Origin of the sequence: Rhizobium sp. BK289 (genome assembly GCF_014193575.1) — a bacterium.
Lineage (GTDB): Bacteria > Pseudomonadota > Alphaproteobacteria > Rhizobiales > Rhizobiaceae > Rhizobium > Rhizobium tropici_C.
This window is the reverse complement of sequence record NZ_JACHZO010000009.1, coordinates 112833-170503: the sequence shown is the minus strand read 5'-3', so window position 1 is coordinate 170503 and position 57671 is coordinate 112833. Positions and strand designations below refer to the sequence as shown.

Genomic DNA, 57671 nt, shown 5'->3' with positions numbered 1-57671 from the left:
TGCCGTGATCCATGTGCAATCTTCCGGCCGCGAGGAAGTGACGGGCGCCAATGTTCTCGTTGCGATTTTCGCGGAGCGGGAAAGCCATGCTGCCTTCTTCCTGCAGGAGCAGGAAATGACCCGCTATGATGCGGTCAACTATATCTCCCACGGCATCGGCAAGCGCCCGGGCTCCTCCCAGACCCGCACGCCGCGCGGCGCCGAGGAAAGCGAATCCGAGAGCAAGCCGACCTCCCGCGGCGAGCAGGAGGAGGGTAATGGCAAGAAGCAACAGGATGCGCTGAAGGCCTATTGCGTCAACCTCAACGAGAAGGCCAAAAACGGCAAGATCGATCCGCTGATCGGCCGCAACTCCGAGGTCAACCGCACCATCCAGGTGCTGTGCCGCCGCTCGAAGAACAATCCGCTCTATGTCGGCGACCCCGGCGTCGGCAAGACGGCGATTGCCGAAGGCCTTGCCAAGCGGATCGTCGAGGGTAAGGTTCCGGAAGCTCTGGCCGATGCTACGATCTTTTCGCTCGATATGGGCACGCTACTGGCCGGCACCCGTTATCGCGGCGATTTCGAGGAACGCCTGAAGCAGGTCGTCAAGGAGCTCGAAGAGTATCCGGGCGCTGTGCTGTTCATCGACGAGATCCACACCGTCATCGGTGCGGGCGCCACCTCCGGCGGCGCGATGGATGCGTCGAACCTGCTGAAGCCGGCCCTTTCCTCAGGCGCGATCCGTTGCATCGGTTCGACCACCTACAAGGAATACCGCCAGTTCTTCGAGAAGGATCGGGCACTCGTCCGCCGCTTCCAGAAGATCGACGTCAACGAGCCGAGCATCGAGGATGCCATCGAAATCATGAAGGGCCTGAAGCCCTATTTCGAAGAGTATCACCACCTGCGCTATTCGAACGACGCCATCAAGACGGCCGTGGAGTTGTCGGCTCGCTATATCTCCGACCGCAAGCTGCCGGACAAGGCGATCGACGTGATCGACGAAACGGGTGCCGCACAGATGCTGCTGCCGCCGTCGAAGCGTCGCAAGCTGATCACCGAAAAGGAGATCGAAGCGACCGTCGCGACCATGGCCCGCATTCCGCCGAAGACGGTTTCCAAGGATGACGAGATGGTTCTCGCCAACCTCGAACAGGAACTGCGTTCGGTCGTCTACGGCCAGGATACGGCGATCGAAGCGCTCTCGACCTCGATCAAGCTCGCCCGCGCGGGCCTGCGCGAACCGAACAAGCCGATCGGCTGCTACGTCTTCTCCGGCCCCACAGGCGTCGGTAAGACCGAAGTCGCCAAGCAGCTTGCTTCGTCGCTCGGCGTCGAGCTGCTGCGCTTCGACATGTCGGAATATATGGAGCGTCATACGGTTTCCCGTCTGCTCGGTGCACCTCCCGGCTATGTCGGTTTCGACCAGGGCGGTCTTCTGACCGATGGTGTCGATCAGCATCCGCACAGTGTGGTTCTGCTCGACGAAATCGAGAAGGCGCATCCGGATATCTTCAATATCCTGCTGCAGGTCATGGACCATGGCGCGCTGACCGACCATAACGGCAAGAAGATCGACTTCCGCAACGTCATCCTGATCATGACGACCAATGCGGGCGCTTCGGAAATGGCCAAGGCCGCTATCGGCTTCGGTTCGTCCAAGCGTACGGGTGAGGATGAAGAGGCTCTTAACCGCCTGTTCACGCCGGAATTCCGCAACCGTCTGGATGCGGTCATTCCCTTCGCGCCGTTGCCGACGACTGTTATCCACAAGGTCGTTCAAAAGTTCATCATGCAGCTGGAAGCGCAGCTTTCCGAACGGAATGTGACCTTCGACCTGCACGAGGACGCCATCGCCTGGCTGTCCGAGAAGGGCTATGACGACAAGATGGGCGCCCGTCCGCTGGCGCGCGTCATCCAGGAAAACATCAAGAAGCCGCTGGCGAACGAAATCCTCTTCGGCAAGCTGAAGAAGGGCGGCGTCGTCAACGTCACGGTCGGCAAGAAGGAAGACGGTTCGACCGGCATCCTGCTCGAAGCGATCGCCGACACCGCTCCGATCCGGCCGAAGCCGGAAGCCGAAGTCGGCGATGCGCCGGCCGAGGTGGAAGAGGATGACGGCGATGTCACCGTCAAGGCTAGAAGCCGCGTCGGCAAGGCTGCAACGGCAGCCGACAGCCGCCGCTCGGCCAAGGCCTCGCCTTCGAACGAAAGCGGCGTGTCTGACAGCAAGTCACCGCGCAAGGGCGGCGGCACGGTTCCGAAGGTGCCGCGCAAGTAATCACCGATCGGTGATTTGAGAAAAATGAAACGGCTGCATTAGGGATAATGCAGCCGTTTTCCGTATTTATGCAGAAAAGCTCATAAATACCTTGAGAGTTCAGAGCATCAGGCCAACGCCTCGATGATCTTCCTGGCGTTCTCCGCCAAGACAGCGCCATCCTCCATCTTGCCCGAATGCGGTTTCAGCGCGACTCCTTCGAGGCGCGGGATGACGTGGAAATGCAGATGGAAGACGGTCTGCCCCGCGGGGGGCTCGTTGAACTGCGCGATATAGACGCCGTCCGCTTCGAAGGCTTCCCGAACGGCAACGGCGATCTTCTGCACCACAGTGATAGCCTGCTGCAATGCAGCCGGGTCGGCATCGAAAATATTGCGCGAGGGCGCCTTCGGCACGACAAGCGTATGGCCCGGCGACTGCGGCATCACATCCATGAAGGCGACGGTGTGCTCATCCTCGTAGACGCGGTAGGAAGGGATCTCGCCTTTCAGGATCTTTGCAAAGATATTGTTGTCGTCATAGGCGGGGCTGGTCATCCAGTATCTCCTCGTCTTGCGTTTGTGTTTATGCCGAACGGTTAGATATCCTGCCGCTCACCCTTGCGAAAGGGGCTGTGCTCGGTAAGGATTTCGCTCATCTCCTCCACCTGCTCCCGTTCATGCTTCAGATAGTCGGCAACGGCGCGCCGCAGGCCCTGATGATCAATATAATGCGCGGAATGCGTGATGACGGGAAGATAGCCGCGCGCCAGCTTGTGTTCGCCCTGCGCCCCGGCTTCCACGCGCTTCAAGCCTTTGCTCAGCGCAAAATCGATCGCCTGATGATAGCAGACCTCGAAATGCAGGAAGGGATGATCCTCGATGCAACCCCAATGGCGGCCGTACAGCGTCTCGCCGCCGATGAAGTTGATGGCGCCGGCGATATAACGTCCTTCGCGCTTCGCCATGACGAGCAGGATATCGTCAGGCATGCGCTCGCCGATCAGCGAATAGAATGTCCGGGTGAGATAGGGGCGGCCCCATTTGCGGCCGCCGGTATCCATATAGAAGGCGAAGAACTGATCCCAGATGTTCTCGGTGAGGTCGCTGCCGGTCAGCCAGTCGATGGTGATGCCATGCTCGACCGCCGCGCGCCGTTCCTTCTTCAGCGCCTTGCGTTTGCGCGATGCCAGCGTCTCCAGGAATGCGTCGTGATCGGCATACCCCTCGTTGATGAAGTGGAACTGCTGGTCGGTGCGATGCAGATAGCCGTCGGTTTCGAAAACCGAAACCTCATCTTCCGGCAGGAAGGTGATGTGGGCCGAGGAAACGCCGAGCTGCCGGGTGACTTCTTTCAGGCTTTCGGCGAGCGCGGGCTGCAGCACGTTCCTATCCCGTCCCTCGGCGACGAGCAGCCGCGGCCCGGTGGCGGGTGTGAAGGGAATGGAGCATTGCAGTTTCGGATAATAGCGGCCGCCGGCACGCTCGAAAGCATCGGCCCAGCCATGGTCGAAGACATATTCGCCCTGACTATGGCTCTTCAGATAGCCTACGACGGCACCAAGCAATTCGCCGCGGTCGGTTTCAAGCAGCAGATGATTGCCGAGCCATCCCGTTTTGTCGGTCGCGGAGCCGGACTCCTCGAGCGACGACAGGAAAGCGTGCGAGACGAAGGGGTTGTAGGGCAGGATGCTGCCGGTTCTGGACGCTCCGGCCAGCTTCGACCAGCTCTCCGGGGCGATGTTCTTGAAGGATCGTTCGACTCGAATGGATAATTCGTCTGTCATCAAACTCTTGCGCTTGGAAGGAAGGGAGGGGCTCTCACCGCTGCGCCTCCACCAGGAAGGATATGTCGTAGGCGCAGCGATAATTTGGGTTTGCGCAAAGCCTCTCCTTCAATCGATCCCGATTTATGAGGCCAGGCGCGGGTCAAAACCTTCGAAGGTCATCTGGTCTGCATTGGCAAATGTATGTTTGCGGGCCGCTTCGTCGCGCACGGTCCAGGTGATGACCGGAATACCGCGCTGGCGTTGCGCCGTAACAAAGGGATTCGGCAGGTGGCCGTAAAAGTACGAGATGAAGTCTAGCCCAAGATGCATGGCTTCGTCATGCTGAAAAAACGTCTCGGGCTTGTTTCCTTCGGCCGTCAATCCCACAGGGTAGGGCGCTTCCAGCGCCTTGAGGTCCTTGAGCAGCCAATGGTCGAAACTCATCAGCGCCACATGGCCTTTGTACCCTTCGAGCACTTCGAGCACGGATTCTGCAAAGCCCTCGTCGTCGCCTTCGCGTCCCTTGAGTTCGAGCACGAGCGGCACCTTGCCGTCGCAGAGCCGCAGGAGCTGCTTCAACGTCGGGATCTTGTCCTTGGTGCCGCCGACCGACAGCAGCCCGAGTTCGGCCGAGGTGCGCTCGCGCACTTCGCCCGGCAGGTTGCAGACGCGCTGCAGGTCGTCATCATGGAAGACCACCGGAACGCCGTCGGAGGCATAGTGCAGGTCGCACTCGATGGCAAAGCCCGCCTCGATGGCGCGGCTGAAGGCCGAGAGCGTGTTTTCCCAGACCTCCTTGTTCATGTCATGATAGCCGCGGTGAGCGACGGGACGCTCGGTCAACCAGGCAAGCTTGTTCATTATGCAATTTCCAGAATGGCATCGATTTCAACGGCGGCATTGAGCGGCAGGGCTGCCATGCCGACGGCGGCGCGGGCGTGTTTGCCGGCTTCGCCCAATATATTCGCCAGAAGATTGGATGCGCCGTTGATCACAAGGTGTTGTTCGACGAAATCGGGCGTCGAGGCGACGAAGCCGTTCAGCTTGATCAGCCGCCTGATCCGGCCGAGATCGCCGCCGAGGGCTGCCTTTGCCTGGGCGAGAATATTGATCGCGCAAAGTTCGGCCGCGCGCTGGCCGCCTGCGACATCCACATCCTTGCCGAGATGGCCGGTGACGCCGATCTTGCCGTTTTCCATCGGCAACTGGCCCGACAGATAAAGAAGATTGCCGCTGATGACATAGGGAACATAGTTGGCCGCGGGTGCCGCTGCCTCTGGCAGAACGATGCCGAGTTCCTTCAGGCGACCTTCGATGGCGTCGGACATTTTCATCTCCCGTTTTGTTGTAAAAACTTCAAAAATCCGGCATCAAGACTAAATTCCGTCACTTAGGATCGGCAGCCTCGTTTCAGCCGAAAGCGTTCTTATAACATCGCATGCGAGTCCAACAGGAGATAATGAATGTTCCGCTCGAGTCTTGCTGCCGCCGTCGTTTCGGGGCTGGGCATTCTGTCACTGGGGACTTCGGCCGCCTATGCAGCCGGCCCGAGCGGGCTGATCGCGCATCGCGCCGTCTATGATCTCGAGCTGAAGGATGCTTCCGATCGCTCCGGCATTTCCGGCATGGTCGGCCGCATGGTCTATGAGTTCGAAGGCTCCGATTGCACCGGGTTCACCACCAATTTCCGCTTTGTGACCAAGATCGATACGGGCGATTCCACCCGCGTCAGCGACCAGCAGACGACGACATTCGAGGATCTCGGCAAGCGCCTGTTCCGCTTCGAGACAAAGTCCTTTACCGATAATCAGCTCGACAAGGACGTGCGGGGAGCGGCAAGCGACGATCAGAGGGGCATCAAAGTCGATCTGACGCAGCCGCACAGCAAGCAGGTCGAACTCATCCAAAGCCGCTTCCCGACGGAACATATGCTCGACATCATCCACAACGCCAAGCTTGGCAGGAATTTCTTCGAGGCGCAGGTCTTCGACGGCTCCGATGACGGCGACAAGCCGCTCATCGCCACCACGGTTGTGGGCAAGGCACAGCCTCCGGCCACGGATGATCCCGATGCTGACAAGGCCGGCGCCTTCGCCAAGACATCCTTCTGGCCGGTGACCGTGGCCTATTTCAACGAGAAGTCCACCGGCGACGCCACACCCGTCTACCGCATGTCCTTCAAACTCTACGAGAACGGCATAACGCGTGATCTCACCATGGATTACGGCGACTTCGTATTGACCGGCAAGCTCACCAAGCTCGAGGTTCTCGATACAAAGGCCTGTCAGTAGCCTGCTGCGGGACGGACTGAGATAAGAATCGGCTATTTTGAGCCTCAAGCCTTGCATTCCAAGTGAATCGACTGTATGGGCACCCGCATTCCACACGTAAGGCATGGGATTGTCCGGGAGAAATCCGGATCGTTCCGCCCGGTGGCATTCTCGAAGAGGGTGCTGTTCGCCTTGCGGAGGTTCAACCGGTAAAGGAGACAAAGGCATGGCATTGCCTGATTTTTCTATGCGCCAGCTTCTGGAAGCTGGTGTTCACTTCGGCCACCAGACGCATCGCTGGAACCCGAAGATGAAGCCCTACATTTTCGGCGATCGTAACAACATCCACATCATCGACCTCGCCCAGACGGTTCCGATGCTGAGCCGCGCCCTGCAGGTCGTCAGCGACACCGTTGCTCGCGGCGGCCGCGTTCTGTTCGTCGGCACCAAGCGTCAGGCGTCCGAACTGATCGCCGACAGCGCCAAGCGTTCGGCTCAGTACTACGTCAACGCCCGCTGGCTCGGCGGCATGATGACCAACTGGAAGACGATCTCCAACTCGATCCAGCGTCTGCGCAAGCTCGACGAAATCCTCTCCGGCGAAGCCCAGGGCTTCACCAAGAAGGAGCGTCTGAACCTTGAGCGCGAGCGCGAAAAGCTCGACAAGGCCCTCGGCGGTATCAAGGACATGGGCGGCACGCCGGACCTGATGTTCATCATCGACACCAACAAGGAAAAGATCGCGATCGACGAAGCCAAGCGCCTCGGCATCCCGGTCGTCGCCATCATCGACTCGAACTGCGATCCGGACCTCATCGACTACCCGATCCCGGGCAACGACGACGCTTCGCGCGCCATCGCTCTCTACTGCGACCTGATCTCGCGCGCTGCCATCGACGGCATTGCTCGCCAGCAGAGCGCATCGGGCCGTGATCTCGGCGCTTCCGAAGAAGCTCCGGTCGAGCCGACCCTGGCGGACGGCACCGAAGCCTGATCGCGCCAAGAGGCGGACAATATACCGTCCGCCCAAGCGCAATGACATCCGGGATAAGGCCGTTTGCGACTTCAACAAGTTCGAGCGGCCTTATCGCGTTTTTGGTAACTGCTTGCCCGCTGCATAATTCCTTAAATCGGAATCGATTTAAGGGTAAATTATGCAGCAGATTTAAAGTGCTACAGCGACCTTTGCGCGTCATCTGTGACGCGTGGCGCTGTAGGCGGAAAATCCAGGCATGTTCCAATCAAGAATTCCACAGTATGACGCTGCTTCATAACGCTGTCATACTTACGGGTACATTTCGTCCCTCAAATCGGTGCCGCTTCGGCTTAATGCCTTCTGCCGCACCGTATGAACCGACAAGAGGAAGCTTATGACCGAGATTACGGCTGCACTGGTGAAAGAACTGCGCGAAAAGTCTGGCGCAGGCATGATGGACTGCAAGAAGGCGCTGACCGAAACGAACGGCGATATCGAAGCCGCGATCGACTGGCTGCGCGCCAAGGGCATCTCCAAGGCCGATAAGAAGTCCGGCCGCACCGCCGCTGAAGGCCTGGTTGCCATTGCTGGCGCCGGTCACAAGGCCGTTGTTGTCGAGCTCAACTCCGAGACCGACTTCGTTGCTCGTAACGACGCCTTCCAGGACCTCGCTCGCGGCATCGCCGAAGTCGCGCTGTCCACCAACGGCACGGTCGAAGCCATTTCGGCTGCGACCTATCCCGCATCCGGCAAGCCGGTCGCCGACGCCATCAAGGACGCGATCGCCACCATCGGCGAGAACATGACGCTCCGTCGTGCCGCCAAGCTGGAAGTCGAGCACGGTGTCGTCGCGACCTACATCCATAACGCTGCTGGCGACGGTATCGGCAAGCTCGGCGTTCTGGTCGCCCTGAAGTCGGTCGGTGACAAGGCTGTTCTGACGTCGATCGGCCGCCAGATTGCCATGCACATTGCTGCTACCAACCCGCTGGCTATCCGCGCCGAAGAAGTCGATGCCGCCGTCGCCGAGCGCGAACGCAACGTCTTCATCGAGCAGTCCCGCGAATCCGGCAAGCCGGAAGCCATCATCGAAAAGATGGTCGAAGGCCGCATGCGTAAGTTCTTCGAGGAAGTCGCTCTTCTTTCGCAGGCTTTCGTCATCAATCCGGACCTGACGGTTGGCGCTGCCCTCAAGGAAGCTGAAAAGACCGCCGGCGCCCCGATCGAAATCACCGGCATGGCCCGCCTGCTGCTCGGCGAAGGCGTCGAGAAGGAAGAAAGTGACTTCGCTGCGGAAGTTGCGGCTGTCGCCAAGGGCTGATCTGAGCATTTCCAGGAAAAGTGCATAGCGGTTTTCCGTTCGGAATGCGTAAGGAAACAAAACGATAGGGCTTTTCCGCAATTTGAAGAAGTGCGGAAAAGCACGGTCGAAAAGAGACATATCCCGGTTTGGCGAAACCATATCAGGGAAAACGTATGGGCATCGCGTGACAACGCGGTGCCCTTCGTGTATCCGGCTTGCACAATCATTTCCCCGATGATCACTTCAAGGAGCTACGATGTCCCAGCCGATCTACAAGCGCGTGTTGCTCAAGGCCTCCGGTGAAGCTCTGATGGGCAGTCAGGGCTTCGGCATCGACGTGACCGTCGCCGACCGGATTGCCGGCGATATCGCGCAGGCGCGCGCGATGGGCGTCGAGGTCGGCGTCGTCGTCGGCGGCGGCAATATCTTCCGCGGCGTTGCCGTGGCCTCGAAGGGCGGCGACCGGGTGACCGGCGACCATATGGGCATGCTCGGCACCGTCATCAATGCGTTGGCGCTTGCGACCTCGCTGCGCAAGCTCGATATCGACACCGTGGTGCTCTCCGCCATTTCCATGCCGGAAATCTGCGAAAGCTTCTCGCAGCGCGCGACGCTTTATCATCTCTCGCTCGGTCGCGTGGTGATCTTTGCCGGCGGCACCGGCAATCCGTTCTTCACGACGGATTCCGCCGCTGCGCTGCGAGCCGCCGAGATGGGCGCGGAAGCGATCTTCAAGGGAACGCAGGTCGACGGCATCTACTCCGCCGATCCGAAGAAATTCCCCGATGCCGAGCGCTTCGACCATCTGACGCACAGCCAGGTGCTTGAGAAGGGATTGGCCGTCATGGATGTGGCCGCCGTGGCGCTCGCGCGCGAGAACTCCATTCCGATCGTCGTCTTCTCCATCCACGAGAAGGGCGGTTTCGCGGAAATCTTGACCGGCGGCGGCCGCAAGACCATCGTATCAGACAATTGACGTTCCTATGGCGCCGGGCATGCCCGGTGCCGCCTTATTCGACGGGAGTATGAACATGAGTGAAGGCACCGACCTTAAGGAACTGAAGCGCCGCATGGATGGCGCCATCTCGGCATTCAAGAGCGATATCGCCTCTCTGCGCACCGGGCGTGCGTCCGCCAACATCCTCGATCCGGTCACGATCGAAGCCTATGGTTCGCGCATGCCGCTGAACCAGGTCGCCAACATCACAGTACCGGAGCCGCGTATGCTGACGGTTTCGGTGTGGGACAAGTCGATGGTCAGCGCTGTCGAGCGTGCCATCCGGGAATCCAATCTCGGCCTTAATCCCATCGTCGACGGCCAGAACCTGCGCATCCCACTGCCGGAGCTAAACGAAGAGCGCCGCCGTTCGCTGGTGAAGGTCGCCCACGAATACGCGGAAAAGGCGAAGGTTGCGATTCGCCACGTTCGCCGCGATGGCATGGATGGTCTCAAAAAGGCCGAAAAGGACGGTGTAATCGGCCAGGACGAGAGCCGCTCTCTCTCCGAACGTGTGCAGAAGATGACGGATGAGACGATTTCGGAAATCGATCGCTTGCTAGCCGACAAAGAAAAGGAAATCATGCACGTCTGATCGCATGCCGGGGAGAGGCCGCGCTTTTGATTTGGCAATATTGAAAGCGGTGGCCGCGCCCTAGATTACGAGACCAGAGCGTATTTCCGCCGAACGAAACCGGACCCATATGTCAGCTCCCATGTTCTCTGTCGTACCCGAACACGTTGCCATCATCATGGATGGTAACGGTCGCTGGGCCAATGCACGCGGCCTGCCGCGCACCATGGGTCACCGCAAGGGCGTGGAGGCAGTCAGGGAAACGGTCCGGGCTGCCGGCGATATCGGCATCAAATACCTGACGCTGTTTGCCTTTTCCTCGGAAAACTGGCGCCGCCCCGAGACTGAGGTCAGCGATTTGCTAGGCTTGCTCAAGGCCTTCATTCGGCGCGATCTCGCAGAACTTCATCGGCAGAACGTCCGGATTCGCGTCATCGGCGATCGCAGCAACCTGCGCGGCGATATTCTGCCTCTGTTGATCGAGGCGGAGGAAACCACCCGGAATAATACGGCCCTGACGCTGGTGATCGCCTTCAATTATGGCTCGCGCGACGAGATCACCCGCGCCTTCGCGAGCCTCGCAAGAGATGTCGAGGCCGGGCGGCTGCGTCCGCAGGACATCAGCCCGGAACTGGTCGATGCCCGTCTCGACACTGCCGGAATTCCCGATCCCGACCTCATTATCCGTACGAGCGGCGAGGAACGGCTTTCGAATTTCCTGTTGTGGCAGGCCGCTTATTCCGAGTTCATGTTCGTGCCGGACTATTGGCCTGATTTCAGCCGTGATCTGTTCTTCTCCGCGCTGGAAAAATATGCAGCGCGCGACCGGCGCTTTGGCGGCCTTTCCGCCAAGCAGGCGGCCGCCGTGGGGTCCTGATGAGCCGCGAACTCAGGCTGCGCATTATTTCCGGCATCATTCTCGCCGTCATCGTCCTTGTCGCCACTTGGTATGGCGGCTTGAGCTTTCGTCTTCTTTCGGCTGCGATCGGTCTGCTCGTCTATTACGAATGGTCGACGATAACGGATCTGCATGGCCGTGATCCCCAGGGAAATGCCCTCGGCTGGCTTGGTCTCGTGCTGATTGCCGGGGCGACGGTCCTGGGCGAATCCGTTTATTCCATCGAAATTCTGGCGGTCTTCGCCATTGTCACGGCGATCATGGTCGGGGTTCGCGCCAGAAGCTGGTGGCTGCCGGCCGGCATATTCTATTCCGGAGTGACGACGATTGCGCTTTCGGAGATTCGCGATGACGATCTGCGCGGCTTCGTGCTGATGCTGTTTGTTTTCGCCACCGTGTGGGCAACGGATATTCTTGCCTATTTCGTCGGGCGCGCCATCGGTGGCCCAAAGCTTGCCCCGCGTATCTCGCCGGGCAAGACATGGTCGGGCGCAATCGGCGGTGCCATCGCGGCGGTCATCGCGGGAACCGCGGTCGTCTGGAGCTTCTTCTCCGCCGATGAGCTGCGGATTCCCATCCTTGCCCTAGTGCTTTCCGTGTGCAGCCAGATCGGCGATTTGTTCGAGTCGTTCATCAAGCGCAAGTTTGGCGTGAAAGACTCCAGCCATCTGATTCCCGGCCATGGCGGTGTCATGGATCGGGTCGATGGACTAATTTTTGCTTGTTTTGCAGCGTTTTTGTTGGCTATCGTAATGTCGCTGACAATGAGCGGCGAGACCTTTTCATTGGGCGGCGTTCTGCTCGGGGTCTGATACCAGAGCAATCCCGGGAAAACTGCGCAGCGGTTTTCCGTCGGGAATTGCGAGAAAACAGAAGAATGGAACGGTTCGGTGCTTCCGTGAAAGCTGAACCGCTCTAACACGAACAGGATCGTTGCATGGGTAGCGCGGCTGGCTTCATCGGTTTCTTGACGAACAACGTCATCACGTTTGTCTTCGTCCTGTCGCTGCTCGTTTTCGTGCATGAGATGGGGCACTATCTGGTCGGCCGCTGGTCCGGCATCCGCATCATGGCTTTTTCGATCGGTTTCGGCCCGGAGATCGCCGGATTTACCGATCGGCACGGCACGCGCTGGAAGCTTTCGCTCATCCCGCTCGGCGGCTATGTGCGCTTCTTCGGTGACGAGGATGCCTCCAGCAAGACTGATGTGGATCAGCTTTCCGCCATGACGGAGGAGGAGCGGGCGCAGTCCTTTGCCGGTGCCAGGCTCTGGAAGAGGGCCGCTACGGTTGCGGCCGGCCCGATTGCCAATTTCCTTCTTGCCATCGTGATCTTCGCCGTCCTTTTCAGCATCTATGGCCGCACGGTCGCCGATCCGGTCGTCGCCATGGTGACGCGTGACGGCGCTGCTGCCGAAGCCGGCATTGAGCCAGGCGACCGTCTTGTTGCCATCGACGGCAATAAGGTGGCGACATTCGATGAAGTGCAACGCTATGTCGGTCTTCGCCCAGGCCGTACCATCGTTCTGACGGTCGAGCGCGACGGCCAGAAACGCGATTTCCAGATCGTGCCGAAGCTCGTCGAAGATACGGATCAGTTCGGCAACAAGATGGAAATGGGCCGCATTGGTATTGCGCTCGTCGATCCGGTGGTGACCGCGGTTGAGCCGGGAGGTCCGGCCGCCAAGGCTGGCTTGCAGGCAGGCGACCGGCTGATCGCGGTCGACGGCAATAACGTCGCGACCTATTACGATATCGGCCGCTACGTGGCCGACCGTCCCGGCAAGAGCATCGTGCTGACCATACAGCGCAGCGGCACGGTCCGCGATGTCCCGATCATGCCCGAGACGCTTGTCGATACCGATGCGTCCGGTAACAAAAAGGATATCGGCAGCATCGGAATCGCACCGATCGATCCGATCATTGCCTCGATCGGTTCCGACAGTCCTGCTCAGATGGCCGGCCTGGAGCTTGGTGACCGCATTCTTTCTGTGGATGGACGGGACATCGGCTCCATCGGCGAAGTGCAGCGCTATGCGGCTGGTCACGCCGATAAGGCCATGGCCCTGACGGTCAAGCGCGACGGCCAGACGCGCGACCTGACGGTGACGCCCAGGAAGTCGGCGGAGACCGATGCCTTCGGTGCGCAGACGGAGATCGCTACCATCGGCATCACCGACGGCCAGAAGCCGATCAAGCTGCGCTATGAGGCCTATGGGCCGCTCCGGGCGCTTGCTGAAGGTGTGAAGCAGACCGGCAGCATCGTTTCCGGCACTTTCGAATATATCGGCAATGTCATCGGCGGTTATATGAAGGCCGATCAGCTGGGAGGCCCAATCAGGGTTGCGCAACTTTCGGGACAAATGGCAACCTTGGGTTTTGCAGCGGTGCTCCAATTCGCCGCCATACTTTCTGTTTCAATAGGGTTATTAAATTTGATGCCCGTGCCGGTACTTGATGGCGGGCATCTGATGTTCTATGCGATTGAAGCCGTAAGGGGAAAACCCTTGGGTGCAAGGGCGCAGGATATCGCTTTCCGGATCGGATTTGCGATGGTGCTCTCACTCATGGTGTTTGCGACCTGGAACGACATCAGTTCCAGAATAGGCTAGTGGGGCTACGACGAGAGGAAATTACGATTTATTTACGATGTTTCAAAGCTGTAGTGGCGAATGAGCCACGCTTTGAAATGAAGTAAACAGAAATTAACGTGCTCCCTTGCTTGTATGTCAAAAGCGGGTAAAACGACACACGTGGCCGGAATCGGGTTCGCTCGAGGCTGGGGACGATTGAAAAAAGGTAAGAAGTGAAAATGAAGGCTGGTTCAAAATTTTTGAACGCAGTGTCGGCGGTAGCGCTGTCTGCTGGTGTTGTTGCGTCTGGCGCTGGTGTTGTCACCCTTGCCTCTGCCTCGGTCGCGGAAGCAGCTGTCATTCAGCGCGTTGATGTTCGCGGTGCGGAACGTGTCGGCGCGACGGCAGTTCGCGACAATATCACGATCAAGCCCGGAAAGAACTTCTCCCCCGGCGACATCGACGCTTCGGTGAAGCAGCTTTATGCCACCGGATATTTTTCCGATGTTCACATTACGGTTTCGGGCGGCACCCTGGTCGTAACGGTCAAGGAAAACAAGCTCATCAACGCCGTGGTCTTCAACGGCAACCGCAAGATCAAGGACGACAAGCTTCAGGGCATCATTCAGACCCATTCGGCAGGCCCGTACAACGAGGCTAGCGTTCAGGCTGATATCAAGACCATCAAGGATGCCTACGCTTCGATCGGTCGTAACGATGTCGAGGTGACGACGCAGACCGCGGAAGTCTCTCCGGGCCGCCTCAACGTCGCATTCGTCATCAACGAAGGCGATCGCACCAAGATCGACAAGATCAATTTCTCGGGCAATCAGGCCTATGGCAGTGGCCGCTTGGCTTCGGTGATCAGCACCAAGAAGAGCAACTTCCTGTCGTTCCTGACCCGTAAGGACGTCTACAGCCCTGAGCGCCAGCAGGCCGACCAGGATGCGCTGCGTCAGTTCTACTACAATCACGGCTACGCCGATTTCCGCATCGTCAGCGCCGACGCGACGTTGAACGAGCAGAACAACGAATACACGCTGAACTTCAACGTGGACGAAGGTCCGCGTTACACCTATGGCGACATCAATGTGGTCTCAACGGTCGAGGGCATCAATGCCGACGAGCTGAAGGGTCTCATCATCACCCACAAGGGCGATGTCTATAGCGCCAAGGATATCCAGACCTCGATCGAGAACATTTCCAAGCGCGTAGCCTCCGCTGGCTATCCGTTCGCCCGCATCACGCCGCGTGGCAATCGCGATCTGTCCGGTCACACCATCGGTATCGAGTATCTGGTCGATCAGGGCGAGCGCGCCTATGTCGAGCGGATCGAAATCCGCGGTAACACCCGTACGCGCGATTACGTCATCCGCCGCGAGTTCGATCTCAACGAAGGCGATGCCTTCAATCAGGAAATGATCACGCGCGCCAAGCGCCGCCTCGATGCGCTGGGCTATTTCACCAAGGTCGATATCTCGACGGCGCAGGGCAGTGCTGCCGACCGCGTCATCGTGATCGTCAACGTCGAAGACCAGCCGACCGGCTCCTTCGGCATCGGTGCCGGTTACGCTGTCGGCAACAACGGTGGCCTGCTGCTTGAAGCTTCGGTCGAAGAAAAGAACTTCCTTGGTCGTGGCCAGTACATCCGTATTGCGGCCGGCGCCGGCACGGAAGGTAACCGCACCTACAACATCTCGTTCACCGAGCCCTATTTCCTCGGCTACCGCCTTGCTGCTGGTTTCGATATCTTCAAGAACCAGACGTCGAGCGACGACTTCTACGATTACTCGGAAGAAGGCTTCTCGCTGCGTGTCACCGCGCCGATCACCGAGAACTTCGCGACGACCCTGCGCTATAACTACAAGCGCCTGACCTACGATGGCACGAGTGATTGGCAGAACAATCTCTCTGCTCCGTATCTCAACCTCGTCGAGAACGGTCCTTGGACGCAGTCGACTATTTCGCAGACATTCACCTACAACACGCTTGATGATCAGAACCTGCCGCGCGAGGGCATCATCGCCAAGTTCACGCATGAATATGCTGGACTCGGCGGCGACTCCGACTTCTACAAGCTGAGCGGTAAGGCTCGTTACTACCAGATGATCAGCGACGAAGCCGATATCATCGGCTCGCTTACCGTTGGTGCCGGTTACGTGATGCCCACGGATGGCAAGCTGAACGTCTTCGATCAGTTCACGCTCGGCGGCCGTGAAATCCGCGGCTTCGAGAATGCCGGTATCGGCCCGCGTTCGTCGCATGGCGATCCGCTCGGTGGTACGACCTACTTCACGGCTTCGGCTGAAGCCAGCATGCCGATGCCGGGTGTGCCGCAGGATATCGGTCTGCGCATTGCAGCCTTCGCCGACGCGGGCACGCTCTATGGCAACAAGGCGAATCTCTTCGGCGATACGCTTCACAATGATAGCTCAATCCGCGCATCGCTCGGTGCCGGTCTGATCTGGTCGTCGCCGTTCGGTGTCATCCGCGTTGACTACGCCGTGCCGGTCTTGAAGGAAGATTACGACAAGACTGAGAATTTCCGGTTTGGCATCGCCAACCAGTTCTGATATCGGCAGTCCAGAACTTCGGGCTTGAACACCGTTCTGGAGCTGGTGCTTATGGAACATACTGGTTTTTTCCCGCCCCATGGCGGCATCAGCCTAAGGCAACTGGCTGAGCATCTTGGGGCGGAACTTGCTGATGCGGCCTCTTCGGAGGTCGCCATCAGATCTATCGCCCCCGTCTATCGGGCAGGCGAGGGTGATATTTGCTATATCCTTTCCCGAAAGAATCGCGCTGAGTTGGAGACCTGCAGGGCCTCCGCCATCATTTGCTTGCCGGCGCTGAGGTCTTTCGTTCCCGATCATATTCCGGTGCTTCTGTCGAAGAAACCGCATACGGATTTCGCGATCGTCGGCGGCCTGCTGCATCCGGAAGCAATGCGGCCGGTCACATTCACGGCAAACCCGGGAACGATTTCACCGGCCGCCATTGTTGATCCGACAGCGAAGCTGGAGGCCAATATCGGCGTCGAGCCGGGTGCTGTCATCGGCGCCGGCGCTGAGATCGGCGAGGGCACTTATATCGGCGCCAACGCTCTTATCGGACCAGGCGTGAAAATCGGACGCAATTGTAGCATTGGCGGCGGCGCCAGCGTGCTCTGCGCCTACCTCGGCAATGGCGTCATCGTTCATAATGGTACGCGCATCGGCCAAGACGGGTTCGGTTATGCGCCGGGACCTCGTGGCATGATCAAGATCGTTCAGATCGGCCGCGTCATCATCCAGGACAATGTCGAGATCGGCGCCAATACGACAATCGATCGCGGCACCATGGACGACACCGTGATCGGCGAAGGCACCAAGATCGACAATCAGGTTCAGATCGGACATAACGTCCGCATCGGCCGGCATTGTGCTATCGTCAGCCAGGTGGGTATCGCCGGCAGCACGGTGATCGGCGATGGTGTCCAGATCGGCGGCCAGGCGGGCCTCAATGGCCACATCCACATCGGCGACGGCGTGCAGATCGGCGCCAAGAGCGGCGTGATGAACAGTATTCCGGCGGGAGAGCGCTATGCGGGCCTTCCAGCGCGGCCTCTATGGGATTTTCTAAGGGAATCGGCGGAGATCGCAAAGCGGTCAGGAGCCAGGGAAAAGAAAGACGGGAGTGCGGAGCATGACTGAGGAAGCCAAGGCGTCGTTGTCGTCGGCTGACGTTCTGGAAATTATGAAGCTGTTGCCGCATCGCTATCCCTTCCTGATGGTCGATAAGATCATCGAGATCGATAGCGACAATTCCGCGATCGGCATCAAGAACGTAACGGCCAATGAGCCGCAATTCACCGGCCATTTTCCGGAATCGCCGATCATGCCGGGCGTGCTGCTCATCGAAGGGATGGCCCAGACCGCTGGCGCGATCTGCGCTCGCAAGGATGGCATTGGCGGCAACCTCGTCTACTTCATGACAATCGACAACGCCCGCTTCCGCAAGCCGGTCGTTCCGGGCGACCGGGTCGAATTCCATGTCGTGAAGCTCAAACAGCGTGGCACCATCTGGAAGTTCCATTGCGACGCCAAGGTCGACGGCTCCTTGGTCGCCGAAGCCGATATCGGTGCGATGATCGTACGGAAGGATCAGGAACAGGCATGAGCAGCATAGCAAAGAGCGCCCGCATTCATAAGCTGGCGGTTGTCGAAGACGGCGCCGTCGTCGGCGAGAATGTTGTTGTCGGCCCGTTCTGCTATGTCGGTCCCAAGGTTGTTCTGCATGACGATATTCAGTTGCTCAACAATGCCGTTGTGACGGGTCGTACGACGATCGGTAAGGGAACGAAGATCTTTCCGATGGCCGTTGTCGGTGGTGATCCGCAGAGCGTTCATCATCATGGCGAGGAAACGACGCTTGATGTCGGCGAGAACTGCACGATCCGCGAGGGTGTGACGATCAATACCGGTACGGCCGATTACGGCGGCAGGACGGTCGTTGGTAACAACAACCTGTTCCTTGCCAATTCGCATGTCGCCCATGATTGCCGCGTCGGCAACAACGTCATCATGTCAAACAATGTCATGCTGGCAGGCCACGTGACGATCGAAGACCGCGCCATCCTTGGCGGCGGCTGCGCCGTGCATCAGTTTACCCGTATCGGCCGTCAGGCCTTTATCGGCGGCCTTACCGCTGCAAGCTACGATGTCATTCCCTATGGCATGCTGAACGGCAATCCGGGCGTGCTGTCTGGACTGAACGTCGTCGGCATGACGCGAGCGGGCATAGACCGGGCCGTCATCCACCGCGTTCGCCGCGCCTACAAGAGCATCTTCGAGAACGAAGGCTCGATCCGTGACAACGCGGCTGCGATCCGCGATGAATATGCCGATTGCAAGGAAGTGGTTGAAATCCTTGATTTCATTGCTGCCGATAGCGACCGCGCTCTGTCGTCGCCCAATCGCGGCAAGAGCTGACGTGGTTTCGGCCGGCCCAAACGGCAAAGGCAGGCTGGCGATTATCGCAGGCAGCGGCCTTCTGCCGGTTTATGTTGCCGACGCCGCTCGCCAGGCCGGTGAAAATCCCGTTATCATCGCATTGACGGATGAGGCGGACCGGGACTGGTCGGCCTTTGATCACGCCAATCTCGGTGTCGGCAATTTTGCGGGCCTGGAGGCTATGTTCCGCCGCCACGGCGTAGATCGCGTCGTCATGTCCGGCGGTGTCGCGCGCCGGCCATCCTGGCGGCAGGTGCATCCGACTTGGCGCGTCATCAAGGAATTGCCCTCGACCATACGCACGCTTCTGTCAGGTGGTGATAACGCCGTGTTGCAGATGGTCATTCGCCTGATCGAGGCGGGCGGCGTTCGTGTCGTCGGTGCGCACGAGATCGCGCCCGATCTACTGGCGACGACTGGACCTCTTGGAAAATTCTCTCCATCGGACGAGGATCTGCGCGACATCGCTCAAGGTGCCAAGGCGGCCGATGCGCTGGGGTTGCTCGATGTCGGGCAGGGCTCGGTCAGCGTCGGCGGTCGCGTCGTTGCGCTCGAGGGGGCCGAAGGCACGGACAAGATGATCGAGCGGGTTGCCGAGCTGCGCGCAGCGGGACGCATTTCGACGCGTCGACGCGGCGTACTCGTCAAGCTCTGCAAGCCGCAGCAGGATGTCCGAGCCGACCTGCCATCCATCGGCGTATCCACTGTGTCGAATGCCAAGAAGGCTGGTCTTGCCGGAGTTGCCATCGAAGCCGGCAGAGCGCTGATCCTCGACCGGCAGGCTGTGATTGCCGCCGCCGACGAAGCCGGCATTTTCGTCTGCGGCATCGACCGGGGCCTGAGCGCGGAGGGCTTCATGTGAGCGGTGCACCTTTGAAGCTTGCCGTCGTTGCCGGCGAGGTCTCCGGCGATCTGCTGGGGGGAGATCTCGTTGCGGCCTTGAAGCGGCGTTACGACGGGCCGGTCGAGTTGATTGGCGTGGGCGGCGACGCGTTGGAAGCGCAGGGCCTGCGCTCGCTCTTCGATTATTCCGAACTCTCGATCATGGGGTTCATTCAGGTCATCAAGCGTCTGCCGAAGCTGCTTGCCCGTATCCGGCAGACGGCCGAAGCCATCATTGCCGCTAAGCCCGATGTTCTTGTGATCATCGATAGCCCCGATTTCACCCATCGGGTTGCGAAGAAGGTGCGCAAAGTTCTGCCTGGTCTTTCGATCGTCGATTATGTCTGCCCCAGCGTCTGGGCGTGGAAGGAATATCGAGCGCAGAAGATGCTCGCCTATGTCGACCATGTGCTCGCCGTGTTGCCGTTCGAGCCCGCCGCGATGCAGCGCCTTGGCGGCCCGGCCACGACCTATGTCGGCCATCGTCTGACTGTGGATGCCGATCTATTGGAGACGCGCCGCCTGCGTGCATTGCGCGGTCTCGCCGGCGCCGATACGCAGAAAACGATCCTGTTGCTGCCCGGATCGCGCGCATCGGAGATCCGGCAGCTTCTTCCGGTTTTTGAGCGGGCTACTGAAGAGCTTAGCCGGCGAAACGATAATATTCGTTTTCTATTGCCGACTGTACCGCGGCAGGAAGCTTTGGTGCGTTCTCTTGTCGGAAATTGGCAGGTCAAGCCGGATATCGTCGTCGGCCAGGATGCCAAATGGAGCGCTTTTGCTAAGGCTGATGCCGCCATGGCAGCCTCCGGCACCGTGATTCTGGAACTGGGGCTTGCCGGGGTTCCCGTGGTCTCGACCTACAAAACGGAATGGCTGGCGAAGTTTGTGCTCTCGCGCATCAAGATATGGACGGCCGCCCTGCCGAACCTGATCGCCGATTACGCTGTCCTGCCCGAGCTGATCAACGATGTTCTGCGGCCAGGAATGCTCGTTCGCTATATGGAGCGCCTGGCGAACGACACGCCGGAGCGCGCCGCGATGCTTGCTGGTTACGATCTCGTTTGGGAGCGAATGCAGACGCAGGAGCCCCCCGGCGATAAGGCGGCGCAGATCGTTCTGGATATGCTAGCTCATAAAAAAACCGGTCATCTCTGACCGGTTTTTTGTTTCAATACCGAAGCTTAGCGCTTGGAAACAGGCACATATTCGCGCAGCGGTGCACCGGTGTAGAGCTGCCGCGGACGGCCGATGCGCTGATGCGGATCCTCGATCATTTCGTTCCACTGAGCGATCCAGCCGACGGTGCGGGCGAGAGCGAACAGAACGGTGAACATGGTCGTGGGGAAGCCGAGAGCCTTCAGCGTGATGCCGGAGTAGAAGTCGACGTTCGGATAGAGCTTCTTCTCGATGAAATATTCATCCGTCAGAGCGATGCGTTCGAGCTCGATTGCGATGTCGAGCAACGGGTCGTCCTTGATGCCGAGCTCGCCCAGAACCTCATGCGCCGTCTTCTGCATGATCTTGGCGCGCGGATCGTAGTTCTTATAGACGCGATGACCAAAGCCCATCAGGCGGAACGGATCGTTCTTGTCCTTGGCGCGGGCGATGAATTCCGGAATGCGGTCGACGGTGCCGATCTCATTCAGCATGTTCAGCGCGGCTTCGTTGGCGCCGCCGTGGGCCGGACCCCAGAGGCAGGCAATGCCTGCTGCAATGCAGGCGAACGGGTTGGCGCCGGAAGAGCCCGCCAGGCGAACCGTCGAGGTCGATGCGTTCTGCTCATGGTCGGCATGCAGGATGAAGATGCGGTCCATGGCGCGGGCGAGCACCGGATTGACGACATAGTCTTCGCACGGAACAGCAAAGCACATGCGCAGGAAGTTGGACGCATAGTCGAGATCGTTCTTCGGATAAACGAAGGGCTGGCCGATATGGTACTTGTAGGCCATGGCGGCGAGCGTCGGCATCTTGGCGATCATGCGCAGGCTTGCGACCATGCGCTGGTGCGGATCGGTGATGTCGGTCGAGTCGTGATAGAAAGCCGAGAGCGCGCCGACGCAGCCGCACATGACGGCCATCGGATGGGCGTCGCGGCGGAAGCCGGTGAAGAAGCGCGACATCTGCTCATGCACCATCGTGTGGTGGGTCACGCGATAGTCGAAGTCCTTCTTCTGCGCCGTCGTCGGCAGCTCGCCGTAAAGCAGCAGGTAGCAGACTTCGAGGAAATCGCCATGTTCGGCCAGCTGATCGATTGGATAGCCGCGATGCAGCAGAACGCCTTCGTCGCCATCGATATAGGTGATGCTGGACTCGCACGATGCGGTCGAGGTGAAGCCAGGATCGTAAGTGAAAGTGGAGGTGTTCTTATAAAGGGCACCAATATCAATGACACTTGGGCCGATGGTTCCGGTTTTCACCGGCAAATCCACCGTCTTTTCACCCCAAGTTAGTTTCGCGCTTTGTTCCGTCATGCTGATCCTCCAAGATTTGGCGGGATTGACGCCATAAAAAGCGCCAAAAGGTTAAGCGACTACCGACTAGCTATATGATCCAGAGCCTAATGCCAAGTTATCCCATTGCCGAATTGTGCAATGCGGTATCAACTTTTGGGCACTGCGGTAGCGTCATTGACAAGGCTGCGCAGGGAAACCGCCTCTATTTCGTTTCTCTCATGCCGATTTCGGTTGAAATCACTGCATGGTGACGGCAAAAATCGCGCCGAAGCTGTGGTTTTGTATGGGGGCGGTGGCGAGTGCCTAATTTGGAGGCAACGGAGCAGCGGGAAGAAGGCCGGAATGTCGCTGCGCCCTCGCAGCTTCGCCTGCTGTTGCGACGATCATGCTTCGCGCCAAAGTGCGGCAAGGAGCGCGGACGCAGGATCAGGCGCCGTTGGCTTCGCGTCTCCTTCTGGTCGCGGGCCGCATTGGAGGAAGCGTTGCTCGACTGGTCGAAGAGGAGGCGACACACGGCCGCGCCATCCTTTTCGCGTCGATCTATATGGGCCTTGGTGCCATCTTCTGGTTCAAGGCTAGTAGCGATCCGCCTCCGCAAGCCGTGCTGGCGGGCCTCTGTGTCTTTGCCGCCAGCTTCGCGCTCCGGCGGGAAGCGGGTAGGCTGTCTCGCCACCTGCTTTTCGCCGGCATGCTTATTTGCCTCGGCATGGCGCTGGCGCAATGGGAAAGTTGGCGGGTTTCCACTGTGATGCTCGACTCGGCGGTGACGACGACCGTCACCGGCCGCGTCGAGCGGCGCGAATCCTATGACAATGGAGGCTGGCGCTATGTCGTCCGGGTCGAGACGACGGAAAAGCCTACGATTCGCCGTTCGCCGGAACGGGTCACGATCTTCATACGCAAGCAGGCGAAGCCGTTCGATCTCGGCGATCGCATCCAGGGCAAGGCGCGTCTGACACCGCCGTCCGGGCCTGCTCTGCCTGACCTCAATGATTTCGCCTTCAGTTCCTATTTCAATGGAATCGGTGCGAACGGTTTCGCCTATGGCAACCCGACCTTATTGTCTCCATCCGGTGATGGCGTTGCAGATTCGCCGCTGGATAAGGCCGATATCTGGCTCGCCGGCCTGCGCAACGGCATCGGAGACAGGATCCGGGAAACCTTGCCGGGAGATACGGGCGCCTTTGCGGCAGCGCTTGTCACCGATGAGAGACGTGCGATCTCAAAGGATACGACCGAGTCGCTGCGAATTGCCGGTCTCACTCACATCATCGCAATTTCAGGGCTGAACATGGCGCTGTCGGCCGGCATCTTCTACGTCGGCCTGCGCTATCTGTTCAGCTTGTTTCCGGGAGTTGCTCAGGCCTGGCCGACCAAGAAGTTCGCGGCCTTCGGCGCGCTTTTGACGGTAACGGCCTATTACCTGATTTCAGGCTTCGGCGTATCCGCCGAACGCGCTTTCATCATGATGGCGATCATGCTGGTGGCCGTACTTTTCGATCGGCCGTCGCTCAGCCTTCGCAATGTCGCGCTATCCGCCATCGTCATCCTCATTCTGTCGCCGTCGCAGGTGCTCGGCCCAAGCTTCCAGATGTCGTATGCAGCGACGCTGGCGTTGGTGTCGGGCTATTCGCTGTGGAAACGGCGGCGGCACCGCGAAAACATCCTCTCGCGGATCCGTCTGATAAGCCCGCTGCTCTTCGTGTCGCGCTTCTTCGGTGGCGTGTTGTCGACCTCGTTCATCGGCGGTGCATCGACGGCCATCTTTTCGATCGAGCATTTTCACCGGCTGGCGACATACGGTCTCGCCGCCAACCTTGCGGCCATGCCGGTCGTCTCCTTCATTGTCATGCCGTTCGGCATGGCCGCAATGCTGCTGATGCCTATCGGCCTGGACGGGCCGTTTTGGAACGTCACCGGCGAGGGACTGGAACTAGTCATCCTGATCGCCAAAACTGTGGCCGGTTGGGGAGGCGACATCACCTTCGGCCGCCAACCCGGCTGGCTGATGCCGACCTTCATTGCCGGCTTTCTGATCATGACCGTGCTGCGGACCCGGCTTCGCCATTTAGGCTTGCTGTTGCTGCTTTCATCCATCGGCGTGGCGGCATTCGGCTCAGGTGTGCCGAAGCCGGATCTGATGATTTCCGAAGATGGTGTCCTGGTTGCGTTGCGACAGGACGATATACTCGCCACAAATCGCGAAAGGCCGCAGGTCTTCATTTTCGAACAATGGCAGAAGGCGCTGGTCGCAACCGAACATCAGCCACCCACCATGCTCCCCGCTGATGACCGGCTTCCGCAGATCAATAAGACGACCGATCGCCGCCGCCGGTTAAGCAGGGAAGAGCAAAATGCAGTCCGCAAGGCGATGGAGGAGGCTCTGGATCGGACAATGCAGGGAAGTTTCGCCTGTCAGAAGGGCGCATGGTGCGTGGCGATGCTCGACAACGGCGCCATGTTGGTCACCATCGAAAATGCCGCCTATCTGCCGCCGGCTTGCGATACCGCAAACATCGTCGTCACGCCGATCCGGCTACGACTTGATTATTGCCGTTCCGGCCGCAATGCTCATAACCGGTGCGACATTGCGCAAAACCGGGTCCATCGAAATGACGCTCACGGCCGATAAGCCTATTGTCTCTGTCGCTTTCGAAAACCCTCAGCGACCATGGACCAGGCACCGAACCTATGATTGGCGCACCGGCAAATTCGGTACGCCACCTGCGCAGATATCACCCGTCAATGATAGTCCAACTGTTGGTGATAACTCGTCTGTCAATGATAGCGCCGAATAAGCCCTACAAGCTTGCCCTGGACCTTGACGCGATCCGGCCCGAAGATACGGGTTTCATAGGCCGGATTGGCGGCTTCCAATGCGATGGAAGCGCCCTTGCGGCGGAATCGCTTCAGCGTTGCCTCTTCGTCGTCGACGAGCGCAACGACGATATCACCGGGATTGGCTGTCGTCGAATTGCGGATGATGACCGTATCGCCATCGAAAATTCCGGCGTCGATCATCGAATCGCCCCTGACCTCCAGCGCATAATGCTCGCCGGAGCCGAGCATATCGGCGGGAACGGTAATGTCGTGCGTGTTGTTCTGAATGGCGGAAATCGGAACGCCGGCGGCGATGCGCCCCATGACCGGTACCGATGCGGAACTATTGTGCTCGTCGTTGGCAACCTTTGCCGGGGCTGGAGGCGCGACTGGCTGGGGTTTGCCGAGGCTGCCCTCGATAATGCTCGGTGAAAAGCCGCGTCGTGGCTGCAGGCTTGAATTATAGGCCTCCGGCAGCTTGATGACTTCGAGTGCCCGCGCCCGATTGGGCAGGCGGCGAATGAAGCCGCGCTCCTCGAGCGCGGTGATCAGACGGTGAATGCCGGATTTGGATGCCAGATCCAGTGCGTCCTTCATTTCGTCGAAAGATGGCGGGACACCGGATTCCTTCATTCGCTCGTGAATGAAGAGAAGCAGTTCCTGCTGCTTGCGCGTCAACATCGTCTTGGAACCCCAAATCAAGAAAATCGTCGTGAAACAAATCCAGAACGGACACTATATGTTCCATATGTGTTCTGCAAGTGCTTAAATTTCGGTAAAGCTTCGCGGAGCCTATCAAATATTTGCCGCCATCGACTGGATCGCTTGAAATTCCTTGCGAATTATATCCGCGCTAATTCATCGATAAATATGAGAAATGCCGCTTTGTTCGCCTTATGGACGATTCACCTCAATCCTGCTCTGCTCGTGTGCGAATGAAGACGGCGACTGGCACATAACTCGACCGCAGTTGAGAATCAGTGCGCTCGGGTTGCCGCAGTTGCGTCCGGCCCACGTTCTCCTGCGCTTTCACGGGCTTGGCTTTCGGCTTGAATTGAGCATTGTATGAGCGCAAATCTGCTTTTGCAGGCAAACAAGGGAGGACCATGACTTTGTCGCCGCATCCGCTGGATCATCTCGTGCTGCCGACCGTCAACATCGCTCTGGCGCGGGAGCGCCTGGGCAAGCTTGGCTTCACGGTCGCACCGGATGCGCGCCACCCCTTCGGCACTGAAAATGCCTGTGTGTTCCTTGCCGACAAGACCTATCTCGAACCGTTGGGCGTGGCCTCGCAGGAGCAATGCGAGACGAGCATTGCCGACGGCAATGTCTTTGTTGCGCGCGACCAAGCCTATCGCTTCCGCGTTGCCGAGGATGGTTTTTCGGCCCTGGTTTTCGGCACGGACGATGCTGTCGGCGATGATGGGCGTTTCAAGGCGGCTGGGATTTCGGCTGGACCCATGCTGGATTTCTCCCGGCCGATGAAGATGCCGGATGGAACGGAACCCACGGCCGGTTTTCGCCTCGCATTTGCGGCGGATCTGCGTGCGCCGGATTTCCTGGCCTTCTGCTGCCAGCGCATCAATCCGCTGCCGGCCGATCGCAGCGTACTCGAGCGTCACAAAAACGGGGTGACCGGCATTGCGCGGGTGGCGCTTTCCGCGCTGAAACCGGCGGTGTATCGCAGCTTTTTCGAAGAGGTCGTTGGCGGTCCGCGGATCTTGGAGCATTCCTTCGGCCTGACGATCAAGGCGGCCAATGTCGATGTCGAAGTTTTGACGCCGGAAGGAATGGAAGCATTCTACGATTTGCCGGTCCATACCAGCGATCCCGGGCTGCGCGCACGCGCAATCCTTTTCAAAACGCGCGATCTTTCCGTGACATCGTCGCATTTCGCTGCTAACGGCGTCACCTACACGCGTAAGAACAATCGTATACTGGCAAGGCTGGCGCCCGGACAGGGCGCATTGTTCGCCTTCGAGGAGATAGCATGACCACGAATTCCGAAGTCACCGTCGGTGAGGGTGCCTCCAAGGTCCTCTTTTCCAACAGCGCCAAGCTGTCGCTGATTGCCGGCCCCTGCCAGATGGAAAGCCGCGACCATGCTTTCATGGTTGCCGGCGTCCTGAAGGAACTCTGCGGCAAGCTCGGCATCGGCCTTGTCTACAAGTCGTCCTTCGACAAGGCCAACCGTACGTCACTGTCGGGCAAGCGCGGCATCGGCCTGGAAAAGGCGCTGGAGGTCTTTGCCGACCTCAAGAAGGAATATGGCTTTCCGGTTTTGACCGACATCCACACGGAAGAGCAGTGCGCCATCGTTTCCAAGACGGTCGATATCCTGCAGATCCCGGCCTTCCTGTCGCGCCAGACCGATCTTCTTGTTGCCGCGGCCAAGACCGGCCGTGTCGTCAACGTCAAGAAGGGGCAGTTCCTTGCGCCTTGGGATATGAAGAATGTGCTTGCCAAGCTCAATGAGAGCGGCAATCCGAACATTCTTCTCTGCGAGCGCGGGGCTTCCTTTGGCTATAACACGCTGGTCTCGGATATGCGCTCGCTGCCGATCATGGCAGCGATGGGCGCACCCGTCATCTTCGATGCGACCCATTCCGTACAGCAGCCTGGCGGGCAGGGCGGTTCGACTGGGGGCGACCGCCGCTTTGTCGAGACACTGGCGCGCGCTGCGGTCGCCGTCGGCGTCGCAGGTGTTTTTATCGAGACGCATGAGGACCCGGACAATGCGCCCTCGGACGGCCCGAACATGGTCTATCTGAAGGATATGCCGCGGCTTCTGGAGAAGCTGCTGGCCTTTGACGCCGTGGCCAAGGCTTAAGAAATATCGGGCATTCAACAGGCTGACATGAATTTGCTTTACGCGGCCTGCAGGAGTGCCAAATCGCGGCGCGGATCGCCATTGTAATTTCCGCGCCTTCGATTAAGACGATTTAAATCGATTTATAAACCAGCGAGCAGGAAGCTATCATGACCGCAATCACCGACATTATCGCCCGCGAGATTCTCGACAGCCGTGGCAATCCGACCGTCGAAGTCGATGTCTACCTCGAAGACGGCAGCATGGGCCGCGCGGCGGTTCCGTCGGGCGCGTCGACCGGCGCTCATGAAGCCGTCGAGCTTCGCGATGGCGGCAAGCGCTACCACGGCAAGGGTGTCGAGAAGGCAGTCGAAGCCGTCAATTCGGAAATCTTCGACGCGATCGGCGGCATGGATGCCGAAAACCAGATCCAGCTCGACAACATCATGATCGAACTCGACGGCACGCCGAACAAGTCGCGCCTCGGTGCCAACGCCATCCTCGGAGTCTCGCTCGCCGTCGCCAAGGCTGCTGCCCAGAGCGCCAACCTGCCGCTCTACCGCTATGTCGGCGGCGCTCATGCCCGCCTGCTGCCGGTTCCGATGATGAACATCATCAACGGCGGCGCTCATGCCGATAACCCGATCGACTTTCAGGAATTCATGATCCTGCCGATCGGCGCAGACTCGATCCGCGAAGCCGTCCGCATGGGTTCGGAAGTCTTCCATGTTCTGAAGAAGGAACTGGCATCGCAGGGCCACAACACCAATGTCGGCGACGAAGGTGGTTTCGCGCCAGGCCTCTCCAGCGCCCCGGCAGCCCTCGATTTCATCATGAAGTCCATCGAAAAGGCCGGCTACAAGCCGGGCGACGAAATCGCTCTCGGCCTCGATTGCGCCTCGACCGAATTCTTCAAGGACGGCAAGTACGTGCTCGAAGGCGAAGGCCGCACGCTGGAATCCGGCGCCATGGCCGAATACCTCGCAGAACTCGCAGCGAAGTACCCGATCGTTTCGATCGAAGACGGCATGGCTGAAGACGACTGGGAAGGCTGGAAGACGCTGACCGACCTGATCGGCAAGAAGACCCAGCTCGTCGGCGACGACCTGTTCGTCACCAATTCCGCCCGCCTGCGCGACGGTATCCGCATGGGCGTTGCCAACTCGATCCTCGTCAAGGTCAACCAGATCGGCTCGCTGACCGAAACTCTCGATGCCGTCGAAACCGCGCATAAGGCCAACTACACGGCCGTGATGTCGCACCGCTCGGGCGAAACGGAAGATTCCACCATCGCCGATCTCGCCGTTGCCACCAACTGCGGTCAGATCAAGACCGGCTCGCTGTCGCGCTCCGACCGTCTTGCCAAGTACAACCAGCTCATACGCATCGAGGAAGCGCTCGGCCCTCAGGCAAAGTATGCCGGCCGCTCCATCCTGCGCGGCTGATGCCTGATCCGCGCGATCCGCTTGGGTCTGCGACGAGATTATTCGCTGAAATCGAACCGCGCCCCTGGGCGCGGTTTTTTATTGGACCGCGTAGTTAGAGTCAACGGACGGTTAATCTCTGCCGGTTACATTAGCGCTAGGTGTTTGATTTAATGTGATCTTGTCCGAGCCACATTGGCTTTGGAGTGGGGTCGCCTAAAGCCAGAGCGTTTCGAGCGAGTATGTGGACAAAGTATCATAAGAAGAGAAAGTTCGGGCGTTTCATCCTTCCCGCCATCACCATCGCCTTTGTGAGCTATTTCGGTTATCATTGTATCCATGGTGACTACGGCTTGAAGGCGACTGAAGTATTCGAGCAACGTCGCGTCGACCGCGCCAAGGAATTGGCGGAACTGGTCGCCAAGCGCGAACACCTTGAGAAGGAGGTCACGCTCTTGAGCGACGGCTCCCTGGATAAGGACATGCTCGACCAATATGCGCGCTATCAGCTGACCTATTCCAAGGCGAACGAGATCGTTATCTTCAACAAATAGTTATAATTAACCGAATTTCGGTTAATCGAATTTTTTCAATTAATATCAATAGCTTGCGAAGAATATGAGCCATGCAATTATAGCATTGCTGTGGCGAACAATCTTGCCTATGTTACGCCTCACCACAAAACGAGGCTACTCACACAGGGAGGGTTGAATGGCGCCGCGAAAAAACGCGACCGTTTCCAGCCGCAAAACAGCATCAAGGCCTGCCAAGGAAACCAATGGCGGCCCGATCGCAGATTTCGATCGCGATGCGGAGCTCAAGGCTTACCGTGAGATGCTCTTGATCCGCCGCTTCGAAGAGAAGGCCGGCCAGCTTTACGGCATGGGCTTCATCGGCGGCTTCTGTCACCTTTACATCGGCCAGGAAGCTGTCGTCGTCGGCATGCAGATGGCGCTGAAGGATGGCGACCAGGTCATCACCGGCTATCGCGACCACGGCCATATGCTGGCAACCGGCATGAGCGCACGTGGCGTCATGGCCGAGCTCACCGGACGCCAGGGCGGCTATTCCCGAGGGAAGGGCGGCTCCATGCACATGTTCTCCAAGGAAAAGAATTTCTACGGCGGCCACGGCATCGTCGGCGCCCAGGTCTCGCTCGGCACCGGTCTCGGCTTTGCCAATTGGTACCGCGGCAATGACAATGTCAGCGTCGCCTATTTCGGTGACGGAGCCGCCAACCAGGGCCAGGTCTACGAAAGCTTCAACATGGCGCAGCTCTGGAAGCTGCCTGTCATTTTCGTGATCGAAAACAACCGATACGCCATGGGCACGTCGACGGCTCGCGCTACCGCGCAGGCCGATTTCTCCAAGCGCGGTGCGTCCTTCGGCATTCCCGGCATCCAGGTCGACGGCATGGACGTCCGCGCGGTCAAGGCTGCGGCTGACGAAGCCGTCGCGCATTGCCGCTCCGGCAAGGGTCCGATCATCCTGGAAATGCTGACCTACCGTTACCGTGGTCACTCCATGTCCGACCCGGCAAAGTACCGCTCCAAGGACGAAGTGCAGAAGATGCGCTCCGAGCACGACCCGATCGAGCAGGTCCGTGTTCGCCTGCTCGAAAAGGGCTGGGCGACCGAAGACGATCTGAAGGATATCGACAAGGATGTCCGCGACATCGTCGCAGACAGCGCCGATTTCGCCCAGAACGATCCTGAGCCGGATGCCTCCGAGCTCTACACCGACATTCTGCTCTAAATCGGGGAGGGACACTATGCCCATCGACATTCTCATGCCCGCCCTTTCTCCGACGATGGAAGAGGGTACCCTTTCGAAATGGCTCAAGAAGGAAGGCGACAAGGTCGTTTCCGGTGACGTTATTGCCGAAATCGAAACCGACAAGGCCACCATGGAAGTGGAAGCCGTCGACGAAGGCACGATCGGCAAGCTGCTGATCGACGCCGGCACCGAAGGCGTCAAGGTCAACACCAAGATTGCCATCCTCCTGCAGGACGGCGAATCCGCAGACGCCATTTCGTCCGCCAAGGCTGCTCCCGCTGCCGAGCCAGCAAAGACCGAAGCTCCTGCCGCCGCTCCGGCGCCGGCCGCTGCACCGGTTCCGGCCCAGCCGAAGGCCGCTGCTCCTGCCGATCCGGAAATTCCGGCCGGTACGGAGATGGTATCGATGACGGTGCGTGAAGCACTGCGTGACGCCATGGCCGAAGAAATGCGCGCCAACCCGGACGTCTTCGTCATGGGTGAGGAAGTGGCCGAATATCAGGGAGCCTACAAGGTAACCCAGGGCCTGCTGCAGGAATTCGGCGCACGCCGCGTGATCGATACCCCGATCACCGAGCATGGTTTTGCCGGTATCGGCGTCGGTGCCGCGATGGCCGGTCTTCGCCCGATCGTCGAGTTCATGACCTTCAACTTCGCCATGCAGGCGATCGATCAGATCATCAACTCCGCTGCCAAGACGCTCTATATGTCCGGTGGCCAGATGGGCGCTCCGATCGTCTTCCGCGGCCCGAACGGCGCGGCAGCGCGCGTCGGCGCTCAGCATAGCCAGGACTATGCGGCCTGGTATAGCCACATTCCGGGCCTCAAGGTCGTCATGCCCTACACGGCAGCCGACGCCAAGGGTCTGCTCAAGGCTGCCATCCGCGATCCGAACCCGGTCATCTTCCTTGAGAACGAAATCCTCTATGGTCAGCATTTCGATGTGCCGAAGCTGGATAATTTCGTTCTGCCGATCGGCAAGGCCCGCATCCACCGTCCGGGCAAGGACGTCACGGTCGTCTCCTTCGGCATCGGCATGACCTATGCCACCAAGGCCGTTGCAGAGCTGGAAGCCCAGGGCATCGATGTCGAACTCATCGACCTGCGCACGATCCGTCCGATGGATCTGCCGACGATCATCGAATCGGTCAAGAAGACCGGCCGCCTGGTCACCGTCGAGGAAGGCTATCCGCAGTCCTCCGTCGGCACGGAAATCGCCACCCGCGTCATGCAGCAGGCCTTCGACTATCTCGATGCGCCGATCCTGACGATCGCCGGCAAGGACGTACCCATGCCATACGCCGCCAACCTCGAAAAGCTGGCGCTCCCGAGCGTCGCCGAAGTGGTCGATGCGGTGAAGGCCGTTTGCTACAAGTAAGGGGAGGGCTCATCGATGCCTATCAACATCACCATGCCTGCCCTCTCGCCGACCATGGAAGAGGGCAACCTCGCCAAGTGGCTGGTCAAGGAAGGCGACAAGATCAAGTCCGGCGATGTCATCGCCGAGATCGAGACTGACAAGGCAACGATGGAAGTCGAGGCTGTCGATGAGGGCACCGTCGCCAAGATCGTCGTTCCCGCTGGCACCGAAGGCGTGAAGGTCAATGCCCTGATCGCCGTGCTTGCCGCCGATGGCGAAGATGTCGCTGCGGCAGCTTCCGGCGCTGGCGCCGCTGCTACTCCGGCTGCGAAGGAAGCCCCGAAGGTGGAAGCAGCACCTGCTGCTGCCCCGGCTCCGGCAAGCGTTTCTGCTCCTGCCGCACCCGCCCCAGCTCCCGCCGCATCGGCTCCGGCAGCGAACGACGGTCATCGTACCTTCGCTTCGCCGCTCGCTCGCCGTCTTGCCAAGGAAGCGGGCATCGATGTGGCGGCGGTTTCCGGCACCGGCCCGCATGGCCGCGTGGTCAAGAAGGACATCGAAGCTGCTGTTTCCGGCGGCACAGCCAAGGCTGCTCCCGCGGCAACCCCGGCTGCTCAGCCGGCAGCCGCCGCTGCTCCGGCCGCACCGAAGGGCATCTCCGACGACGCCGTCCTCAAGCTGTTCGAGCAGGGTTCCTACGAGCTCGTACCGCATGACGGCATGCGCAAGACCATCGCCAAGCGCCTGCAGGAATCCAAGCAGACGATCCCGCACTTCTACGTCTCGGTCGATTGCGAACTCGACGCGCTGCTGGCACTCCGCACGCAGCTCAACGATTCCGCTCCGAAGTCGAAGGACGGCGTGCCTGCCTACAAGCTTTCGGTCAACGACATGGTCATCAAGGCCCTGGCGCTGGCATTGCGCGATGTTCCGGATGCCAACGTCTCCTGGACCGACAGCGCCATGGTCAAGCACAAGCATGCCGATGTCGGCGTTGCCGTGTCCATTCCGGGCGGCCTGATCACGCCGATCATCCGCAGCGCCGAGCAGAAGACGCTCTCTACCATCTCCAACGAGATGAAGGACTACGGCAAGCGCGCCAAGGAGCGCAAGCTGAAGCCCGAGGAGTATCAGGGCGGTACGACTGCGGTGTCGAACATGGGCATGATGGGCGTCAAGAACTTCGCCGCCGTCGTCAACCCGCCGCATGCGACCATCCTGGCCGTCGGCGCCGGCGAACAGCGCATCATCGTCAAGAAGGGCGAAATGGTGATTGCCAACGTGATGACCGTCACGCTGTCGACCGATCACCGCGCCGTCGACGGTGCGCTCGGCGCCGAGCTCCTGGCAGCCTTCAAGGGCTACATCGAAAATCCGATGGGGATGCTCGTCTGAGCTTTGGCAACACGGAGGGCATGAATGACCAAGACTGTTCTGTGTTACGGCGACTCGCTGACATGGGGCTACAGTGCCGAAACGGTCGGCCGTCATGCCTATGAAGATCGGTGGCCGAGTGTCTTGCAAAAGGCGCTCGGCAACCAGGTTCGCGTGATCCCGGAAGGATTGAACGGCCGCACGACGGCGTTTGACGATCATCTCGCCGATTGCGATCGCAATGGCGCGAGAATCCTGCCGACGATCCTGCAGACCCACAATCCCCTTGATCTCGTGATCATCATGCTCGGCACCAACGACATGAAACCGGTCGTCGCCGGCTCGGCCTTTGCCGCTCTGCAGGGCATCAGCCGCTTGGTCCAGCTGGTGCGCAATCATGCTTGGGGGTTCGACTATGAGGTGCCCGATATCCTCATCGTCGCCCCGCCGGCAATTACCGAGACGGCCAATGCCGCCTTTGCGGCCAGTTTTCTCGGCGCGGTTAAGGAATCGAGCAAGCTGCCGACGCTCTACAGCGATCTGGCGGACGAACTCGGATGCGGATTCTTCGATGCCAATACGGCCGCTGTGACCACGCCGCTCGATGGCGTTCATCTCGATGCGGAAAACACCCGGGCGCTCGGTCGCGGCCTCGAGCCGATCGTGCGGATGATGCTCGGTCTCTGATAGATTTTAGGCGCCGGCTTCGATCCGCCGCCACCAATAAGGCAGGAAACACATGGCTGAGAATTACGACGTCATTATCATCGGCTCCGGTCCGGGCGGTTATGTCGCTGCCGTGCGCGCTGGCCAGCTTGGCCTGAAGACCGCGATCGTCGAGCGCGAGCACCTGGGCGGCATCTGCCTCAACTGGGGCTGCATTCCCACGAAGGCGCTGCTCCGTTCGGCCGAAATTCTCGATCATTCCAACCATCTGAAGGATTACGGTCTCGTTCTGGAAGGCAAGGTGAGCGCGGATGTGAAGGCCGTGGTTGCCCGCTCGCGCGGCGTCTCCGCCCGGCTCAACACCGGCGTCGGTTTCCTGATGAAGAAGAACAAGGTCGACGTGATCTGGGGCGAAGCCAAGATCACCAAACCAGGCGAAATCGTCGTCAGCAAGTCGACCAAGCCGGTCGTCGAGCCGCAGCATCCGGTGCCGAAGAACGTCAAGGGCGAGGGCACCTATACCGCCAAGCACATCATCGTCGCGACCGGCGCCCGTCCGCGCGCTCTACCTGGCATCGAGCCGGACGGCAAGCTGATCTGGACCTATTTCGAAGCGCTGAAGCCGGATTTCCTGCCGAAGTCGCTGCTCGTCATGGGCTCGGGTGCGATCGGCATCGAATTCGCAAGCTTCTATCGCTCCATGGGCGTCGACGTCACCGTCGTCGAAGTCATGCCGACCATCATGCCGGTCGAAGATGCCGAAATCTCCGGCATCGCCCGCAAGCAGCTGGAAAAGCGCGGCCTGAAGATCTTCACCAAGGCGAAGGTCACGAAGGTCGATAAGGCTGCCAACAGCATCACGGCCCATGTCGAAACCGAAGACGGCAAGGTGCAGCAGATCGTTGCCGACCGTATGATCTCGGCCGTGGGCGTTCAGGGCAATATCGAGAACCTCGGCCTCGAGGCGCTCGGCGTGAAGACCGATCGCGGCTGCGTCGTCATCGACGGCTACGGCAAGACCAATGTCCCCGGCATCTATGCGATCGGCGATGTCGCCGGCCCTCCGATGCTGGCGCACAAGGCCGAACACGAAGGCGTCGTCTGCATCGAGAAGATCGCCGGTCTGCCGAACGTTCATCCGACTGACAAGAGCAAGGTTCCGGGCTGCACCTATTGCCAGCCGCAGGTCGCTTCCGTCGGCCTGACCGAAGCCAAGGCCAAGGAGCTCGGCCGCGATATCCGCGTCGGCCGCTTCGCCTTCGTTGCCAACGGCAAGGCGATCGCGCTCGGTGAGGATCAGGGTCTCTGCAAGGTCATCTTCGACAAGAAGACCGGCGAACTGCTTGGCGCGCATATGGTCGGCGCCGAAGTGACCGAACTCATTCAGGGCTTCGTCGTCGCCATGAATCTGGAGACGACAGAAGAGGAGCTGATGCATACGATCTTCCCGCATCCGACCGTATCGGAAACGATGAAGGAAGCCGTGCTGGATGCCTACGGCCGGGTGCTGAACGCTTGATAATTTCCTGCCATGCCCTTTATCCAAGGGGTGGAAATCAGGAAAGGAAATCAACATGTCTATCACGACGGAAGGTTGGATCGTCTTTCTTCTCATCGGCCTGGTCGCGGGTTTCCTTGCGAGCCTGATCGTTGGAGGCGGCGGGCTCATCAGTTGCCTGGTGAGCGGCGTGATCGGCGCTTTCGTGGGCGGTTTCCTGTTTCATTATTTCGGGATATCGCTCGGTATTGAAAATGCGCTTGTCGTGGAGATCATCCATGCCACGGTCGGCGCGATCATCGTGGTGCTGTTGGCGAGATTGATCGCCTAGAGCATCATCATTAAGACGCAAGGCGACGCCCGGAAGAACTGTCTTGAAGGGCGCCCGAACGAGGGTTTGATGGAAAGCGTAGGTTGGCTGGGTCTGATCATCATCGGCGGTCTTGCGGGCTGGCTCGCTGGCAAGCTGATGGATGCACGTTACGGCATCATCCTGAACATCATCCTCGGCATTGCCGGCTCGGTTGTTGCGGCGGGGCTTCTGGTCGCTCTGCATGTCGGCGTTCCCGGCGGCCGGCTTGGCTTTTTCATCACCGGTTTCATCGGTGCATGCATTCTGATATTCCTCGCCAAATTCGCTCGGCGATGAAGGGCCGCATTTCAAGCGGCGGAAAGTAGACGTTCCATGGTCACCATTCTCGACACGATCAACCCGGACGCCAAGCGCGTGCGACACCCGGAAAAGGCGCATCGGCCGGATACGGAAGTCATGCGCAAGCCGGACTGGATCCGCGTGAAGGCGCCGACATCGAAGGGCTATGCCGAAACCCGTTCGATCGTGAAGGAGCACAAGCTCGTCACGGTCTGCGAGGAGGCCGGTTGCCCGAATATCGGCGAGTGCTGGGACAAGAAGCACGCCACCTTCATGATCATGGGCGAAATCTGTACCCGTGCCTGCGCCTTCTGCAATGTCGCGACCGGCAAGCCGAATGCGCTCGACATGGCGGAGCCGGAAAATGTCGCCAAGGCGGTCAAGCAGATGGGCCTCAGCCACGTCGTTATCACCTCGGTCGACCGCGACGATCTGGAAGATGGCGGCGCTGAGCATTTCGAGAAGGTGATATGGGCGATCCGCGCCGCTTCGCCCTCGACCACGATCGAGATCCTGACGCCGGACTTCCTGAAGAAGCCGGGCGCTTTGGAGCGTGTCGTTGCTGCCAAGCCCGACGTCTTCAACCACAATCTGGAAACCGTGCCCGGCAATTACCTGACGGTTCGTCCCGGCGCGCGCTACTTCCACTCCGTTCGCCTGCTGCAGCGGGTCAAGGAACTGGATCCGACCATGTTCACCAAGTCGGGCATCATGGTCGGCCTCGGCGAGGAGCGCAACGAAGTGCTGCAGCTGATGGACGACCTGCGCACCGCAGACGTCGACTTCCTGACCATCGGCCAGTATCTGCAGCCGACGCGCAAACATCATCAGGTGATGAGCTTCGTCACGCCGGAAGAGTTCAAGTCCTACGAAACCGTGGCCTACACCAAGGGCTTCCTGATGGTCGCTTCCAGCCCGCTAACACGCTCGTCGCATCATGCCGGCGATGATTTCGAGCGGCTGCGTGCTGCCCGCGAAAAGAAGCTGCTGCTGGCTGCCGAATAAGCCCAGCCGGACTGAATTTACTTTCAAAAGAAACCGCGGCGAATGCGTCGCGGTTTCTTCGTTCTGTCATTCATTTGTCATCGAAGCGGCCTAGGGAACACGCCGTCGTTTGTTACCGGTATCGGCGCTTTAGATTCAATCATGGAGCTGGACCGTGGAGCAGACTATCGCGCCGTCGGCGCTTTCGCGTGCCGTCGATATTGAAGAGGCGGCTGCGCTTATCAAAAAGACGAACCGAATCCTCGTCATCGGCTGCTCCGGCGGCGGCAAGTCGACCCTGTCGCAGAAGATTGCCGCCCGCTTTGGCCTTGCCTATGTGTCGATCGATCGTGATGTTTTGTGGCTGCCCGGCTGGGTTCAGCGCGACAAGGCGGAGCAGCGCGCCATCATCGTCACCAAGGTGCAGGGCGAGCGATGGATCATGGACGGGACCAATCCCTCGACATTCGACATACGCCTGCCGCGTACGGATTTGGTCATGTGGGTGCGGATGCCCCGCGTGCTATGCATATGGGGCGCCGTTTCCCGCTGGCTCAAATGGATGGGTCGCACGCGACCGGAGATGGCGCCTGGCTGCATAGAGAAAGTCGATTGGGATTTCCTGCGCTTCATATGGACATTTGAGGAAAAATTCACGCCCAGGGTCCTTGCCGGATTTGCCGAGCACGCCCCTGATGTCCCGGTTTTGCAGCTGAAATCCCGCGGCGAAATGCGTCAGCTCCTTGATCTTCTCGGCCGTCCTGCTTAATTGCGGCTCATGCCTCAGTTTGAAACCCATCGCCCTGTTCCGCATTCGCCCGACCAGATGTTCGACCTCGTCGCCGACGTGGAGCGCTATCCCGAATTTCTGCCGCTTTGCGATGCGCTCACGGTCCGCAACCGCAAGGAGCGCGACGGCAAGATCTTGCTGATTGCCGATATGACCGTTGGCTATAAAGCGATCCGCGAGACCTTCACGACGCAGGTGCTGTTGAACAAGGCGGAGCGCGCGATCGATGTGAAATATATCGACGGGCCCTTCAAATATCTCGACAATCGCTGGCGCTTTACGCCGTCGGAAAACGGCGGTTGCAGCATTGATTTCTTCATCGACTATGAGTTCAAGAGCCGCATTCTCGGCGCTTTGATGGGGTCGATGTTCGATCGGGCCTTCCGCATGTTCACGGATGCCTTCGAGACGCGCGCGAGCAAGATATATGCTTGAAGCCGCGCCTCCTTATTGGCTGAGCGCGACAAGCATCCCCAGCGCGGTGTTCAACGTGGCGAGCCGGACCTTGTCGCGGCCGATATCGCCGTAACGCATTTCGTGATGGATCAGCATACCGCTCCGCGCCTTGGCGGCGAGGTGGACGAGCCCGACCGGTTTTTCTGCAGAACCGCCGCCAGGGCCGGCAATACCGGTCACCGCTACGGCAAAATCGGCCCGGGAGCGGAAGAGGGCGCCATGCACCATCTGCAGCGCCGTTTCCTTTGATACGGCGCCGAATTGCGCCAGCGTCTGCTCCTGAATGCCGAGCATTTCCATCTTGGCGGTATTGGTATAGGTGACGAAGCCGCGATCGACCACCGCCGAAGAACCGGGGATTTCCGTCAACGCGCCGGCGATAAGCCCGCCGGTGCAGGATTCGGCCGTGGCGACCATCCAGCCTTTTGCCGTGAAATCCGTCACGATCCTTTGCGCCAGCGCGATAACTTCATCGGGAAAATGCATTATGCCTTGCCTCCGCGATAGACGACGGTCGCCGTCGCAATGGCTGCGATGCCTTCGCGGCGGCCGACAAAGCCGATCTTCTCGTTCGTCGTTGCCTTGACCGAGCAGCGATCGATGCTGATATCGAGAAACTCCGAAAGCCTGGCGCGCATCACGTCGCGATGCGGCCCGACTTTCGGCGCCTCTGCGATCAGCGAGACATCCGCGTTCATAATGGTGCCGCCGCGTTCGCGCACGATCTTTGCCGCATGTTCGATAAAGATGCGGGATGGTGCGCCTTTCCACTGGGGATCGGAGGGCGGAAAATGATCGCCGATATCGCCGGCGCCGCAGGTGGCCAGCAACGCATCCGTCAGGGCATGCAGGGCAACATCGGCATCTGAATGCCCCTTCAGCTTCTGATCATGCGCAATGAACACGCCGCACAGCGTCACGCCGTCGCCGGGTTCCAGCTGGTGCACGTCGTAGCCATTGCCGGTGCGCACGTCTGGCAGCAGGCCGGCACTCAACTTTTCATCGGCCATGGCAATATCCCTCTTGATCGTCAGCTTCACATTGTCGGCGCTGCCGGTCACGAGCTTTACCTGCAGTCCGCGCCATTCCGCGATCGCGGCATCGTCGGTGAAATCTGTCCTGCCGCCGGAATCGGCCTTTTCATGGGCGGCAAGAATATCGGCAAGGCGAAAGGATTGCGGCGTCTGTGCGGCGTGAAGCCCGGCGCGGGAGACGGTTTCGACGACCAGTCCTTCTGCATTGCCGCGCTTCAGCGTATCGGTGACAGGCATGGCGGGCAATACAGCCGGTGCGCCATCCGCAAGCGCTGCAGCCACTCGGTCGAGCAGGTCATGATCGAAGAAGGGACGCACGGCATCGTGGATCATCACATGCGTCACGCCGCTGTCTTTCAACGCACGCAGTCCGGCAAGTACCGATTGTTGGCGCGTCGCGCCGCCGAAGGCGATCTCGACATCAGGCAGTCCTGCAACCTGCTCCAGCGCCGAGCGGAGCAGATTTTCATCGTCGCGATGGATGACGATGACGATCTTCGATGCCAGCCGCCATGTCACGAATTTTTCAAGCGTATGCGCAATAACCGCTCTGCCGCCGATCGGGCGATATTGCTTGGGGCCTTCTTCCGGAGAGCCCGCCCGTTCGCCGCGCCCGGCGGCAACGATCACGATTCCCACCGATAACGGTTGCGTTGGATGCATTTGCGTCATAACCCCCGAAGGATAAAAGGCTCGGTCCCTCGCATGGCCTTGAAAAGCACGGAGCTTTCTTTTGAACAAGCACATGCTAAATAGATCGCCAAACGGGACCCTGCTTCAGCAGGGTCTATCGCCTCGACGGAGTATTTTCCAGCATCTGCCCAAAAAATATCGGGATTCTTCAAACCCCCTTGGCAAACTTTCAAAGCGTGTCTAAAAATAGTGCAGATGTATAGTGTGCCCGAAAGATAATCATTTGCTGTCTTCCAAGCTTGCAGCCCCATTTTCCATCGGTTCCGTGCCTATCCGGAATCGTGTGATCCTGGCACCGATGTCGGGCGTGACCGATCTTCCTTTCCGGCAGCTCGCATTGCGTTACGGGGCGGGCTTGGTCGTCACGGAAATGGTCGCTAGCCGCGAGCTCGTGCAGGATACGGCTGAATCCTGGGCGCGTTTGAAGAGCGCGGGATTGAAGCCGCATATGGTGCAGCTTGCCGGTCGCGAGGCCCACTGGATGGCTGAAGCGGCGAAGATTGCCGCCGACAATGGCGCCGATATCATCGATATCAATATGGGGTGTCCCGCCAAGAAGGTGATCGGCGGCTATTCCGGCTCGGCGCTGATGCGCGACCCGGATCATGCGCTGACATTGATCGAGGCAACGGTCCGGGCGGTGAACATTCCCGTGACACTCAAGATGCGCCTGGGCTGGGACGAGAATTCCATCAACGCGCCTCATATCGCCCGCCGGGCCGAAGAGGCCGGTGTCCAGCTCGTGACCATTCATGGCCGCACGCGCATGCAGTTCTATGAGGGCAGGGCGGATTGGGATGCGATCCGCGCCGTGCGCGATGCCATCACCATTCCGCTTGTCGCCAATGGCGATGTCGAAATGGAGGAAGACGCCGAGGAAATCCTGCGCCGCTCCGGTGCCGATGCCGTGATGATCGGCCGGGGCTGTCAGGGCCGCCCGTGGCATGCAGGCGTATTGGCCGGTCACCGCGAGCCGAGCCGCCAGGAGATCGTCGAGATCGCGCTCGAACATTATCGCATGATGCTGGAGTTCTATGGCGAAGCGGTCGGCATTCGCCATGCCCGCAAGCATCTCGCCTGGTATCTCGATCGTTATGCGCCGGCAACGTCAGGTGCCGACAAGGCGAAAATCATGACGTCGAAAGAGAGCGGCGAGGTGGCTGCATCCTTCCTTGCCGCGCTGCAGGCCGGCGCCGATCTTGCCCAATGCGTTCAGGAGGCTGCATGACTTCGAAATCCAGCTCCGGCGCCGGTGACACCTCGGCCAACTCCGTGGCAATGGCGGTTCTCAACGCGATCCAGAATCCCGTCGTCATGGTCGACGAGGCCGGCTTGATTGCTTTCGCCAACTGGGAGGCGGAGGCCTTCTTTGGCGCAAGCGCGTCGCATCTGTCGCGCTATAAGATTTCAACCTTCATTCCCTTCGGCAGCCCTTTGCTGGCGCTGATCGATCAGGTGCGCGAGCGTCGCGCGCCTGTCAACGAGTATCGTGTCGACCTCAGCTCGCCGCGTTTGGGGCAGGACAAGCTGGTGGATATCTATGTTGCGCCGGTTTCCAGCGACCCGGGCTCCGTCGTGGTGGTGTTCCAGGAACGCTCCATGGCCGACAAGATCGACCGGCAGCTGACGCATCGCGCCGCCGCCCGTTCGGTCACCGGCCTTGCCTCCATGCTGGCGCATGAGATCAAGAACCCGCTGTCGGGCATTCGCGGCGCCGCTCAGCTGCTCGAACAGTCGGTCGAGGACGATGATCGCGCGCTGACGCGCCTCATCTGCGACGAGACGGACCGCATCGTTTCGCTGGTCGACCGCATGGAGGTTTTCTCCGACGAGCGGCCCGTCGATCGCGTCCCCGTCAACATCCACTCTGTGCTCGATCACGTGAAGGCGGTCGCCAAGGCGGGCTTTGCCCGCAACATCAAGATCTCAGAGAATTACGATCCGTCGCTGCCGGCGGTCTTCGCGAACCGGGATCAGCTCGTGCAGGTCTTCCTCAATCTGGTGAAGAATGCCGCTGAAGCGGTTGGCGACCGTCAGGATGGCGAGATAATGCTGACGACGGCCTATCGCCCCGGCATCCGGCTTTCGGTCGCCGGCACGCGCGAAAAGATCTCGCTGCCGCTGGAATTCTGCGTCATCGACAACGGCCCGGGCGTACCGGCCGATCTCGTGCCGCATCTCTTTGATCCGTTCATCACCACGAAGACGAATGGAACCGGCCTCGGCCTTGCGCTGGTCGCCAAGATCATCGGCGACCATGGCGGCATTGTCGAATGCGACAGCCAGAACCATCGCACCACTTTCCGCGTTTTGATGCCCGCCTCCAAGGGTATTACCCCAGAAGATGCCCCCCTTCCGAACTCTACAGGGACTACTCGATGACAGCCACGATCCTTGTCGCCGATGACGATGCGGCCATCCGCACCGTGCTCAACCAGGCTCTGAGCCGCGCGGGTTACGATGTGCGCATTACATCCAACGCCGCCACGCTCTGGCGTTGGGTCTCGGCCGGCGAAGGCGACCTCGTCGTAACCGACGTCGTCATGCCTGACGAAAACGCATTCGATCTATTGCCGCGTATCAAAAAGGCGAGGCCGGATCTGCCTGTTCTGGTCATGAGTGCGCAGAACACCTTCATGACGGCGATCAAGGCATCCGAGAAGGGCGCTTACGACTATCTTCCGAAGCCGTTCGACCTGACGGAGCTGATCGCGATCGTCGGCCGTGCCCTGTCCGAACCGAAGCGTAAGCCGGCAAAGCTTGACGACGACATGCAGGACGGCATGCCGCTTGTGGGGCGTTCAGCAGCGATGCAGGAAATCTATCGCGTGCTCGCGCGCCTGATGCAGACCGATCTCACGCTGATGATCACCGGCGAATCCGGCACCGGCAAGGAGCTGGTGGCGCGCGCACTGCATGATTACGGTAAGCGCCGCAATGGGCCTTTCGTTGCCATCAACATGGCTGCGATCCCGCGCGATCTGATCGAATCCGAACTGTTCGGTCATGAGAAGGGCGCTTTCACCGGTGCTCAGACCCGCTCGACCGGCCGTTTCGAGCAGGCGGAAGGCGGTACGTTGTTTCTCGACGAAATCGGCGATATGCCGATGGATGCGCAGACGCGCCTGCTGCGTGTGCTGCAGCAGGGCGAATATACGACCGTCGGCGGCCGCACGCCGATCCGCACCGATGTCCGCATCGTCGCGGCCACCAACAAGGACCTGAAGCAGGCGATCAATCAGGGCCTGTTCCGCGAGGACCTCTATTATCGTCTCAACGTCGTGCCGCTGCGCCTGCCGCCGCTGCGCGACCGCGCCGAGGATATTCCGGATCTCGTGCGCCATTTCGTGCAGCAGGCCGAGAAGGAGGGGCTGGGTTCCAAGCGCTTCGACCAGGAAGCGCTCGAACTGATGAAGGCCTATCCCTGGCCGGGCAATGTTCGCGAGCTGGAAAACCTCATTCGCCGGCTGATGGCGCTCTATCCGCAGGATGTCATCACCAAGGAAATCATCGACGCGGAACTGCGGGCCGACGTGCCCGACAGCCCGATCGAAAAAGGCCCGGTCCGCACCGGCTCCATGACCATCGCCCAGGCGGTGGAGGAAAACATGCGGACCTATTTCGCCGGTTTCGGCGACAATCTGCCGCCGCCCGGCCTTTACGACCGCGTGCTGACAGAAATGGAATATCCGCTGATTCTCGCGGCCTTGACCGCGACGCGCGGCAACCAGATCAAAGCCGCCGATCTTTTGGGCCTCAACCGCAATACGCTGCGTAAAAAGATCAGAGAACTGGGAGTTTCGGTTTACAGAAGCTCCCGAACGGCTTGACAATGCGATCAGATGCGTTGCATTTTCGCCACAATGCGTTGCTTAAAGGTCACGCAGTTGATTCGTCGTCTTTGCAGTGACGATTCATTTGGCTTGCTCTTCGGAAAACGAGTTCGTCAGATTTTTCAGGTAGTTGCAAGGGTGATATGAAGTAAAGGTTTCGCTCCTATGCGAAACAGAACGACAGTTCCCGCCTCTGCCTGTCGCGCACGCAAATGCCAAATAAGCGGCGGTGCGATTTTGACCAGGGCGTCGATCGTCGCTCGGGCGTGGAGATTGATGGGAATGATGCAGGACGCGGTGTCGCCGGCGGCGAGCGACGAGGCGGTTGTCAAGGTGATGGACCGCCGTGCTTCCTTTGCCCTGCCGGGTCTCATCCTGGCTGGTGGGGCGCTTCTATGCGCCATTGCGACCCTGCTGATGCTGCTTGGGTTGACGCCGATCGCCCCGACACCGTCGGTCGTCTTCACCTCGGTCGTGATCAACGGTCTCTTCGTGTTGGGACTGATTGCGCTGATCGCCCGCGAAGTCGCGCGGCTGATGAAGGCGCGCAGCCGTGGCCGCGCCGCGGCTCGACTCCATATTCGCATCGTCGTTCTTTTCTCGATCGTGGCGATCACGCCGGCCATTCTCGTCGCCATCGTCGCGAGCCTGACGCTCAATGTCGGCCTCGACCGCTGGTTCGGCGTTCGCACGCAGCAGATCATCAGTTCCTCGCAGAACGTCGCGCAAGCCTATCTGATGGAGAATGCGAGCTATCTGCAGGGCCAGACTGTGTCGATGGCGAACGATCTGGAGCGCAATCGCTCGCTGTTCAATCTCGACCGCACCGGCTTCGCCGATTTGATGACCCGGCAGGCACGTGGGCGCGGCTTGCTGGGCGCCTTCCTCGTGCGCCGCGACGGCAGTGCCATCGTCCAGGCCGAGATCAAGACCGAACGGCCGCTGCCGGCCATTCCGAAGGATGCGCTCGATTCCTCCGCCAACGGCCAGCCGACGCTCATTCCGCCAGGGGTGACCAACCTTGTCGGCGCAGTCATCAAGCTTGATGAAATCCCCGGCTCGTTCCTGTACACAGTGCGTGCCGTCGACCCGCGCGTCATGAACGCCATGCGCATGGTCGAGGACAACACCGTCGAATACAAGGCGATGGAAGCAGGGCGCATGTCGCTCCAGATCGCCTTCGCCGTTCTTTACATCGGCTTCGCGCTCATCGTGCTGCTGGCCGCGATCTGGACCGCGATTGCGATCGCCGACCGTATCGTCAGGCCGATTCGCCTCCTCATCAGTGCTGCGGACAATGTCGCCTCGGGCAATATGAACGTGCTGGTGCCGGTGCGATCTGCAGATGGCGACGTCGGCAGCCTGTCGCGCACCTTTAATAAGATGATCTCGGAAATTCGCACCCAGCGCGATGAAATCCTTGAAGCGAAGGACGAGGTGGACGACCGCCGCCGCTTCATCGAGGCCGTTCTGTCGGGTGTGACGGCGGCTGTGATCGGTGTCGAGCATGACCGGCGCATCACCATCGTCAATACTTCGGCTGAAGACCTGCTGACGCTCAAGAGCGACGAGCTGATCGGCAAGAACCTGTCGGAAATCGCCCCCGAGGTCGACCAAGTCGTGACTGAGGCGACGACGCGCCATCGCAGCGATTTCCGCAAGCAGATCAGCCTCGTTCGCGGCGGAACGGTGCGCACGCTCAGCGTCCAGGTGACGCGCGAGGAATCACGCGATGCCAACGAATCCTATGTCATCACGCTGGACGACATCACCGATCTGGTGATTGCGCAGCGCTCGACCGCCTGGGCAGACGTTGCGCGCCGCATTGCGCATGAGATCAAGAATCCGCTGACGCCGATCCAGCTGTCTGCCGAGCGCATCCGCCGCCGCTTCGGCAAGAATATCGCCGATGCGGACCGTCCGATTTTCGACCAGTGCACGGATACGATCATCCGGCAGGTGGGCGATATCGGCCGCATGGTCGACGAGTTCTCCTCCTTCGCCCGTATGCCGAAGCCGACCATGGAGCCGACCGATCTGCGCGATATTCTGCGCGACGCCGTGTTCCTGCGCGAAATGGGCAATACACATGTCCAGTTCGAGCGTGAGCTGGGCGACGAACGGCTGGAGGGCATGTTCGATGCGCGAATGCTCGGTCAGGCCTTCGGCAATCTCATCAAGAACGCCGTCGAGGCGATCGAAGGCGTGCCGAGCGATCAGGCGCGCGAGCAGCCGAAGGTCCTGGTGCGTTCGTCGCTCGATCCGGAGCGGGATCGCTTCACCGTCGATGTCATCGACAATGGCCGCGGCCTGCCGGTGGAAAACCGGCACAGCATTCTCGAACCCTATATGACCATGCGCGAGAAAGGCACGGGCCTCGGTCTCGCCATCGTCAAGAAGATCATTGAAGACCATGGCGGGCAGATCGAACTCCACGACGCGCCGGCCGATTTCGACCAGGGCAGGGGAGCCATGATCCGCGTGCATCTGCCGCGCCGTGAGCAGGCCACCGTCGCCCACACAGCAAGTGACAAGGAAAGCGTTTATGGCATCTGACATTCTCGTAGTGGATGACGAGGAAGACATTCGCGAAATCGTTTCGGGAATTCTCTCCGATGAAGGGCACGAAACCCGCACGGCACACGACAGCGACAGCGCGCTCGCCGCGATTTCCGATCGCGCGCCGCGGCTGATCTTCCTCGATATATGGATGCAGGGCAGCAAGCTCGATGGTCTTGCGCTGCTCGACGAAATCAAGGCGCGCCATCCGGAACTGCCTGTTGTCATGATCTCCGGTCACGGCAATATCGAAACGGCCGTCTCCGCCATCAAGCGCGGCGCCTTCGATTTCATCGAAAAGCCGTTCAAGGCCGATCGTCTGATCCTGATTGCCGAGCGCGCGCTCGAAAATTCCAAGCTGAAGCGTGAGGTCTCCGAGTTGAAGCGCCGCACCGGCGACGCCGTGGAGCTTATCGGCACCTCGGTTGCCGTTTCGCAGCTGCGCCAGACGATCGACAAGGTATCGCCCACCAACAGCCGCGTCATGATCTTCGGCCCGTCGGGCTCCGGCAAGGAGCTCGTCGCGCGGATGATCCACAAGAAATCGACCCGCGCGAATGGTCCCTTCGTGGCGCTGAATGCCGCGACGATCACACCGGAGCGCATGGAAATCGCTCTCTTCGGCACCGAAGGCTCGCCGGGGCAGGCGCGCAAGATCGGCGCCCTGGAAGAGGCCCATCGCGGCATTCTCTATCTCGATGAAGTCGGCGAAATGCCGCGCGAGACGCAGAACAAGATCCTGCGCGTGCTCGTCGATCAGCAGTTCGAGCGCGTCGGCGGCTCCAAGCGCGTCAAGGTGGACGTCCGCATCATCTCGTCCACGGCCTATAATCTCGAGAGCCGCATCGCCGAGGGCCTGTTCCGCGAGGATCTCTATCACCGTCTGGCTGTCGTGCCCGTGCGTGTGCCTGCCCTTGCCGAACGCCGCGAGGACGTTCCCTTCCTGGTCGATCAGCTGATGCGCCAGATATCCGAGCAGGCCGGCATCCGTCCGCGCCGGATCGGTGACGATGCCATGGCCGTGCTGCAGGCCCATGACTGGCCGGGCAACATCCGCCAGCTGCGCAACAATATCGAGCGGCTGATGATCCTCGCACGCTCGGACGGTGCGGAAACGCCGATCACGGCGGAAATGCTGCCGACCGACCTCGGCGACATGCTGCCGAAGGTCTCCGCCAAGAACGATTATCACATCATGACATTGCCGCTGCGCGAAGCCCGCGAGATGTTCGAGCGCGATTACCTCATCGCTCAGATCAACCGCTTCGGCGGCAATATCTCGCGTACGGCGGAATTTGTCGGCATGGAGCGCTCGGCGCTGCATCGAAAACTGAAGTCGTTGGGCGTCTGATCAGTCGCTCGACATTTCAAACATCTCAGAATTCGGATCAGGGGCTTCCATGCCGAGAATAGCTTATGTCAACGGTCGCTACGTCAAGCACAGCGATGCCATGGTGCATATCGAGGATCGCGGCTACCAGTTTGCAGATGGTGTCTACGAGGTTTGCGAGGTCCGTCATGGCGTGATCGTCGACCTGACGCGCCATCTTGACCGCCTCAACCGTTCGCTGGGCGAATTGCGCATCGCCTGGCCGATGACGCGCCAGGCATTGATCCTGGTGATTCGCGAGACGCTACGCCGCAACCATGTCCGCAATGGCCTGTTCTATCTGCAGGTGACGCGCGGTGTCGCCCGTCGAGATCACGTCTTCCCGCCGGCCGGCACGCCGTCCTCGATCGTCGTGACCGCCAAGAGCACCGATCAGTCCGTGATCGCCAAGAAGAACGCCAATGGCATCAAGGCGATCACCGTCCGTGACAATCGCTGGGACCGGGTCGACATCAAGTCTGTGGGCTTGCTTCCGAATGCCATGGCCCGCCAGCAAGCCAAGGAGGCCGGCGCCCAGGAGGCGATCTATATCGACCACAACGGCATGGTGAAGGAAGGGGCTGCGACCAACGTCTGGATCGTCGATCATGATGGCAATCTCGTCACTCGCCCAGCCGAGCATGGCATCCTGCGCGGCATCACCCGTACGACTCTGATGGACGTCGCAGCGAAACTTGAGGTGGCGATCGTCGAGCGGTTCTTCTCGGTCGAGGAGATGATGAAGGCCCGAGAAGTCTTCATCACCGCGGCGACAAGTATATGTTTTCCGGTCGTTTCTATCGACGGCGAGCCCATTGCCAATGGTCATCCGGGCAGCATGTCACAGAAAATTCGTGAAGCCTTTTTCGACGTTGCGGAAAAGACTGCGATTTGATACCAACATTCGCTGGAGGGAGAAAATGAGGGTATCTCCTGTCCGGGACCTCTGTATATCATGACATTCAACCGACCTGGGTCGGCAAAAAAGAAAGAAGCGGCGCGATGGCGGAACGTTCTCAAAACTTGCAGGACTTGTTTCTCAATACTGTTCGCAAGCAAAAGATTTCACTCACGATTTTCTTGATTAACGGCGTGAAGCTCACAGGTGTCGTAACCTCGTTCGACAATTTCTGCGTCCTGCTCCGTCGCGATGGCCATTCGCAGCTCGTCTACAAGCATGCGATCTCGACGATCATGCCGGGTCAGCCGATGCAGATGTTCGAGAGCGAAGAAGCCGCATCCTAAACAGGACTATCTACAATCACGACACGCGATACCAAAAATGATTCTCTCATCCCGGAGACCGTAAAACACCGGGATGATATGCGCGCTGTTGTCGTCGTGCCTGTTTTGAAACAGGCGCGTGCCGCGCGTTCCGCTCAAGCCGACAGCGCTAATTCCGTCTCGCGCCCGCCCGAGAGCCGGCTGGAAGAGGCCAAAGGCCTCGCCTTGGCGATCGATCTCGACGTGGTCAACGGTTCCATCGTGCCGATCAACGATCCGCGGCCGGCAACGCTGCTCGGGACTGGCAAGATCGAGGAAATTCTCGCGCTGCTCGACGAGTTCAACGCCGGCCTCGTCATCGTCGATCATCCGTTGACGCCGGTACAGCAGCGCAATCTCGAAAAGGCATGGAACGCCAAGGTCATCGACCGCACCGGCCTCATTCTCGAAATCTTCGGCCGCCGCGCCTCCACCAAGGAAGGCACGCTGCAGGTCGAGCTGGCGCATCTGAACTATCAGAAAGGCCGGTTGGTTCGCAGCTGGACCCACCTTGAACGTCAGCGCGGCGGTGCCGGCTTCATGGGCGGCCCGGGTGAAACCCAGATCGAAGCCGACCGGCGAATGCTGCAGGAGCGGATCATCCGGCTGGAGCGCGAGCTGGAGCAGGTGGTCCGCACACGCCAGCTTCATCGCGCCAAACGCCGGAAGGTGCCGCATCCGATCGTGGCTCTCGTCGGCTATACCAATGCCGGCAAGTCGACGCTGTTCAACCGCATTACCGGTGCCGGCGTTCTGGCTGAAGACATGCTGTTTGCGACGCTCGACCCGACGCTGCGCCGCATGAAGCTGCCGCATGGCCGTACCGTCATTCTCTCCGATACCGTCGGCTTTATTTCCGACCTGCCGACCCACCTGGTGGCCGCATTCCGCGCGACGCTGGAAGAGGTGCTGGAAGCCGATCTGATCCTGCATGTTCGCGATCTCTCCGATGACGACAATCAAGCCCAGAGCGCTGACGTCATGCGCATTCTCGGCGATCTCGGCATCGGCGAAGCCGAAGGCGCCGAGCGCATCCTCGAGGTCTGGAACAAGATCGACCGGCTGGAGCCGGAAGCGCATGACGCCATCGTCCAGAAGGCGTCAACCGCGGAAAACGTCATTGCCGTTTCGGCGATAACAGGCGAGGGCGTCGATCGTCTGATGGGCGAAATCAGCCGGCGCCTTTCCGGCGTGCTGACGGAAACGACGATCACCTTGCCCGTCGAAAAGCTGGCGCTGCTGCCCTGGCTTTACAATCATGCCGTCGTCGACAGTCGCGAAGACAATGAGGATGGCACGGTAACGCTCGACGTCCGCCTGACCGAGACCGAGGCGGCCGAACTGGAGCGGCGCATGGGCAACGGCCCGAAGCCGCAGCGCGAAGACTGGGAATAAGCGTTTTTACGCCGTTTTGACTCCGGCTAGCTGCCGCTCGATGGCTTTTGCCGACTGCCATATCTCTTCCATCCGCTCCAGCGAGGCGTCTTCCAGCGTCTCGCCCTCAGCCTCGAGCGTCGTTTCGATATGATGGAAGCGGCGGCGGAACTTGGTGTTCGTGCCGCGCAGGGCCTGCTCCGGATCGGCCTTCACATGCCGGCCGAGATTGACGACGGCGAAGATCAGGTCGCCGAGTTCGTCGCTGACCTTGCCCTTGTCGCCGCTTGCAAGCGCTGCCCGCAATTCGCCGATCTCCTCCTCGACCTTGTCGAGGATCGGCTCCGGCGCCGACCAGTCGAAACCGACTTTTGCGGCCCGTTCCTGCAGTTTCAAGGCTTCTGTCAGGGCAGGGAACGTTCGCTGCACCGAGCCTAGGAAGCCGGCCTTGAAATCTTCGGTGATGCCGCTCTTCGCCCGCCGTTCGGCTCGTTCGCGCTTCTCCTCGGCCTTGATCCGGTCCCACTGCAGCGTCACCGCATCCTCGGTCTTGGCATCGGAGACAGCAAAGACATGCGGATGGCGGCGGATCATCTTGCGGGTGATGGCGTGCACGACATCACCGAAGGAAAACGCTCCCGCCTCTTCGGCGATCCGCGCATGGAAAACGACCTGCAGCAGCAGATCGCCGAGCTCGTCGCAGAGATCGTCCGTATCCTTGCGTTCGATCGCATCCGCGACCTCATAGGCCTCTTCGATCGTATAGGGCTTGATGGTCTCAAAGGTCTGAACGATGTCCCAGGGGCAGCCGCTCTCGGGATTTCGCAGCGCCGCCATGATGTCGATCAGGCGGTTTATGTCTCGCGATGCTTCCATCGTTGCCTCGGTTTTACTCTGTCAATTCAGCGGGATGTCGTTGCTGTTCTTCGATGCCTGGTAGTTGTCGGAGAGACCGGCATAGGCCTGCTTGATGCGCGCCGTCCGGTCCTTCAGCTCGGCCTTACGCGCATCGGCTTCCGTCTCCACGAGGTCGGAAATGGCAAAGCTGTTCCAGAATGCATTTTGGCGGCGATAGCCACCCGGCTCCAGGCCGAAGACTTCCTTCAGGATCCTGAGATCGTGCGGGATCGCGAAGGCGTCACGGGAATCCTCATGGCTGAAGAAGTAGTAGAAATTGTCGAAGCCGGCCCAGGTAATCGCCGACATGCACATGGTGCACGGCTCGTGGGTGGACAGGAAGATCAGATCCTTGGTCGCGGGCTTTTCGCCGAGTTCATAAAAGCGCTTGAGGGTATGAACCTCGCCATGCCACAGCGGGTTCTCCAATTCATTGTTGGTTTCCGCGATGACGAGCGAAAGGTCCGATTTGCGCAGGATAGCGGCGCCGAAGACCTTGTTGCCGGCGGCCACGCCCTTGCTGGTCAGGGGCAGGATGTCGTGCTCCACGACATCGAGAAGGCGGGCTGCGATGCTGTTGTCGGCCAAGGATCTGCTCCGGAGTTTTGAGCCAGTCTATCGGGATTGCGCAAGCGGCGGAATGCGCAAATGACGTATGGACCAGGTTTGTCACAGGCAATAAAATCGCCGCAGGCGGTAGTCAATCATAAAAGTCTATAGATTTCCTATATTTATCCCGATCTGCTCGTCTGGTGAGTTTTGCTCAAATCCTTGTCATGTCGAGCAAAAGAATACGCGCACGCATGGGCATTAGAATTTCTGTTTCTTCAATCTCTTGGCAGCAGGGGCGATATTCGCCAAATCTCGAAGTGGAATAATGATGCCTCCCAGGACTGAACAGCTTTCGGTGTTTCCCGCCTTCTTCCGCGTGGAGGGAAGGGTAGCGGCTGTTTTCGGCAATGGCGACGAAGCCTTCGCCAAGGTACGGCTGCTCCTGAACACGCAAGCCCGGATCGTCGCCTGTGCGCCGGCGCCCGAAGCTGATTATCATGCCTTCCTGATCGCCAACCGCATCGAAACCGTACGCGACGATTTTTCACCCGATCAGGTCAAGGGGGCGACCTTGGTCTTTGCCGCCACCGGCGACGCCGCAGCGGATCGCGCGATCGTCGATGCTGCCCGCGCCGAGCGAATTCCGGCAAACGCCGTCGACCAGCCTGACTATTGCGATTTCTATACACCGGCGCTGGTCAATCGCGCTCCCGTGGCCGTTGCCATCGGCACCGAAGGCGCCGGTCCGGTGCTGGCACAGATGATCCGCGCCCAGATCGACCAGATGTTGTCGCCGTCGCTCGGCAAGCTTGCCGAGCTTGCGACGCGCTACCGCAAGCCGGTCGAGCGCCTTGTTGCGCGCGGCGTTGCGCGTCGCGTCTTCTGGCGGCAGTTCTTCTCCGGATCCGTTGCTGACGCCGTCAATGCCGGCCATATCTTGCAGGCGGAGCAGGCAGCCGATGAGCTGCTGCAGTCGTCGCGCGACGTCGAGGGCCGCATCTGGCTGGTCGGCGCCGGCCCCGGCGCGGAAGATCTGCTGACACTGCGCGCACAGCGCGTCATGATGGAAGCCGATGTCATCGTCTATGATGCGTTGGTGCCGCAGGCGATCGTCGATATGGGCCGCCGCGATGCCGAGCGCCTGTCGGTCGGCAAGCGCAAGGGATGCCACAGCAAGTCGCAGGAAGAGATCAACGATTTGCTGGTGCAGCTCGGTCGTGAAGGCAAGCGTGTGGTGCGGTTGAAGTCGGGCGATCCGCTGGTTTACGGCCGCGCCGGCGAGGAAATGGCGGCTCTGCGCGCCGCCGGTATCGGCTATGAAATCGTTCCGGGCATCACCTCGGCCTTTGCCGCCGCTGCCGATTTCGAGTTGCCGCTGACGCTGCGCGGCGTTGCTTCATCGCTGGTCTTCACGACAGGTCACGATCTCACAGGCGATGTGCTGCCCGATTGGGCGAGCTTGGCCGTATCCGGCGCCACGATTGCCGTGTATATGGGACGCACGGTTGCTGCTTCCGTCGCCGGCCGCCTGATGCAGGCCGGCCTGCCGCCGGAGACGACCGTTGCCATTATCGAGAATGCGAGCCGGCGCGATCGCCGCCTGATGCATGGCGTTCTGCGGGATCTGCCGGATCTCGAGCACCTCGACGAGTTGAACGGGCCTGTCATGGTTATCATTGGCGATGCCGTCGCCGGTGCGAATTTTGAGCAATCCGAGCCGCTGGTCCGTCGCGAGACCGCTGCTCAAGACTATGCAAGGAACTGATTGATGGTCGACAAGGTTCTGACCGCAAACCGGCTTACCGATGGCGTCGCCGTCTGGCTGAACGCAAATGGTGAATGGGTGACATCGCTGCAGGAGGCGCTGGTCGCACGCCATGCGGAAGCGGAAGCCGCACTGGAAGCGATCGGCAAGCAGGCCTATGCCGACAACAAGGTCGTCGACGTCAATCTCATCGACGTGCAGGAAACGGACGGCAAGCTTTGGCCGCTGCGCCTGCGCGAGCGCATCCGCGCCGAAGGCCCCACCATGGAATATGCGCCGGGCTATGCCGCGGCCGATCCCGATTTCATTGCAGTCTGAGAAGTCCCGAGGAAGTCATGTATCGTTACGATGAATTCGACCACGCCTTTGTTGCGGAACGGGTTGCCCAGTTTCGCGATCAGGTGCAGCGACGTCTGTCGGGTGAGCTTTCGGAAGATGCCTTCAAGCCGCTGCGCCTGATGAACGGCGTCTATCTGCAGCTGCATGCCTATATGCTGCGCATCGCCATTCCATACGGCACGCTGAGCTCGCGCCAGATGCGCATGCTCGCCCATGTCGCCCGCACCTATGACCGCGGTTATGGCCACTTCACCACGCGTCAGAACCTGCAGTTCAACTGGCCGAAGCTTTCTGAGATGCCGGACGCGCTTGCTGATCTCGCTTCAGTCGAGATGCACGCCATCCAGACCTCGGGTAATTGCATTCGCAACGTGACCGCCGACCATTTCGCCGGCGCTGCGGCGGACGAAGTCGCCGATCCAAGGCCTTATGCCGAAATCCTGCGCCAATGGTCCTCCGTTCATCCGGAGTTCTCCTTCCTGCCGCGCAAGTTCAAGATCGCCGTCACCGGCGCCGAGCGCGACCGCGCCGCGATACAGGTGCATGATATCGGCCTGCATCTGAAGAAGAACGACAGGGGCGAGATCGGCTTTGCCGTTTACGTCGGCGGCGGGCAGGGGCGCACGCCGCTGGTTGCCAAGCTGATCCGTGACTTCCTGCCGGAAGAGGATCTCCTGTCCTATACGACGGCGATCATGCGCGTTTACAATCTGCATGGGCGCCGCGACAACAAGTATAAGGCCCGTATCAAAATCCTCGTGCATGAAACCGGCGCCGAAGAACTGGCGCGTCAGGTCGAGGCCGAGTTCGACAAACTGCGAGACACCGAACTGAAGCTGCCGGAAGCCGACGTTCAGGCGATTTCAGCCTATTTCGCACCGCCGGCGCTGCCAGAGCGCCCCGAAGGCTGGGAAAGCCTGGCACGCTGGAAGAAGGCCGATCCGGCCTTCGCGCGTTGGGTGCAGCAGAATGTGCAGCCGCACAAGAACCCCGATTACGGCATGGTGACAATCTCGCTGAAGCCGATCGGCGGCATTCCGGGCGACGCCTCGGACGCGCAGATGGAGGCCGTGGCCGATATCGCCGAGGAATATGCCTTCGACGAGATCCGCGTCAGCCACGAGCAGAACCTCATCCTGCCGCATGTGGCGCTGGCCGATCTCGAAGCCGTTTATCGCGGTCTGGTGGCCAACGGCCTCGAAACGGCGAATGCCGGCCTGATCACGGATATCATCGCCTGTCCTGGCCTCGACTATTGCGCGCTTGCCAATGCGCGCTCCATCCCGGTCGCACAGGAGATTTCCAGGCGCTTCGGTTCGGCCGAGCGCCAGGCAGAGATCGGTGAGCTGAAGATCAAGATTTCCGGCTGCATCAATGCCTGCGGCCATCACCATGTCGGTCATATCGGCCTGCTCGGCGTAGAGAAGAAGGGTGCGGAACTCTATCAGATCACGCTCGGCGGCTCCGGCGACGAGAATACCTCGATCGGCGAGATCATCGGCCGCGGCTTCGAGCCCGACAAGGTGACCGACGCCATCGAGACCATTGTCGATACCTATCTCGGCCTTCGTCTGGATCCTTCCGAAACATTCCTCGCCGCCTACCGACGCGTCGGGCCGCAGCCGTTCAAGACCGCACTCTACGGCGCGTCCTCGTCGGCAGCGGAAGCGGCGTAAGGAGATCGACCATGACAAAGATCTGGCGTGAAACAGGCTTCGTGGACAATGATCAATGGGTCATCGAGACCGACGAGGTCAAGGCGACCGAGACGCAGAAACCTCTGCTTAGTCTTGATGCACTGATCGCGAAGGCGGAAGAGAGCAACGAAGCCGGCCTCGGCGTTCTCATCAAGCCGGCGGACGATGTGACCCGGCTGCAGCCCTATCTGGACCGTCTCGATATCGTCGCAGTCGCGTTTCCGGCATTCAACGATGGTCGTGCCTTCAGCCACGCCTCATTGCTGCGCCAGCGCCTCGGCTATGCCAATGAGCTGCGTGCTGTCGGCGACGTATTGATCGACCAGATACCGTTGATGCTGCGCGTCGGCATCGATAGTTTCGCAGTGACCAACGAGACGGCGCTGAAGCGCCTGTCGGAGAACCGATTGCCGGGTATTCCGCATTACTATCAGCCGACCGCGCGGAAGGCTGAGGGCGGGCAGGCCTATAGCTGGCGGCGATTGCCGGCAAAATCGGCCTGATGTCGAAAGGCCTGCGTTTGCGGCAATTTGACGGGGTCGGATTGCCGTATTCAAGCCTTTTGAACGATGTAGTATCGGCAATCTGGAAACTTGACTGAAACACGCATATTTCAGTCCTATGCTGCCTGATGGAATGGAATGCCTTTCAAAACCGGCTATATTGTTATATCAGCGTCGCGAAATGAGCCTGCCAGGGAATATGTGACCAGGAAAACGCGTAAGACTAATACGGGATTCGAGACAGAATGAACGCCCCCGCAAAGACAGATGAATTTGCTTCAGCAGTACCCGCCGGCGTCTTCGCCGAGAAGGTGCTGAGCGTCACGCATTATACCGACCGGCTCTTTCGCTTCACTATGACCCGGCCGCAAGGCTTCCGCTTCCGCTCCGGCGAATTCGCCATGATTGGGCTGATGGTCGATGGCAAACCGCTCTATCGCGCCTATTCGATCGCGAGCCCCGCCTGGGCCGACGAGCTCGAATTCTTCTCCATCAAGGTGCCGGATGGTCCGCTGACCTCGCACCTGCAGAACATCAAGCCCGGCGACGAAGTGTTGATGCGCAAGAAGCCGACGGGCACGCTGGTTCTGGATGCGCTGACCCCCGGCCGGCGGCTCTACATGTTCTCGACCGGCACCGGCATTGCGCCGTTTGCAAGTCTTATCCGCGATCCGGAAACCTATGAGAAGTTCGAGGAGGTCATCCTCACCCACACGACGCGCGATGTCGCCGAGCTGAAATACGGCTTCGACCTCGTCGAGGAAATCCGCAACGACGAAATCCTGAGCGAAGTCGTCGGTGACAAGCTGCGCCACTATGCGACTGTCACTCGTGAGGAATTCCCCTTCAAGGGCCGCATCACCGATCTCATCGAAAACGGCAAGCTTTTCAGCGATCTGGGCGTGCCTCCGCTTGATTCTGCGATCGATCGCGGCATGATCTGCGGTTCTTCCGCCATGCTGAAGGACACCAAGGGTCTGCTCGAAAAAGCCGGCCTGAACGAAGGTGCCAACAACAAGCCGGCCGAGTTCGTCATCGAACGCGCCTTCGTCGGCTAGGCGAATTGCCGACCTGTGGACGCAGAGGCGGTTTCGACAACGAAGCCGCCTTTTTCATGGGCTGCTGAGATAGCCGATGAGCGAGGCCATGGCGGCGCGTGCGTGATCTGCATCGCCGTTTCGGATCGCGTCTATTGCCTGAACATGCATGGCTGTCGCTCGGCCCATCCGGTCATGCGCTCCCGTGGAGTACCAAA

General features: G+C 59.9%; 54 protein-coding genes (2 of these 54 cut by a window edge). 43 read left to right on the top strand and 11 right to left on the bottom strand.

The features are described 5' to 3' along the window. Positions 1-2263: the 3' portion of an ATP-dependent Clp protease ATP-binding subunit ClpA gene (gene clpA, locus FHT84_RS19100; protein WP_112340850.1), read on the top strand. The gene continues 272 nt to the left of window position 1, outside the view; 2263 of the gene's 2535 nt are visible here — the last part of the coding sequence; the start codon falls outside the window, past its left edge; its stop codon occupies positions 2261-2263. Positions 2264-2370: 107 nt separating this feature from the next. On the opposite strand, the gene FHT84_RS19095 is transcribed toward clpA, so the two are convergent. The 4 genes from FHT84_RS19095 to FHT84_RS19080 all read right to left on the bottom strand — a co-directional run bounded on the left by FHT84_RS19095 (position 2371) and on the right by FHT84_RS19080 (position 5338). Continuing rightward, positions 2371-2799, bottom strand: a complete 429-nt coding sequence (locus FHT84_RS19095; protein WP_112340849.1) for an HIT family protein — start codon at positions 2797-2799, stop codon at positions 2371-2373. Positions 2800-2840: 41 nt separating this feature from the next. Continuing rightward, positions 2841-4028, bottom strand: coding sequence for a GNAT family N-acetyltransferase (locus FHT84_RS19090; RefSeq protein WP_113249908.1), 1188 nt, complete (start codon positions 4026-4028; stop codon positions 2841-2843). 123 nt (positions 4029-4151) lie between these two features. Continuing rightward, positions 4152-4871, bottom strand: a complete 720-nt coding sequence (locus tag FHT84_RS19085) for a glycerophosphodiester phosphodiesterase (protein ID WP_183763474.1) — start codon at positions 4869-4871, stop codon at positions 4152-4154. Continuing rightward, positions 4871-5338 (bottom strand): RidA family protein, encoded by a 468-nt coding sequence (locus FHT84_RS19080; RefSeq protein WP_113249910.1) that lies wholly within the window; start codon positions 5336-5338, stop codon positions 4871-4873. Before FHT84_RS19080 ends, FHT84_RS19085 begins: the two co-directional genes overlap by 1 nt. Positions 5339-5473: 135 nt before the next feature. On the opposite strand from FHT84_RS19080, the gene FHT84_RS19075 reads away from it, so the two are divergent. The 14 genes from FHT84_RS19075 (at position 5474) to lpxB (ending at position 20631) form a co-directional block, all read left to right on the top strand. Further along, entirely contained in the window at positions 5474-6301 is an 828-nt protein-coding gene (locus FHT84_RS19075; RefSeq protein WP_112340845.1) for a cell envelope integrity EipB family protein, read from the top strand. Between the two features lie 205 nt (positions 6302-6506). Continuing rightward, positions 6507-7274 carry a 30S ribosomal protein S2 gene (rpsB, locus tag FHT84_RS19070; RefSeq protein ID WP_047633284.1) on the top strand — a complete coding sequence of 256 codons (768 nt, stop codon included), beginning with the start codon at positions 6507-6509 and terminating at the stop codon, positions 7272-7274. A 376-nt stretch (positions 7275-7650) separates the two neighbouring features. After that, the gene (tsf, locus tag FHT84_RS19065) at positions 7651-8577 is read left to right on the top strand and encodes a translation elongation factor Ts (RefSeq protein WP_113249911.1); all 927 of its coding nucleotides are present in this window, start codon (positions 7651-7653) and stop codon (positions 8575-8577) included. Positions 8578-8815: 238 nt separating this feature from the next. Beyond that, positions 8816-9535, top strand: coding sequence for a UMP kinase (pyrH, locus tag FHT84_RS19060; RefSeq protein WP_047633286.1), 720 nt, complete (start codon positions 8816-8818; stop codon positions 9533-9535). 55 nt (positions 9536-9590) lie between these two features. Continuing rightward, on the top strand, positions 9591-10151 hold the full coding sequence (gene frr, locus FHT84_RS19055) for a ribosome recycling factor (RefSeq protein ID WP_112340843.1): 561 nt from the start codon (positions 9591-9593) through the stop codon (positions 10149-10151). A gap of 109 nt (positions 10152-10260) precedes the next feature. Continuing rightward, positions 10261-11007 carry an isoprenyl transferase gene (locus tag FHT84_RS19050; RefSeq protein WP_112340842.1) on the top strand — a complete coding sequence of 249 codons (747 nt, stop codon included), beginning with the start codon at positions 10261-10263 and terminating at the stop codon, positions 11005-11007. Then, positions 11007-11840 carry a phosphatidate cytidylyltransferase gene (locus FHT84_RS19045; protein WP_183763472.1) on the top strand — a complete coding sequence of 278 codons (834 nt, stop codon included), beginning with the start codon at positions 11007-11009 and terminating at the stop codon, positions 11838-11840. The genes FHT84_RS19050 and FHT84_RS19045 overlap by 1 nt, the downstream gene beginning before the upstream one ends. A gap of 125 nt (positions 11841-11965) precedes the next feature. Next, positions 11966-13639, top strand: a complete 1674-nt coding sequence (gene rseP / locus FHT84_RS19040; RefSeq protein ID WP_113249913.1) for an RIP metalloprotease RseP — start codon at positions 11966-11968, stop codon at positions 13637-13639. Positions 13640-13839: 200 nt separating this feature from the next. Beyond that, positions 13840-16173 carry an outer membrane protein assembly factor BamA gene (bamA, locus tag FHT84_RS19035; RefSeq protein ID WP_112340839.1) on the top strand — a complete coding sequence of 778 codons (2334 nt, stop codon included), beginning with the start codon at positions 13840-13842 and terminating at the stop codon, positions 16171-16173. 51 nt (positions 16174-16224) lie between these two features. Continuing rightward, entirely contained in the window at positions 16225-17292 is a 1068-nt protein-coding gene (lpxD, locus tag FHT84_RS19030) for a UDP-3-O-(3-hydroxymyristoyl)glucosamine N-acyltransferase (RefSeq protein ID WP_113249914.1), read from the top strand. Continuing rightward, positions 17285-17758 (top strand): 3-hydroxyacyl-ACP dehydratase FabZ, encoded by a 474-nt coding sequence (fabZ, locus tag FHT84_RS19025; RefSeq protein WP_112340837.1) that lies wholly within the window; start codon positions 17285-17287, stop codon positions 17756-17758. The genes lpxD and fabZ overlap by 8 nt, the downstream gene beginning before the upstream one ends. After that, positions 17755-18570 (top strand): acyl-ACP--UDP-N-acetylglucosamine O-acyltransferase, encoded by an 816-nt coding sequence (lpxA, locus tag FHT84_RS19020; protein ID WP_112340836.1) that lies wholly within the window; start codon positions 17755-17757, stop codon positions 18568-18570. The genes fabZ and lpxA overlap by 4 nt, the downstream gene beginning before the upstream one ends. Position 18571: 1 nt before the next feature. Next, positions 18572-19453: an LpxI family protein gene (locus tag FHT84_RS19015; protein ID WP_113249915.1), complete on the top strand. Its 882-nt coding sequence runs from the start codon at positions 18572-18574 to the stop codon at positions 19451-19453. Further along, positions 19450-20631, top strand: a complete 1182-nt coding sequence (gene lpxB, locus FHT84_RS19010; protein WP_113249916.1) for a lipid-A-disaccharide synthase — start codon at positions 19450-19452, stop codon at positions 20629-20631. The genes FHT84_RS19015 and lpxB overlap by 4 nt, the downstream gene beginning before the upstream one ends. A 26-nt stretch (positions 20632-20657) precedes the next feature. On the opposite strand, the gene gltA is transcribed toward lpxB, so the two are convergent. Then, a complete protein-coding gene (gltA, locus tag FHT84_RS19005) occupies positions 20658-21947 on the bottom strand; it encodes a citrate synthase (protein ID WP_112340833.1) in 1290 nt (429 codons plus the stop codon). Between the two features lie 418 nt (positions 21948-22365). Between gltA and FHT84_RS19000 the strand changes: the two genes are divergently transcribed. Further along, complete coding sequence (locus FHT84_RS19000; protein ID WP_246698564.1) at positions 22366-24561, top strand: ComEC/Rec2 family competence protein; 2196 nt, start codon at positions 22366-22368, stop codon at positions 24559-24561. A gap of 146 nt (positions 24562-24707) precedes the next feature. Here FHT84_RS19000 and lexA read toward each other — a convergent pair whose 3' ends face one another. Beyond that, complete coding sequence (lexA, locus tag FHT84_RS18995) at positions 24708-25430, bottom strand: transcriptional repressor LexA (protein ID WP_113249959.1); 723 nt, start codon at positions 25428-25430, stop codon at positions 24708-24710. Between the two features lie 425 nt (positions 25431-25855). Here lexA and FHT84_RS18990 point away from each other — a divergent pair, with 425 nt between their 5' ends. The 14 genes from FHT84_RS18990 (at position 25856) to FHT84_RS18925 (ending at position 38517) form a co-directional block, all read left to right on the top strand. Next, complete coding sequence (locus tag FHT84_RS18990; protein ID WP_183763469.1) at positions 25856-26743, top strand: VOC family protein; 888 nt, start codon at positions 25856-25858, stop codon at positions 26741-26743. Further along, the gene (kdsA, locus tag FHT84_RS18985; RefSeq protein ID WP_113249918.1) at positions 26740-27579 is read left to right on the top strand and encodes a 3-deoxy-8-phosphooctulonate synthase; all 840 of its coding nucleotides are present in this window, start codon (positions 26740-26742) and stop codon (positions 27577-27579) included. The genes FHT84_RS18990 and kdsA overlap by 4 nt, the downstream gene beginning before the upstream one ends. 149 nt (positions 27580-27728) lie before the next feature. Beyond that, a complete protein-coding gene (eno, locus tag FHT84_RS18980) occupies positions 27729-29003 on the top strand; it encodes a phosphopyruvate hydratase (RefSeq protein ID WP_112340830.1) in 1275 nt (424 codons plus the stop codon). A gap of 221 nt (positions 29004-29224) precedes the next feature. After that, entirely contained in the window at positions 29225-29536 is a 312-nt protein-coding gene (locus tag FHT84_RS18975; protein WP_112340829.1) for a septum formation initiator family protein, read from the top strand. Positions 29537-29693: 157 nt separating this feature from the next. Then, positions 29694-30737 carry a pyruvate dehydrogenase (acetyl-transferring) E1 component subunit alpha gene (gene pdhA, locus FHT84_RS18970; RefSeq protein WP_095434818.1) on the top strand — a complete coding sequence of 348 codons (1044 nt, stop codon included), beginning with the start codon at positions 29694-29696 and terminating at the stop codon, positions 30735-30737. 16 nt (positions 30738-30753) lie between these two features. After that, entirely contained in the window at positions 30754-32136 is a 1383-nt protein-coding gene (locus FHT84_RS18965; protein WP_113249919.1) for a pyruvate dehydrogenase complex E1 component subunit beta, read from the top strand. Between the two features lie 15 nt (positions 32137-32151). Further along, positions 32152-33513 carry a pyruvate dehydrogenase complex dihydrolipoamide acetyltransferase gene (locus FHT84_RS18960; protein ID WP_183763467.1) on the top strand — a complete coding sequence of 454 codons (1362 nt, stop codon included), beginning with the start codon at positions 32152-32154 and terminating at the stop codon, positions 33511-33513. A 24-nt stretch (positions 33514-33537) separates the two neighbouring features. Beyond that, positions 33538-34179 carry an SGNH/GDSL hydrolase family protein gene (locus tag FHT84_RS18955; RefSeq protein WP_113249921.1) on the top strand — a complete coding sequence of 214 codons (642 nt, stop codon included), beginning with the start codon at positions 33538-33540 and terminating at the stop codon, positions 34177-34179. A 52-nt stretch (positions 34180-34231) separates the two neighbouring features. Beyond that, on the top strand, positions 34232-35677 hold the full coding sequence (gene lpdA / locus FHT84_RS18950; protein ID WP_113249922.1) for a dihydrolipoyl dehydrogenase: 1446 nt from the start codon (positions 34232-34234) through the stop codon (positions 35675-35677). Between the two features lie 55 nt (positions 35678-35732). Further along, positions 35733-35987 (top strand): GlsB/YeaQ/YmgE family stress response membrane protein, encoded by a 255-nt coding sequence (locus FHT84_RS18945; protein ID WP_112340824.1) that lies wholly within the window; start codon positions 35733-35735, stop codon positions 35985-35987. Between the two features lie 69 nt (positions 35988-36056). Next, a complete protein-coding gene (locus FHT84_RS18940) occupies positions 36057-36305 on the top strand; it encodes a GlsB/YeaQ/YmgE family stress response membrane protein (protein ID WP_092715509.1) in 249 nt (82 codons plus the stop codon). A gap of 36 nt (positions 36306-36341) precedes the next feature. Next, positions 36342-37313, top strand: a complete 972-nt coding sequence (gene lipA, locus FHT84_RS18935; RefSeq protein ID WP_095434823.1) for a lipoyl synthase — start codon at positions 36342-36344, stop codon at positions 37311-37313. A 154-nt stretch (positions 37314-37467) separates the two neighbouring features. Beyond that, complete coding sequence (locus tag FHT84_RS18930; RefSeq protein WP_113249923.1) at positions 37468-38061, top strand: AAA family ATPase; 594 nt, start codon at positions 37468-37470, stop codon at positions 38059-38061. A gap of 9 nt (positions 38062-38070) precedes the next feature. Beyond that, the gene (locus tag FHT84_RS18925; protein WP_113249924.1) at positions 38071-38517 is read left to right on the top strand and encodes a type II toxin-antitoxin system RatA family toxin; all 447 of its coding nucleotides are present in this window, start codon (positions 38071-38073) and stop codon (positions 38515-38517) included. 12 nt (positions 38518-38529) lie between these two features. On the opposite strand, the gene FHT84_RS18920 is transcribed toward FHT84_RS18925, so the two are convergent. Then, a complete protein-coding gene (locus tag FHT84_RS18920) occupies positions 38530-39027 on the bottom strand; it encodes a CinA family protein (protein WP_113249960.1) in 498 nt (165 codons plus the stop codon). Further along, positions 39024-40244 carry a bifunctional 2-C-methyl-D-erythritol 4-phosphate cytidylyltransferase/2-C-methyl-D-erythritol 2,4-cyclodiphosphate synthase gene (locus tag FHT84_RS18915; RefSeq protein WP_113249961.1) on the bottom strand — a complete coding sequence of 407 codons (1221 nt, stop codon included), beginning with the start codon at positions 40242-40244 and terminating at the stop codon, positions 39024-39026. Before FHT84_RS18915 ends, FHT84_RS18920 begins: the two co-directional genes overlap by 4 nt. Positions 40245-40467: 223 nt before the next feature. On the opposite strand from FHT84_RS18915, the gene dusB reads away from it, so the two are divergent. The 8 genes from dusB to hflX all read left to right on the top strand — a co-directional run bounded on the left by dusB (position 40468) and on the right by hflX (position 50684). Continuing rightward, positions 40468-41493 (top strand): tRNA dihydrouridine synthase DusB, encoded by a 1026-nt coding sequence (dusB, locus tag FHT84_RS18910; protein WP_183763464.1) that lies wholly within the window; start codon positions 40468-40470, stop codon positions 41491-41493. Beyond that, positions 41490-42647 (top strand): nitrogen regulation protein NR(II), encoded by a 1158-nt coding sequence (locus tag FHT84_RS18905; RefSeq protein WP_113249926.1) that lies wholly within the window; start codon positions 41490-41492, stop codon positions 42645-42647. Before dusB ends, FHT84_RS18905 begins: the two co-directional genes overlap by 4 nt. After that, positions 42644-44095, top strand: coding sequence for a nitrogen regulation protein NR(I) (ntrC, locus tag FHT84_RS18900; RefSeq protein ID WP_112340817.1), 1452 nt, complete (start codon positions 42644-42646; stop codon positions 44093-44095). Before FHT84_RS18905 ends, ntrC begins: the two co-directional genes overlap by 4 nt. Positions 44096-44380: 285 nt before the next feature. Next, on the top strand, positions 44381-46654 hold the full coding sequence (locus FHT84_RS18895) for a PAS domain-containing sensor histidine kinase (RefSeq protein WP_183763461.1): 2274 nt from the start codon (positions 44381-44383) through the stop codon (positions 46652-46654). Next, positions 46644-48008, top strand: a complete 1365-nt coding sequence (locus FHT84_RS18890; protein ID WP_112340815.1) for a sigma-54 dependent transcriptional regulator — start codon at positions 46644-46646, stop codon at positions 48006-48008. Before FHT84_RS18895 ends, FHT84_RS18890 begins: the two co-directional genes overlap by 11 nt. A 49-nt stretch (positions 48009-48057) precedes the next feature. Next, positions 48058-48921 carry a D-amino-acid transaminase gene (locus FHT84_RS18885; RefSeq protein WP_113249928.1) on the top strand — a complete coding sequence of 288 codons (864 nt, stop codon included), beginning with the start codon at positions 48058-48060 and terminating at the stop codon, positions 48919-48921. Positions 48922-49028: 107 nt separating this feature from the next. Further along, entirely contained in the window at positions 49029-49271 is a 243-nt protein-coding gene (hfq, locus tag FHT84_RS18880) for an RNA chaperone Hfq (protein ID WP_003539403.1), read from the top strand. Between the two features lie 78 nt (positions 49272-49349). Further along, complete coding sequence (gene hflX / locus FHT84_RS18875) at positions 49350-50684, top strand: GTPase HflX (protein WP_113249929.1); 1335 nt, start codon at positions 49350-49352, stop codon at positions 50682-50684. Between the two features lie 6 nt (positions 50685-50690). On the opposite strand, the gene mazG is transcribed toward hflX, so the two are convergent. Together mazG and FHT84_RS18865 are read right to left on the bottom strand one after the other, a co-directional pair. Then, on the bottom strand, positions 50691-51539 hold the full coding sequence (gene mazG, locus FHT84_RS18870; protein ID WP_113249930.1) for a nucleoside triphosphate pyrophosphohydrolase: 849 nt from the start codon (positions 51537-51539) through the stop codon (positions 50691-50693). Positions 51540-51560: 21 nt separating this feature from the next. Next, the gene (locus FHT84_RS18865) at positions 51561-52148 is read right to left on the bottom strand and encodes a nucleoside deaminase (protein ID WP_113249931.1); all 588 of its coding nucleotides are present in this window, start codon (positions 52146-52148) and stop codon (positions 51561-51563) included. Between the two features lie 292 nt (positions 52149-52440). Between FHT84_RS18865 and cysG the strand changes: the two genes are divergently transcribed. The 5 genes from cysG to FHT84_RS18840 all read left to right on the top strand — a co-directional run bounded on the left by cysG (position 52441) and on the right by FHT84_RS18840 (position 57474). Further along, positions 52441-53877 (top strand): siroheme synthase CysG, encoded by a 1437-nt coding sequence (gene cysG, locus FHT84_RS18860; RefSeq protein WP_113249962.1) that lies wholly within the window; start codon positions 52441-52443, stop codon positions 53875-53877. A 3-nt stretch (positions 53878-53880) separates the two neighbouring features. Then, positions 53881-54195 (top strand): DUF2849 domain-containing protein, encoded by a 315-nt coding sequence (locus FHT84_RS18855; protein WP_112340810.1) that lies wholly within the window; start codon positions 53881-53883, stop codon positions 54193-54195. A gap of 17 nt (positions 54196-54212) precedes the next feature. Beyond that, on the top strand, positions 54213-55892 hold the full coding sequence (locus FHT84_RS18850) for a nitrite/sulfite reductase (RefSeq protein WP_113249932.1): 1680 nt from the start codon (positions 54213-54215) through the stop codon (positions 55890-55892). 11 nt (positions 55893-55903) lie between these two features. Next, complete coding sequence (locus FHT84_RS18845; protein WP_112340808.1) at positions 55904-56416, top strand: DUF934 domain-containing protein; 513 nt, start codon at positions 55904-55906, stop codon at positions 56414-56416. Between the two features lie 245 nt (positions 56417-56661). Next, on the top strand, positions 56662-57474 hold the full coding sequence (locus FHT84_RS18840) for a ferredoxin--NADP reductase (protein WP_113249933.1): 813 nt from the start codon (positions 56662-56664) through the stop codon (positions 57472-57474). A 54-nt stretch (positions 57475-57528) separates the two neighbouring features. Here the strand turns inward: FHT84_RS18840 and FHT84_RS18835 are convergent, their stop codons facing one another. After that, positions 57529-57671: the 3' portion of a GntR family transcriptional regulator gene (locus tag FHT84_RS18835; protein ID WP_113249934.1), read on the bottom strand. Its footprint extends 472 nt past the window's final position; only the last 143 of its 615 coding nucleotides appear in the window; the start codon falls outside the window, past its right edge — the gene reads right to left on this strand; its stop codon occupies positions 57529-57531.

Coding starts and splice junctions, on each gene's coding strand:
- FHT84_RS19095 (WP_112340849.1), bottom strand. CDS start 2,799: ATGACCAGCCCCGCCTATGACGACAACAATATCTTTGCAAAGATCCTG.
- FHT84_RS19090 (WP_113249908.1), bottom strand. CDS start 4,028: ATGACAGACGAATTATCCATTCGAGTCGAACGATCCTTCAAGAACATC.
- FHT84_RS19085 (WP_183763474.1), bottom strand. CDS start 4,871: ATGAACAAGCTTGCCTGGTTGACCGAGCGTCCCGTCGCTCACCGCGGC.
- FHT84_RS19080 (WP_113249910.1), bottom strand. CDS start 5,338: ATGTCCGACGCCATCGAAGGTCGCCTGAAGGAACTCGGCATCGTTCTG.
- FHT84_RS19075 (WP_112340845.1), top strand. CDS start 5,474: ATGTTCCGCTCGAGTCTTGCTGCCGCCGTCGTTTCGGGGCTGGGCATT.
- rpsB (WP_047633284.1), top strand. CDS start 6,507: ATGGCATTGCCTGATTTTTCTATGCGCCAGCTTCTGGAAGCTGGTGTT.
- tsf (WP_113249911.1), top strand. CDS start 7,651: ATGACCGAGATTACGGCTGCACTGGTGAAAGAACTGCGCGAAAAGTCT.
- pyrH (WP_047633286.1), top strand. CDS start 8,816: ATGTCCCAGCCGATCTACAAGCGCGTGTTGCTCAAGGCCTCCGGTGAA.
- frr (WP_112340843.1), top strand. CDS start 9,591: ATGAGTGAAGGCACCGACCTTAAGGAACTGAAGCGCCGCATGGATGGC.
- FHT84_RS19050 (WP_112340842.1), top strand. CDS start 10,261: ATGTCAGCTCCCATGTTCTCTGTCGTACCCGAACACGTTGCCATCATC.
- FHT84_RS19045 (WP_183763472.1), top strand. CDS start 11,007: ATGAGCCGCGAACTCAGGCTGCGCATTATTTCCGGCATCATTCTCGCC.
- rseP (WP_113249913.1), top strand. CDS start 11,966: ATGGGTAGCGCGGCTGGCTTCATCGGTTTCTTGACGAACAACGTCATC.
- bamA (WP_112340839.1), top strand. CDS start 13,840: ATGAAGGCTGGTTCAAAATTTTTGAACGCAGTGTCGGCGGTAGCGCTG.
- lpxD (WP_113249914.1), top strand. CDS start 16,225: ATGGAACATACTGGTTTTTTCCCGCCCCATGGCGGCATCAGCCTAAGG.
- fabZ (WP_112340837.1), top strand. CDS start 17,285: ATGACTGAGGAAGCCAAGGCGTCGTTGTCGTCGGCTGACGTTCTGGAA.
- lpxA (WP_112340836.1), top strand. CDS start 17,755: ATGAGCAGCATAGCAAAGAGCGCCCGCATTCATAAGCTGGCGGTTGTC.
- gltA (WP_112340833.1), bottom strand. CDS start 21,947: ATGACGGAACAAAGCGCGAAACTAACTTGGGGTGAAAAGACGGTGGAT.
- lexA (WP_113249959.1), bottom strand. CDS start 25,430: ATGTTGACGCGCAAGCAGCAGGAACTGCTTCTCTTCATTCACGAGCGA.
- FHT84_RS18990 (WP_183763469.1), top strand. CDS start 25,856: ATGACTTTGTCGCCGCATCCGCTGGATCATCTCGTGCTGCCGACCGTC.
- kdsA (WP_113249918.1), top strand. CDS start 26,740: ATGACCACGAATTCCGAAGTCACCGTCGGTGAGGGTGCCTCCAAGGTC.
- eno (WP_112340830.1), top strand. CDS start 27,729: ATGACCGCAATCACCGACATTATCGCCCGCGAGATTCTCGACAGCCGT.
- FHT84_RS18975 (WP_112340829.1), top strand. CDS start 29,225: ATGTGGACAAAGTATCATAAGAAGAGAAAGTTCGGGCGTTTCATCCTT.
- pdhA (WP_095434818.1), top strand. CDS start 29,694: ATGGCGCCGCGAAAAAACGCGACCGTTTCCAGCCGCAAAACAGCATCA.
- FHT84_RS18965 (WP_113249919.1), top strand. CDS start 30,754: ATGCCCATCGACATTCTCATGCCCGCCCTTTCTCCGACGATGGAAGAG.
- FHT84_RS18960 (WP_183763467.1), top strand. CDS start 32,152: ATGCCTATCAACATCACCATGCCTGCCCTCTCGCCGACCATGGAAGAG.
- FHT84_RS18955 (WP_113249921.1), top strand. CDS start 33,538: ATGACCAAGACTGTTCTGTGTTACGGCGACTCGCTGACATGGGGCTAC.
- lpdA (WP_113249922.1), top strand. CDS start 34,232: ATGGCTGAGAATTACGACGTCATTATCATCGGCTCCGGTCCGGGCGGT.
- FHT84_RS18945 (WP_112340824.1), top strand. CDS start 35,733: ATGTCTATCACGACGGAAGGTTGGATCGTCTTTCTTCTCATCGGCCTG.
- FHT84_RS18940 (WP_092715509.1), top strand. CDS start 36,057: ATGGAAAGCGTAGGTTGGCTGGGTCTGATCATCATCGGCGGTCTTGCG.
- lipA (WP_095434823.1), top strand. CDS start 36,342: ATGGTCACCATTCTCGACACGATCAACCCGGACGCCAAGCGCGTGCGA.
- FHT84_RS18925 (WP_113249924.1), top strand. CDS start 38,071: ATGCCTCAGTTTGAAACCCATCGCCCTGTTCCGCATTCGCCCGACCAG.
- FHT84_RS18915 (WP_113249961.1), bottom strand. CDS start 40,244: ATGACGCAAATGCATCCAACGCAACCGTTATCGGTGGGAATCGTGATC.
- FHT84_RS18905 (WP_113249926.1), top strand. CDS start 41,490: ATGACTTCGAAATCCAGCTCCGGCGCCGGTGACACCTCGGCCAACTCC.
- ntrC (WP_112340817.1), top strand. CDS start 42,644: ATGACAGCCACGATCCTTGTCGCCGATGACGATGCGGCCATCCGCACC.
- FHT84_RS18895 (WP_183763461.1), top strand. CDS start 44,381: ATGATGCAGGACGCGGTGTCGCCGGCGGCGAGCGACGAGGCGGTTGTC.
- FHT84_RS18890 (WP_112340815.1), top strand. CDS start 46,644: ATGGCATCTGACATTCTCGTAGTGGATGACGAGGAAGACATTCGCGAA.
- FHT84_RS18885 (WP_113249928.1), top strand. CDS start 48,058: ATGCCGAGAATAGCTTATGTCAACGGTCGCTACGTCAAGCACAGCGAT.
- hfq (WP_003539403.1), top strand. CDS start 49,029: ATGGCGGAACGTTCTCAAAACTTGCAGGACTTGTTTCTCAATACTGTT.
- hflX (WP_113249929.1), top strand. CDS start 49,350: ATGCGCGCTGTTGTCGTCGTGCCTGTTTTGAAACAGGCGCGTGCCGCG.
- mazG (WP_113249930.1), bottom strand. CDS start 51,539: ATGGAAGCATCGCGAGACATAAACCGCCTGATCGACATCATGGCGGCG.
- cysG (WP_113249962.1), top strand. CDS start 52,441: ATGCCTCCCAGGACTGAACAGCTTTCGGTGTTTCCCGCCTTCTTCCGC.
- FHT84_RS18855 (WP_112340810.1), top strand. CDS start 53,881: ATGGTCGACAAGGTTCTGACCGCAAACCGGCTTACCGATGGCGTCGCC.
- FHT84_RS18850 (WP_113249932.1), top strand. CDS start 54,213: ATGTATCGTTACGATGAATTCGACCACGCCTTTGTTGCGGAACGGGTT.
- FHT84_RS18845 (WP_112340808.1), top strand. CDS start 55,904: ATGACAAAGATCTGGCGTGAAACAGGCTTCGTGGACAATGATCAATGG.
- FHT84_RS18840 (WP_113249933.1), top strand. CDS start 56,662: ATGAACGCCCCCGCAAAGACAGATGAATTTGCTTCAGCAGTACCCGCC.